Annotated in this window: 40 protein-coding genes and 1 other RNA gene; 17 read left to right on the forward strand and 24 right to left on the reverse strand. The window is 68.0% G+C overall.

Annotated elements, in window-relative coordinates; all coding sequences use genetic code 11:
• The 3 genes from rplS to VLK61_RS25970 form a co-directional block, all read left to right on the forward strand.
• The coding region (gene rplS, locus VLK61_RS25960) for a 50S ribosomal protein L19 (RefSeq protein ID WP_325425457.1) at nucleotides 1–317 on the forward strand (317 nt) is incomplete at its 5' end.
• Between the two features lie 179 nt (nucleotides 318–496).
• Nucleotides 497–1204, forward strand: coding sequence for a CoA pyrophosphatase (locus tag VLK61_RS25965; RefSeq protein ID WP_325425459.1), 708 nt, complete (start codon nucleotides 497–499; stop codon nucleotides 1202–1204).
• Between the two features lie 43 nt (nucleotides 1205–1247).
• The gene (locus tag VLK61_RS25970) at nucleotides 1248–2234 is read left to right on the forward strand and encodes a CobD/CbiB family protein (protein ID WP_325425461.1); all 987 of its coding nucleotides are present in this window, start codon (nucleotides 1248–1250) and stop codon (nucleotides 2232–2234) included.
• 3 nt (nucleotides 2235–2237) lie between these two features.
• On the opposite strand, the gene rsgA is transcribed toward VLK61_RS25970, so the two are convergent.
• The 3 genes from rsgA to VLK61_RS25985 are packed head-to-tail and all read right to left on the reverse strand — an operon-like array spanning nucleotide 2238 to nucleotide 4752.
• Nucleotides 2238–3137, reverse strand: coding sequence for a ribosome small subunit-dependent GTPase A (gene rsgA, locus VLK61_RS25975; protein ID WP_325425463.1), 900 nt, complete (start codon nucleotides 3135–3137; stop codon nucleotides 2238–2240).
• Entirely contained in the window at nucleotides 3134–3472 is a 339-nt protein-coding gene (locus VLK61_RS25980; RefSeq protein WP_325425465.1) for a 4a-hydroxytetrahydrobiopterin dehydratase, read from the reverse strand. The genes rsgA and VLK61_RS25980 overlap by 4 nt, the downstream gene beginning before the upstream one ends.
• Before the next feature lie 8 nt (nucleotides 3473–3480).
• A complete protein-coding gene (locus VLK61_RS25985; protein ID WP_325425467.1) occupies nucleotides 3481–4752 on the reverse strand; it encodes a M48 family metallopeptidase in 1272 nt (423 codons plus the stop codon).
• 33 nt (nucleotides 4753–4785) lie between these two features.
• Here VLK61_RS25985 and orn point away from each other — a divergent pair, with 33 nt between their 5' ends.
• Nucleotides 4786–5364 (forward strand): oligoribonuclease, encoded by a 579-nt coding sequence (gene orn, locus VLK61_RS25990; RefSeq protein ID WP_325425469.1) that lies wholly within the window; start codon nucleotides 4786–4788, stop codon nucleotides 5362–5364.
• Here the strand turns inward: orn and VLK61_RS25995 are convergent.
• Nucleotides 5318–5959: a DUF2087 domain-containing protein gene (locus tag VLK61_RS25995; protein ID WP_325425471.1), complete on the reverse strand. Its 642-nt coding sequence runs from the start codon at nucleotides 5957–5959 to the stop codon at nucleotides 5318–5320. The genes orn and VLK61_RS25995 overlap by 47 nt on opposite strands.
• 269 nt (nucleotides 5960–6228) lie before the next feature.
• Here VLK61_RS25995 and VLK61_RS26000 point away from each other — a divergent pair, with 269 nt between their 5' ends.
• Nucleotides 6229–8232, forward strand: a complete 2004-nt coding sequence (locus VLK61_RS26000) for an acetoacetate--CoA ligase (RefSeq protein WP_325425473.1) — start codon at nucleotides 6229–6231, stop codon at nucleotides 8230–8232.
• Here the strand turns inward: VLK61_RS26000 and VLK61_RS26005 are convergent, their stop codons facing one another.
• Genes VLK61_RS26005 through VLK61_RS26015 form a run of 3 tightly spaced genes read right to left on the reverse strand, consistent with a single transcriptional unit; the run spans nucleotide 8233 to nucleotide 10530 of the window.
• Nucleotides 8233–8589: an FKBP-type peptidyl-prolyl cis-trans isomerase gene (locus tag VLK61_RS26005; RefSeq protein WP_325425475.1), complete on the reverse strand. Its 357-nt coding sequence runs from the start codon at nucleotides 8587–8589 to the stop codon at nucleotides 8233–8235.
• 52 nt (nucleotides 8590–8641) lie between these two features.
• The gene (gluQRS, locus tag VLK61_RS26010) at nucleotides 8642–9541 is read right to left on the reverse strand and encodes a tRNA glutamyl-Q(34) synthetase GluQRS (RefSeq protein WP_325425477.1); all 900 of its coding nucleotides are present in this window, start codon (nucleotides 9539–9541) and stop codon (nucleotides 8642–8644) included.
• Nucleotides 9541–10530, reverse strand: a complete 990-nt coding sequence (locus tag VLK61_RS26015; protein ID WP_325425479.1) for a LysR family transcriptional regulator — start codon at nucleotides 10528–10530, stop codon at nucleotides 9541–9543. Before VLK61_RS26015 ends, gluQRS begins: the two co-directional genes overlap by 1 nt.
• Before the next feature lie 199 nt (nucleotides 10531–10729).
• On the opposite strand from VLK61_RS26015, the gene VLK61_RS26020 reads away from it, so the two are divergent.
• Nucleotides 10730–11431, forward strand: a complete 702-nt coding sequence (locus tag VLK61_RS26020; RefSeq protein ID WP_325425481.1) for a pirin family protein — start codon at nucleotides 10730–10732, stop codon at nucleotides 11429–11431.
• Nucleotides 11432–11490: 59 nt separating this feature from the next.
• A complete protein-coding gene (locus VLK61_RS26025; protein ID WP_325425482.1) occupies nucleotides 11491–12201 on the forward strand; it encodes a DUF599 domain-containing protein in 711 nt (236 codons plus the stop codon).
• Nucleotides 12202–12208: 7 nt separating this feature from the next.
• Here VLK61_RS26025 and VLK61_RS26030 read toward each other — a convergent pair whose 3' ends face one another.
• The 4 genes from VLK61_RS26030 to VLK61_RS26045 form a co-directional block, all read right to left on the reverse strand.
• Entirely contained in the window at nucleotides 12209–13165 is a 957-nt protein-coding gene (locus VLK61_RS26030) for an alpha/beta fold hydrolase (RefSeq protein WP_325425484.1), read from the reverse strand.
• A gap of 2 nt (nucleotides 13166–13167) precedes the next feature.
• Nucleotides 13168–13917, reverse strand: a complete 750-nt coding sequence (locus VLK61_RS26035) for a sulfurtransferase (protein WP_325425535.1) — start codon at nucleotides 13915–13917, stop codon at nucleotides 13168–13170.
• 72 nt (nucleotides 13918–13989) lie between these two features.
• Nucleotides 13990–15873, reverse strand: a complete 1884-nt coding sequence (locus VLK61_RS26040) for a PKD domain-containing protein (protein ID WP_325425486.1) — start codon at nucleotides 15871–15873, stop codon at nucleotides 13990–13992.
• Nucleotides 15874–16071: 198 nt separating this feature from the next.
• On the reverse strand, nucleotides 16072–17022 hold the full coding sequence (locus VLK61_RS26045; protein ID WP_325425488.1) for a peptidylprolyl isomerase: 951 nt from the start codon (nucleotides 17020–17022) through the stop codon (nucleotides 16072–16074).
• An 85-nt stretch (nucleotides 17023–17107) separates the two neighbouring features.
• Between VLK61_RS26045 and dnaE the strand changes: the two genes are divergently transcribed.
• The 3 genes from dnaE to VLK61_RS26060 all read left to right on the forward strand — a co-directional run bounded on the left by dnaE (nucleotide 17108) and on the right by VLK61_RS26060 (nucleotide 22484).
• The gene (dnaE, locus tag VLK61_RS26050) at nucleotides 17108–20641 is read left to right on the forward strand and encodes a DNA polymerase III subunit alpha (protein WP_325425490.1); all 3534 of its coding nucleotides are present in this window, start codon (nucleotides 17108–17110) and stop codon (nucleotides 20639–20641) included.
• Nucleotides 20642–20746: 105 nt separating this feature from the next.
• On the forward strand, nucleotides 20747–21142 hold the full coding sequence (locus VLK61_RS26055; RefSeq protein ID WP_325425492.1) for a hypothetical protein: 396 nt from the start codon (nucleotides 20747–20749) through the stop codon (nucleotides 21140–21142).
• A gap of 103 nt (nucleotides 21143–21245) precedes the next feature.
• Nucleotides 21246–22484 (forward strand): patatin-like phospholipase family protein, encoded by a 1239-nt coding sequence (locus tag VLK61_RS26060; protein ID WP_325425494.1) that lies wholly within the window; start codon nucleotides 21246–21248, stop codon nucleotides 22482–22484.
• Between the two features lie 48 nt (nucleotides 22485–22532).
• Here the strand turns inward: VLK61_RS26060 and VLK61_RS26065 are convergent, their stop codons facing one another.
• Genes VLK61_RS26065 through VLK61_RS26075 form a run of 3 tightly spaced genes read right to left on the reverse strand, consistent with a single transcriptional unit; the run spans nucleotide 22533 to nucleotide 25409 of the window.
• Nucleotides 22533–23342 carry a DUF5672 family protein gene (locus VLK61_RS26065; RefSeq protein ID WP_325425496.1) on the reverse strand — a complete coding sequence of 270 codons (810 nt, stop codon included), beginning with the start codon at nucleotides 23340–23342 and terminating at the stop codon, nucleotides 22533–22535.
• A 13-nt stretch (nucleotides 23343–23355) separates the two neighbouring features.
• A complete protein-coding gene (locus tag VLK61_RS26070; protein WP_325425498.1) occupies nucleotides 23356–24453 on the reverse strand; it encodes a glycosyltransferase family 4 protein in 1098 nt (365 codons plus the stop codon).
• Complete coding sequence (locus tag VLK61_RS26075) at nucleotides 24450–25409, reverse strand: glycosyltransferase family 9 protein (RefSeq protein WP_325425501.1); 960 nt, start codon at nucleotides 25407–25409, stop codon at nucleotides 24450–24452. Before VLK61_RS26075 ends, VLK61_RS26070 begins: the two co-directional genes overlap by 4 nt.
• A gap of 79 nt (nucleotides 25410–25488) precedes the next feature.
• On the opposite strand from VLK61_RS26075, the gene VLK61_RS26080 reads away from it, so the two are divergent.
• Complete coding sequence (locus tag VLK61_RS26080; RefSeq protein WP_325425503.1) at nucleotides 25489–26139, forward strand: DUF4254 domain-containing protein; 651 nt, start codon at nucleotides 25489–25491, stop codon at nucleotides 26137–26139.
• Nucleotides 26140–27090: a lipopolysaccharide heptosyltransferase I gene (gene waaC, locus VLK61_RS26085; protein WP_325425505.1), complete on the forward strand. Its 951-nt coding sequence runs from the start codon at nucleotides 26140–26142 to the stop codon at nucleotides 27088–27090.
• 9 nt (nucleotides 27091–27099) lie between these two features.
• On the opposite strand, the gene lapB is transcribed toward waaC, so the two are convergent.
• The 10 genes from lapB to gyrA all read right to left on the reverse strand — a co-directional run bounded on the left by lapB (nucleotide 27100) and on the right by gyrA (nucleotide 39426).
• A complete protein-coding gene (gene lapB / locus VLK61_RS26090) occupies nucleotides 27100–28251 on the reverse strand; it encodes a lipopolysaccharide assembly protein LapB (protein WP_325425507.1) in 1152 nt (383 codons plus the stop codon).
• On the reverse strand, nucleotides 28248–28568 hold the full coding sequence (locus VLK61_RS26095; protein ID WP_325425509.1) for a LapA family protein: 321 nt from the start codon (nucleotides 28566–28568) through the stop codon (nucleotides 28248–28250). The genes lapB and VLK61_RS26095 overlap by 4 nt, the downstream gene beginning before the upstream one ends.
• Before the next feature lie 181 nt (nucleotides 28569–28749).
• Nucleotides 28750–29064 carry an integration host factor subunit beta gene (locus VLK61_RS26100; RefSeq protein ID WP_325425512.1) on the reverse strand — a complete coding sequence of 105 codons (315 nt, stop codon included), beginning with the start codon at nucleotides 29062–29064 and terminating at the stop codon, nucleotides 28750–28752.
• A gap of 24 nt (nucleotides 29065–29088) precedes the next feature.
• Nucleotides 29089–30801, reverse strand: coding sequence for a 30S ribosomal protein S1 (gene rpsA, locus VLK61_RS26105; RefSeq protein ID WP_325425515.1), 1713 nt, complete (start codon nucleotides 30799–30801; stop codon nucleotides 29089–29091).
• 173 nt (nucleotides 30802–30974) lie between these two features.
• Nucleotides 30975–32987, reverse strand: coding sequence for a bifunctional 3-phosphoshikimate 1-carboxyvinyltransferase/cytidylate kinase (locus VLK61_RS26110; protein WP_325425517.1), 2013 nt, complete (start codon nucleotides 32985–32987; stop codon nucleotides 30975–30977).
• 41 nt (nucleotides 32988–33028) lie between these two features.
• Complete coding sequence (locus tag VLK61_RS26115; protein ID WP_325425519.1) at nucleotides 33029–33913, reverse strand: prephenate dehydrogenase; 885 nt, start codon at nucleotides 33911–33913, stop codon at nucleotides 33029–33031.
• Between the two features lie 18 nt (nucleotides 33914–33931).
• Nucleotides 33932–35032 (reverse strand): prephenate dehydratase, encoded by a 1101-nt coding sequence (gene pheA / locus VLK61_RS26120; RefSeq protein ID WP_325425521.1) that lies wholly within the window; start codon nucleotides 35030–35032, stop codon nucleotides 33932–33934.
• Nucleotides 35033–35036: 4 nt separating this feature from the next.
• Nucleotides 35037–36137, reverse strand: a complete 1101-nt coding sequence (gene serC, locus VLK61_RS26125; RefSeq protein WP_325425523.1) for a 3-phosphoserine/phosphohydroxythreonine transaminase — start codon at nucleotides 36135–36137, stop codon at nucleotides 35037–35039.
• The gene (locus tag VLK61_RS26130; RefSeq protein ID WP_325425525.1) at nucleotides 36134–36784 is read right to left on the reverse strand and encodes a hypothetical protein; all 651 of its coding nucleotides are present in this window, start codon (nucleotides 36782–36784) and stop codon (nucleotides 36134–36136) included. The genes serC and VLK61_RS26130 overlap by 4 nt, the downstream gene beginning before the upstream one ends.
• The gene (gene gyrA / locus VLK61_RS26135) at nucleotides 36781–39426 is read right to left on the reverse strand and encodes a DNA gyrase subunit A (protein ID WP_325425527.1); all 2646 of its coding nucleotides are present in this window, start codon (nucleotides 39424–39426) and stop codon (nucleotides 36781–36783) included. Before gyrA ends, VLK61_RS26130 begins: the two co-directional genes overlap by 4 nt.
• 272 nt (nucleotides 39427–39698) lie before the next feature.
• Between gyrA and ompA the strand changes: the two genes are divergently transcribed.
• The 5 genes from ompA to VLK61_RS26160 all read left to right on the forward strand — a co-directional run bounded on the left by ompA (nucleotide 39699) and on the right by VLK61_RS26160 (nucleotide 43838).
• Nucleotides 39699–40379 carry an outer membrane protein OmpA gene (gene ompA, locus VLK61_RS26140; RefSeq protein WP_325425529.1) on the forward strand — a complete coding sequence of 227 codons (681 nt, stop codon included), beginning with the start codon at nucleotides 39699–39701 and terminating at the stop codon, nucleotides 40377–40379.
• A 159-nt stretch (nucleotides 40380–40538) separates the two neighbouring features.
• A complete protein-coding gene (gene ubiG / locus VLK61_RS26145) occupies nucleotides 40539–41240 on the forward strand; it encodes a bifunctional 2-polyprenyl-6-hydroxyphenol methylase/3-demethylubiquinol 3-O-methyltransferase UbiG (RefSeq protein WP_325425531.1) in 702 nt (233 codons plus the stop codon).
• Between the two features lie 38 nt (nucleotides 41241–41278).
• Nucleotides 41279–41980, forward strand: coding sequence for an HAD family hydrolase (locus VLK61_RS26150; protein WP_325425537.1), 702 nt, complete (start codon nucleotides 41279–41281; stop codon nucleotides 41978–41980).
• A gap of 12 nt (nucleotides 41981–41992) precedes the next feature.
• Nucleotides 41993–42366, forward strand: a transfer-messenger RNA (tmRNA) gene (gene ssrA, locus VLK61_RS26155).
• 173 nt (nucleotides 42367–42539) lie between these two features.
• On the forward strand, nucleotides 42540–43838 hold the full coding sequence (locus VLK61_RS26160; protein WP_325425533.1) for a tyrosine-type recombinase/integrase: 1299 nt from the start codon (nucleotides 42540–42542) through the stop codon (nucleotides 43836–43838).
• The last annotated feature ends 371 nt before the right edge of the window (nucleotides 43839–44209 follow it).

The raw sequence follows: 44209 nt of genomic DNA on the forward strand, positions 1-44209 counted from the left end.
CTCGCCTGAACAAGACCATCCCGGCCTTCGCCCCTGGCGACACCGTGATCGTCAATGTCAACGTCGTGGAAGGCACCCGCAAGCGCGTGCAGGCCTACGAAGGCGTGGTGATCGCCAAGCGCAACCGGGGGCTGAATTCCAGCTTCATCGTGCGCAAGATCTCCAGCGGTGAAGGCGTCGAGCGCACCTTCCAGCTGTACAGCCCGCTGATCGCGTCGATCGACGTGAAGCGCCGCGGCGATGTGCGCCGCGCCAAGCTGTACTACCTGCGTGAGCGCTCCGGCAAGTCGGCGCGCATCAAGGAGAAGCTCGCCTGACCGCAGGTCAGGCCGGCGCCGTGAGGCGCTCGTTGTGCGCAGCGCGACGAAGAGCGAACGCGGCGCATGCCGCAAAAGCTCGCCTGACCACCTGATCTGCGCTTCGGCGCAGTTCACAAGGGCCGCCACCGTGCGGCCTTTTTTGCGTCTGCGATTTTCTGCACACGCTATCCTGAGCCATGTCCACGCCGACCGTCCCGCCCCGCATCACCAACCCGCTGAGCATTCCCGTCATCGGCATCGATGACCATCTGCCAGCGGTGCAGCACAACGCGCTGACACCGGCTGCGCTGCGCCGGCGCTTCGAAGCGCCGCCTTCCTGGACCCCGGAGACGCAGGGCGACGGCAAGGCCTTCTTCGAGCGTGAGTTGTCCCATGCCTCGGTGCTGGTGCCGCTGGTGATGCGCGATACGGGCCTGCAGGTGCTGCTGACGCGCCGAACCGATCACCTGCGTGACCATGCCGGACAGATCAGTTTTCCCGGTGGTCGCGCCGAAGATCACGATGCCGATGCGGTGGCCACGGCCCTGCGTGAAACCGAAGAAGAGGTGGGCCTGGCGCGCGAGCATGTCGATGTCATCGGCGCGCTGCCGCACTACACCACGGTCACGAGTTATGTCGTGACGCCGGTGGTCGCGTTGGTACGCCCCGGCTTCAGCCTGGCGCTGGACAGCTTCGAGGTCGCCGAAGCCTTTGAAGTGCCGCTGCAGTTCCTGATGACGCCGGCACACCACCGTCGCCACCTCTTCGAGTACGACGGCCAGTCGCGCCAGTTTCTGTCGATGCCCTGGACCGGCCTCGGCGCCGACGGCCAGCAGCGCGACTATTTCATCTGGGGTGCCACCGCGGCGATGCTGCGCAACTTCTACCGCTTCCTTGCGGCATGACGCGGCCCGCCCACCGCGGGTGCCCTGGGTATGATGCGCGGCGATGAGTTTCTTCGCCGTCCTGTTTGCCCTGGTGATCGAGCAGCTGAAACCGCTGCCGCGCGACAACTGGGTGCATCACGCGCTGGTGTCCTGGGTCGGCTGGACCGGCCGTAACTTCGACGCCGGCCGCGAACACCATGCCTGGGTGGTGTGGTGCGTGTCGGTGCTGACGCCCGGGCTGGTGATCGCCGGCCTGTACTTCGGGATCTGGCGCTACAGCGCGCTGCTGGCGGTGCTGTTCGATGTGGTGGTGCTGTACCTCACGCTGGGCTTTCGCCAGTTCAGCCACTACTTCACCGACATCCGCGATGCACTGGACCGTGGCGACGAATTCGAAGCGCGCCGCCTGCTGGCCGAGTGGCGGCACCTCGACGCCAGCGAACTGCCGCGCACGGAGCTGATGCGCCATGTCATCGAACACGCGCTGCTGGCCGCACACCGCCATGTCTTCGGCGTGTTTTTCTGGTTTGTGCTGCTGTCGTCGCTGGGCCTCGGGCCGCTCGGGGCCGTGCTGTACCGCATGGCCGAATTCGCCAGCCGCTACTGGACCTTTCCCAGCAAGGCGCTGGGCGCGCCGGCCAACGAGCGCCTGATGCGCGTCTCGCAGCTGATGTTCTCGCTGATCGACCACATCCCGGCGCGGCTGACGGCCTTCGGCTTCGCGGTGGTCGGCAACTTCGAAGAGTCGATCAACAGCTGGCGTCGCGACGCGGCGCTGTGGCGGCATGCCAATGAAGGCGTGATCCTGGCGGCCGCTGCGGGTGCGGTGGGCGTGCAGCTGGGCGGCGATGCGGCGCCGGGTGTCACGCCGGACCGTTCACGCACCTTCGAAGCCGGCCCGACCGACACGCCGGGCGCCGAGGGCTCCACCGCCGGGCTGCCGCCGCAGATGGGTCACCTGCGCAGCGTCGTCGGCCTGGTCTGGCGATCGGTGGTGTTGTGGATGCTGCTGGTTGCCTTGCTGACGCTGGCCAACCTCATCGGCTGAGGTTCACCACCGCGTCGCCGACAACTCGGCATGCAGTTCCTGGTAGATGCGGTAGCGCGAGGCATTGATGTCGCCGCGCTCCAGCGCGTCGCGCACGCCGCAGCCCGGCTCGTGCAGGTGGGTGCAGTTGTAGAAGCGGCAGTGGTCGGCATGCAGGCGCAAGTCGGGCATCCACTGCGGCAGGTCGGCGGCGCTCACCTGTCGCAGGCCGAATTCCTGAAAACCGGGGGAGTCGATCAGCGCACTGCGGCGCTGTTCGTCCAGCCAGTACCAGGTGGTGGTGGTGGTGGTGTGGCGGCCGGCGTTCAGGGCCAATGAAATCTCGCCCACCTGCGCGGCAGCGGCCGGCACCAGCAGGTTGATCATCGTGCTCTTGCCCATGCCGCTGGGCCCTAACACCAATGTGGCACGGCCACCGAGGAGCGGCGTCAACAGCGCGGTGGCTTCGGCACCCCGTGCCTTCAAAGACAGCTCGTGCACGGCCACGCCCATTGCACGATAGGGTGCCAGGCGCTGGCGCGCGGCCTCGGCCTGCGGCAGATCGATCTTGTTGAGCACGATGATTGCCGGGATGCCGGCCTGGTCGGCGGCGATCAGCGCGCGCGCCAACTGCGTCTCGGCATACATCGGTTCGGCGGCGACGAGGATCAGCAGCTGGTCGAGATTGGCCGCGAAAGACTTGCTGCGCCACTCGTCCTGGCGGAACAGCAGGTTGCGCCGCTCGGCAATGCGCTCGATCACCCCTTCGTCGCCGGTGAGTTGCCAATGCACGCGGTCGCCGACCACGCAGTCGCTCTTCTTGCCCCGCGGATGGCAGCGGATGCGCTGGCCATCGTCCGCTTCGACCATGAAGTGCCGGCCGTGCGCGCCGACCACCAGGCCGTTGCCGGCAGCTTCCGTCATGCGCTGCGCTTCGGCAGCAAGGCGTCGACCTTGGCCGCGCAGATGAAATCGTTGATCGAGATGCCGCCCACCGAATGCGTGTTGAAGCGCACGCTGCAGTGGCCATAACTCAGCGCCAGGTCCGGGTGATGGTCCTCGGCATTGGCGATCCAGGCCAGGGCGTTGACAAAGCCGACGGTGTGATGGAAATCCGGGAAGTCGAAGCGCTTCTCGAGCGCCCCGCTCACCAGTTGCCAGCCCGATACCCGCGCCAGGTGGGTCGTGATCTCATCGGCCGTCATGGCCGGGTGGCCCTCCAGCGCTTGGCAATGGCGTTGGGCAAGTTCAGCAGGCATGGCAGGGCTCATCGGGGCTGCAGAGACAGGGCCGCCAGCCGTTCGCTGGCCGGCGGATGGGAGTAGTAGAAGCGCACGTACAAGGGGTCTGGCGTCAGCGTCGAGGCATTGTCTTCGTGCAGCTTGATCAGCGCACTGGCCAGCTGCTTGCCATCGGCCTGCGCGCAGGCATAGGCATCGGCCTGGAACTCATGCTTGCGCGACAGCCGCGCCATCAGCGGCGAGGCGAAGAAGCCGAACACCGGCACCACCATCAGGAACAGCAGCAGCGCCAGCGCGTTGTTGGGCGTGCCGATGTTGGGCTGCACGCCCAGCCCCATGTAGAAGCTGCCCTGACCGGCCAGCCAGCCCAGCAGCGCCAGGGCCGCCAGGCTCATCAGCTGCATCATCACGATGCGCTGGGTCACATGCTTGTGCTTGAAGTGGCCGAGTTCATGCGCCAGCACGGCCTCCACTTCGCCGGGGGCCAGCTTGGCCAGCAGCGTGTCGAAGAACACCACGCGCTTGGCCGCGCCCACGCCGGTGAAGTAGGCATTGCCATGGGCCGAGCGCCGGCTGCCGTCCATCACGAACAAGCCCTTGGCGGTGAAGCCGCAGCGCTTCATCAGGCCCTGTACACGTTCGGCCAGCGAGGCATCGGCCAGCGGTTCGAACTTGTTGAACAGCGGTGCAATCACCGTCGGGTACAGCACCATGACGGCCAGGTTGAAGACCGCCCAGGCGCCCCAGGCCCACAACCACCACCAGGCGCCGGTGGCCTGCATGATCCACAGGATCAAGGCGGCCAGCGGCAGGCCGATCACCGCGCCGACCAGCAAGCCCTTGAGCAAATCGATCAGGTACAGCTTGGCCGTCATGCGGTTGAAGCCGAACTGCTGCTCGATGCGGAAGGTGCTCCACAACTCGAAGGGCAGGTCGAGCAGCGCGCCGATCAGTGAGAACGAAGCGAGCAGGGCGAGCTGGTAGGCCATGTCGCCATAGCGTGCCTGCACGCTCTGCAACAGCAGCAGGTTCAGCTGATCCAGGCCGCCCAGCAGCGTCCAGCCCAGCAGCACGCAACTGCTGAAGGCCATGCTGAGGATGCCGAAGCGGCCCTTGGCCAGCGTGTAGTCGGCCGCGCGCTGGTGCGCGGCGAGCGAGACGCTGCCGGCAAAGGCCGCTGGCACGGCATGGCGGTGCGACGCCACGTGGCGCATCTGCCGCGAGGCCAGCCACAGCTTGACGGCCAGCGAGGCCACCAGCGCGGCGGCGAACAAAAGGGTGAGCAGGTACGACGACATGGGGCGAAAGTGTATGCCTGCGAGAATGCGGCGATGAGCCTCACCGAGCAAACCCCCATCCCCACCTTGGCGGCGAGCGACCAGAACCTGATCTGGATCGACCTCGAAATGACCGGCCTGTACCCCGCCACCGACCGCATCATCGAGATTGCCGTGGTGGTCACCGACCCGCAGTTGATGCTGCGCGTCGAGGGTCCGGTGTTCGCCGTGCACCAGAGCGACGCCACCCTGGACGCGATGGACGCCTGGAACAAGGGCACGCATGGCCGCAGCGGGCTGGTCGATCGCGTGAAGGCCTCGACCGTCGACGAAGCGTCGGCCGAGGCCCAGGTGATCGCCTGGCTGAAGCAGTACGTGCCGGCCGGCAAGAGCCCGATGTGCGGCAACTCCATCTGCCAGGACCGCCGCTTCCTCGCGAACTACATGCCCACGCTGGAAGCGTTCTTCCACTACCGCAACCTGGATGTCAGCACGCTGAAGGAGCTGGCCAAGCGCTGGAAGCCCAGCGCGCTGGAAGGCTTCAAGAAAGCCCAGGCGCACACCGCGCTGGCCGACATCCACGAGTCTATTGACGAGCTCGATCACTACCGGCGCCACTTCCTGGCGCTGTGACACCTGGCGCTGTGACGGCGCGTGCCGCCGGCGTGCGTCGCAAGGCGCGCCAGGCGGTGAGCAGCGCACGCGTCTCGTCGTCCGGCCGCGCCGGCAGCTTGCGGTATTCCGAGCAATCGCTCTTGCGCGCCATCAGGTGGTGGTTGATCAGTTCGCGCCGAAGCGTGACATGGTCACCGAACACGTTGGCCGATTTCAGCACCTCGTTGACCTCGCGCTCGGTGTAGAGGCGCCGGCCATCGAAGCGCGACCACAGCACCCACATCGCCAGCTTCTGCACGCTGAACTTGTTCGGCCAGCGCAGCAGGCGGCCGCGTGAATCGAACTGCATCAGCGCTTTGCGGGCGTTGTCCGACAAGGGCAGCGGCGGTGGCCTGTCCTCGGCGGCCAGCGGGGACTCCGGCAGCGTGGGCGGCCGCGCGACCTGCAGGCTCTGCAGATTGCGGTGGCCCAGGGCCCGCGCGATCAGGTTCAGCAACTCCACGTGCCCGGGCGGCGCGATGCCGGTGGCATGGCGGGACTGCAGGGATTGACCCAGCGCGCGCGCAAACAGCGACGCGTCGGGCACGACAAAAGACAGCGGCAAACGGCTCATGGCCAGTCCTCCACGTGTGCATCGCATCCCGTTGCCGGGCGCTGGTGGTTGCCGGCTTCCAGCCAGACGCACACGAGGGTGACGCGCAGCGGAGGGGGGTGGCTCGCGAAGGCATGGTGACCATGGCTGCGAGGGCAGGTTTAGCTCGCGACGGGTGTCGCGCGGCAACGCCTGGGTGAACTGCCGACCGGGCCGCGATTCTACGGGGCCCCGCGTCCCGCGTGCAAACCCGGGCGCAGCGCGGGGATCGTTCGCGTAACCTCGTTGGCATGTCGGTGCATCCTGCTCCTCCGGTCTCGCAGATCAGCCTCTACCAGGACTGGCTACGCAGCGAGCGAGGCCTGGTGTTCGACGATTACCACGCGCTGTGGCGCTGGTCGGTCACCGAGCTGCCGGCCTTCTGGCAAAGCATCTGGGACCAGCAAGACCTGCAGTCGCCGACGCCGCACAGCGCGGTGCTGGCCGATGCCCGCATGCCCGGTGCACGCTGGTTTCCGGGCGCACAGCTGAACTACGCGCAGCGCGTGCTGCGCCATGTCGCGCAGGCCGATGCGGCCGGCGTGCCGGCGATCATCAGCGAGAACGAGCTGGGCGAGCTGCAGCAGCTGTCCTGGCCGGAGTTGCAGCGCCAGGTGGCCTCGTTCGCGCTGACGCTGCGCGGGCTCGGTGTGCAGCGTGGCGACCGCATCGCGGCCTACCTGCCGAACATCCCGCAGACGGTGGTGGCCTTCCTGGCCTGCTGCAGCATCGGCGCGATCTGGAGCGTGTGTGCACCGGACATGGGCCACCCCGCGGTGGCCGACCGCTTCAAGCAGATAACGCCGCGCGTCTTGATCGCCGCCGATGGCGTGCACTACGCCGGCCGCGCCCAGGACCGCAGCGCAGCGGTGCAGGCCCTGCGCACCGCGCTGCCCAGCGTGCAGCAGCTGGTGCTGCTGCGCACGCCGTTCGCGGCATCGACCATCGAGGCCGAGCTGTCGTTCGACGACGCGGTGGCGCGCGACGACGCCGCCACCCGCGGCTTCACGCCCGAGTGGCTGCCCTTCGACCACCCGCTGTGGATCGTCTACTCCAGCGGCACCACCGGCCTGCCCAAGCCCATCCTGCACAGCCATGGCGGCGTGATGCTGGTGCAGGCAGCCCACGGCCTGCACCATGACATGGGCGCCAGCTACAGCAGCAACAACCTCGGCGAACGATTCCACTGGTACAGCTCCACCGGCTGGGTGATGTGGAACGGGCAGGTGGCCGGCCTGCTCGGCGGCACGACGATCTGCCTGTACGACGGCAGCCCCAGCGGTACGAAAGAGTCACCCGACTGGGGCGTGTTGTGGCGCTTTGCCGTCCGCCATCGCATCACCGTGTTCGGCGCCGGTGCGGCCTTTTACGCCGGCTGCATGAAGGCCGGCCTGCAACTGGCCGGCAGCGGCGATCTGTCCGGGCTGCGTGCGTTGGGGGCCACCGGGTCACCCTTGTCGGAAGAGGTGCAGCGCTGGGGCAGCGCGCAGCTCGCCCAGGCCGGCCGGCCCGAGATCTGGTGGAACAACATCTCCGGCGGCACCGATTTCTGTGCCGCGGTGATCGGCGGCCACCGTGACCTTTCGCAGCAGCCCGGGCGCCTGCAGTGCCGCTGGCTGGGCTGCGCGGTCGAAGCCTGGAACGAGGCCGGCCAGCCGGTGATCGACGAGGTCGGCGAACTGGTGATCACCCAGCCGCTGCCGTCGATGCCGCTGGGCTTCTGGGGGGACGCACAGCATGCGCGTTACCTGTCCAGCTACTTCGATGTCTACCCCGGCGTCTGGCGCCATGGCGACTGGCTGTCGATCGGCCAGGACGGCAGCTGCGTGATCTACGGCCGCAGCGACGCCACGATCAACCGCCATGGCCTGCGCATGGGCACCAGCGAGATCTATGCCGCGGTGGAAGCGCTGCCCGAGGTGCTGGACTCGCTGGTCATCGACCTCGAGTGCCTGGGGCGCGACAGCTGGATGGCGCTGTTCGTCGTGCTGCGCGAAGGCCTGGTGCTGGACGCCGCGCTGAGCGCGCGCATCCAGGGGGCGATCAAGAGCGCGCTGTCACCGCGCTTCGTGCCCGACGCCATCCAGCAGGCGCCGGAGATCCCGCGCACGCTGTCGGGCAAGAAGCAGGAAGTGCCGATCAAGAAGCTCTTTCTCGGCCAGCCGCTGGACAAGGTGGTCAACCGCGACGCGATGGCCAATGCAGCCTGCCTGGGCTGGTACCAGCAGCAGGCGGCGCAGCACCTGGCGCGTTGATCAGGCCTGCAGCAGGTCGACCTCGAAGACCAGCGTGGCGTTCGGCGGAATCACGCCGCCGGCGCCGCGGGCGCCGTAGCCCAGCTCGGCCGGGATCAGCAGCACGCGCGTGCCGCCCACTTTCATGCCTTGCACGCCTTCGTCCCAGCCGCGGATCACCATGCCGGCGCCGAGGTTGAAGCGGAAGGGGTCGCCGCGGTCCTTGCTGGAGTCGAACTTCTTGCCGCGGCCGTCGGCCTGCGTCGGGTCGTGCAGCCAGCCGGTGTAGTGCACGCTGACCGGCACGCCGGCCACGGCCTCGTTGCCGGTGCCCGGCGTGGTGTCGTCGTACTGGAGTCCGGAGTCGGTGGTGATCATGATGAAGCTCGCGCGGGGGCGAAAAGGGTGAGTCAAGGGGCCAGGGTGCGCATCATGCCACCCAGCGCGCGGCCCAGGCCTGCACCGCGGCGTTGAGCCATTCGCCGACGCTGGTGGCCTCGATCACCGGCAGCGCCAGCGTGGTGGCAGCGAACTGCAGCGCGGCCAGCGGCTGGCTGGCGTCGAAGGCCACTGCGCCGTTCTGCTTGCTGAGCTTGTGGCCGTCGGCGCCCAAGACCAAGGGGCAGTGCAAGTAGCTTGGCGTCGGCAGGCCCAGCAGATGCTGCAGGTGGATCTGGCGCGCGGTGTTGTCGGCCAGGTCTTCGCCGCGCACGATGTCGGTGATGCCTTGTGCGGCGTCGTCCACCACCACGGCCAGCTGGTAGGCCCACAGGCCATCGGCGCGGTGCAGTACGAAGTCGCCCACCTCGCGGGCCACGTTCTGGTGCTGCGCGCCGAGCCGGCGGTCCTGCCAGCTCACCACCGCTTCGGTGCCGCCGCACAGTGTCAGCACGCGTGTCGCACGGGCCGATTTGCCGAACAGCCCGGCGCGGCAGGTGCCGGGGTAGACGCGCTCTTCGAAGCGTTCATGCAGGATGCCGGCGGCGATCAGCGCCTCTTCGATCTCGCGCCGCGTGCAGCCGCAGGGGTAGGTCAGGCCCAGGGTCTGCAGCGTGTACAGCGCGGCCTGGTAGGCGCTGCCGCGGCGGGATTGGTAGATCGGCTCCTCGTCGGGCAACAGGCCGCAGATGGCCAGCTGGCCGAGGATCACCTGGTCCGCGCCGGCCAGGCAGCGCGGTGTATCCACGTCCTCGATGCGCACCAGCCAGCGCCCGTCGTGGGCCCGCGCATCCAGCCAGCTGGCCAGTGCCGCCACCAGCGATCCGACGTGCAGCGCGCCGGTGGGCGAAGGCGCAAAGCGGCCGACGTAGGTGCCGCTGCTGCTGCTCATCAGTCGACGGCCGGCAGGCCGATGTGGCGTTCGAGCAGCGCGCGGCGCGTGGCCGGGCTCTTCAGCTGCTCCAGGAACCATTGCAGCGCCAGGCCCTGCGGTGCCCGCCGCGGCTGCGGCGCCGCGGCGCTGCGCCAGGCGTAGCCGAAGCGCACCGGTGACGTGCGGCGGGCCACCGCCTTGGTCACCAGCCGGCCGGCACGCAGGTGCTCGCGCACCAGCGGTTCGGGCACGAAGCCGCAGGCCAGGCAGCGCAGCTGGGCCTCGATCTTGGCCTGCATCGAGGCGACGGTCAGCACGTCCTGGCCCGGCAGCAGGTTCACCGTCATCGGCGACAGGCGCTGCGCGGAATCGGCCACCGCCACGGCGCGGTGCGACAGCATCACCTCGTCGCTGATCGGCTCCTGCCAGGCGGCCAGCGGGTGGTGCGGTGCCACGACAAACAGGAAGTCGATCTCGCCCAGCGGCTGGACCTCGATGCCGACCTGCGGCGGCGCGTTCATCGACACGCCGATCGCCAGGTCGGCCTGGCCGGTGAGCAGCGCTTCCCACAGCCCGGCCATCACCTCGGTGCGCAGCCGCAGCCGCGTGCCCGCGGCCTGCGGGCCGTCCACATGCAGCGCGTAGAAGCTCTCGATCAGCTCGAACATCGTCAGCCGCGAGATCACGCCGTCGACGGCGATCGTCAGCGTCGATTCCCAGCCGGTGGAGACGCGCTTGACGCGGTTGGCCACCGCATCCATCTCGGCCAGCAGGCGGCGGCCTTCTTCCAGCAGCTCCTGGCCGGCGGCGGTGAGCTGGGCCTGGCGCGAGCGGCGGTCGAACAGCAGCACATCCAGCGCGTCCTCGAGCTGGCGCACGCTGTAGGTCAGCGCCGAGGGCACGCGGCCCAGTTCGCGCGCCGCCGCGGCAAAACTGCCGCTGCGGGCGATGGTGTCCATCATCTGCAGGGCTTCGGGGGTCAGGGCGTTGCGGCGGGGTGTGGACATCGGCCCTCAAGGAAATGTGGCTTTGCAACTTTCCTTGCTCCCCTTGGGGGACGGCCGGCCCTGGCCGGCCTTGGGGCACTCAGAAAAGCGCGCGCATGCGCAGGGCTTCATCTTATTTGAACGCGCAGTTCAAGCGCTGTGGGCTGCCCGGCCGCGGTGCTGGTGCCACCATCAGTCCATCACCTGGAGATACCGCACCATGATCTCGCTGCGCCGTTCGCAAGACCGCGGCCATGCCGACCACGGCTGGCTCAACAGCTATCACAGCTTCTCGTTCGCCGACTACCACGACCCCGCGCACATGGGCTTTGGCAACCTGCGCGTGATCAACGAAGACCGCATCGCGCCGGGCACCGGTTTCGGCACCCATGGCCATCGCGACATGGAAATCGTCAGCTATGTGCTCGAAGGCGCGCTGGCCCACCGCGACAACATCGGCAATGGGGCGGCCATCGTGCCTGGCGAAGTGCAGCGCATGAGCGCGGGCACCGGCGTGCGCCACAGCGAGTTCAACCATGCGCAGGACGCCACCACGCATTTCCTGCAGATCTGGCTGCTGCCGCACACCGCCGGCATCCCGCCCGGCTACGAGCAGAAGGCTTTCAGCGAGGCCGACAAGCGCGGCCGGCTGTGCCTGGTGGCCTCGCGCGATGGGCGCGAGGGTTCGGTGACGATCCATGCCGATGCGGCGATCCGCGCCGGCCTGTTCGATGGCGATGAAGCGGCCGAACTGGCGCTGGACCCGCAGCGCCTGGCCTATGTTTTCGTGGCCCGGGGGGCGATCGATGTCAACGGCCAGACGCTCGGCACCGGCGACGCCGCCGCGCTGCGCGGCGAAACGGTGCTGACCTTGCGCCAGGGCCGCGAGGCCGAGGTGCTGGTGTTCGACCTGGCGCCCTGAATCGCCGGGCCCGAAGCTTCCCCAGTGAGCGCCGCACGCGGGCCGCTACAGTGCGGCCCATGGACGTGCTGTTCAAGCTGTTGACCTTTCTGCCCTGGCCCGATTGGCTGGCGATGGCCCTGTTCTTCGGTGGCTGGGTGACCTATGCCCGCCTGGCCAAGCAGCGTGCCGACGTGCAGCCTTCGGTGCTGGCCACCACCAATCGCTGGCGCTGGCACTGGATGCTGCAGGCCACGCGGCGCGAGAACCGCATCGTCGATTCGGCCATCGTGCAGAACCTCTCGGCCAGCCCGCAGTTCTTCGCCTCGACCAGCATCCTGGTCATCGGCGGCCTGCTGGCCGTGCTGGGCACCACCGAGAAAACCGCCGAACTGCTGCGTGACCTGCCGCTGGCCGCGCGCACCAGTGTGCTGGTGTTCGACCTGAAGCTGGTGCTGCTGACGGCCATCTTCGTCTACAGCTTCTTCCGCTTCACCTGGAGCCTGCGGCAGTACACCTTCTGCGCGATCCTGGTCGGCGCGATGCCGGAGGCCGCCCGCATCGAAGAATCGTCGCGCCAGGCCTTTGCCGACCGTGCCGGCCGCGTGATGGGCCTGGCTGCCGAGACCTTCAATGATGGCCTGCGCGGCTACTACCTGGCGTTCGCGGTGGTGGCCTGGTTCTTCTCGGCCTGGGCCTTCATGATCGCCACGCTGGCCGTGCTGTGGGTCTTGTACCAGCGCGAGTTCCGCTCCGAGGTCTTGGTGGCCTTGCGAGACGGCTTGCAGTAGGCGCCCGCTACTGGGCCAGGCCGAGGAAGGTCTTCACCGGCTTCACCGTCTGCTGCGGGTCTTCTTCCTGCGGCACGTGGCCGAGGCTTTCGAAAGTTATCAGCTGGCTGCCGGCGATGTCGGCCTTGAAGCGCTCGGCGGCCGCGAGCGGGATCAAGCGGTCGCGGCCGCCCCAGAGAATCAGCGTCGGCAGCTTCAGCGTGGCGATGCGTGCGGCGTCGGCGCCCGGGCGCATCTGCTGCAGCCGATCGACCAGCGCGCGGCGGTTGCCTTCGCGCAAGCTCAGATCGAAGTAGCGGTCGACCAGGGCCTCGGTCACGCGCGCGGGGTCGCCATACACCTCGCGCACGCTGGCCACCACCAGCGGTCGCGGCAGCAGGTGCTCACCGAGCCGGTTCAGCCCCGGTACCTGCGCGATGCGCCAGGCCACCGGCACCGACAGCGGCTCGACCGCATAGCCCGCCGCATCCACCAGCACCAGCTTGTCGACACGCTGCGGCGCCATCGCGGCGACATGCCAGGCCACTTCACCGCCGAGCGAATTGCCGCCGACCACGAAGCGCTGCACCTTCAGCGTGTCCAGCAGGTCGAGCACGAAGCGGGCGTAGTTGTCGCCCCGGTAGGGCTGGCCGGCGTAGGCGCCGGTGAAGGGTCCGGTCAGGCCGAAGGCCGGCAGGTCGAAGCTGATCACGCGGCGCTGGCCGCGCAGCGCACGCGCCCAACCCTCCCAGGTGTGCAGGCTGGCGCCGGTGCCGTGGATCAGCACGATCGGCGTGCTGTCGCTGCGCGGGCCCTCGTCGCGGTAATGCACCAACTGGCCCTGGAGGTCCAGGAAGTCCGAGGGCGGTGGCGCCCAGCGCTGCACCAGCGTGGACACCGCGCGGTCCGGTGCACGCATCAGCGGCAGCGCCAGTGCCGTCAGCATCAACAGCACGCCGAAGATGCGCAACAGCGTGGTGCCCATGCTCAGCTGCTCAGCTCGGTGTCCAGCGCGATGCGCTCGTCGAACACGAAACAGCGGCCATGCCAGCCGGGCGCCCGGCCCTGGGTGTCTTCGAAGTATTTCAGGATGCCGCCTTCGAGCTGGTAGCTGTGCGGCAGGCCCAACGCCTGCATCACCAGCGCGGCTTTCTCGCAGCGGATGCCGCCGGTGCAGTAGCTGACGACGGTGTGCGAGGCCAGCGCGTCGCGGTGCGCCGCGAGCGCTGCGGGGAAGTCGCTGAACTTGTGCAGGCGCCAGTCGATCGCGTTGTCGAAAGCGCCTTCGTCGACCTCGAAACCATTGCGTGTGTCCAGCATCAGCAGCGGCCGGCCTTGGTCGTCATGGCCCTGGCTCAGCCAGCGGGCCAGCGTGGTGGGCGCCACCGCGGGCGCACGGCCGGCGGCGGGTTGCACCGCCGGCATGTTCATGCGGATGATCTCCGGCTTGATCTTGACCTTCAGGCGCTTGAAGGGCTGTGCCTCGCTCCAGCTTTCCTTGGCGGGAAGGCCCTCGAAGCGGGCATCGGCGCGCAGCAGGGCCAGCCAGCCGCGGATGCCTTCGGCGCTGCCGGCCAGCACGAGGTTGATGCCTTCTTCGGCCAGCAGCACGGTGCCGAGGAGCGCGCGCGCGCGGGCCGCCTCGAACAGGCGCTCGCGCAGCACAGGCAGGTCCTGCAGCGGCACGAAGCGGTAGGTGGAGATGTTGAGGAGAGGGCCGGTGCTCACGGCCGGGATTCTAGGAAATGGCGAGCCCGGCAGCCGGCCCACGCGCCCAAAGGGTGCGGGACCGGCCGCCGTGGCCGCAGCTCAGCGTTGCTCGCGTTCGGCCGGCGCCGGGCGGCTGGCCGCCGCCTTGACCAGCCTGTCGAGCTGGCGGCCCACCAGGTCGGTCAGGCTGCTGCGGCTGCCGGTCAGCGTCGGCTGGGTGGCCTTGATGGCAGCCTTGCCGGCCGTGTCGACGGCTGTTGCGGGGGCCGACTCACCGATCTGCCCGCCGGCCTGCGGCAAGCCGGGCGCCTGGCCGGTCTTCACCAGCGTGCCGCTCACCGTGCCGTCGGGGCTGTACACCATGTCGGCGCCGCAGTCGGCGACTGTCGATGTGGCCGGGCAGTACTCGTAGGTGCCGCCGAGCGTGCCGTTGCTGAGGTTGAACTGGAAGATGTCGGTGCTGTTGTTGCCGAACACGATCACGCACAGGTACGCGTAGTTCAAGGTCGGGGTCGCGGTGCAGGACATGGCCTCCCCCGAGTCGGTGAAGTCCACCAGATAGCCGTCCACGATGTCGCTCGCCGAGAAGCTGGTCGATTCGACATAGGTGATCGTGCTGCCGGTGAAGTGGTAGCTCAGCGTCATGCGGCCATACAGCGCCGACAGGCCCGAGGCACCGGAGGTCGTGGCAGTGATCGTCACTGTCGCCGGAGCGCTGTTGGACTTGCCGTCGCGCACCGTCAGCTGCGCCACGTAGCTGCCCGGCTGATCGGCCACGAAGCTCGGCCGCGCGCTCGTCGCGCTGCGCAGCGAAGCGGCACTGCCTGCCGGCCGCGAGGCCAGCGTCCATGCATAGCTCAAAGCATCCCCGTTGGCGTCGAAACTGGCGCTACCGTCCAAAGTCACCGTCGATCCGGTCCCCACCGTCTGCGCCGCGCCGGCATTCGCCACCGGCGCGGCATTGGCTGTGGCCGCGGTGATCGTCACGCGGCTGGCTGCGCTGTTGACCTTGCCGTCGTTGACGATCAGCGCGACGACGTAGTTGCCGGACACGTCGGCGAAGAAGCTGGGCCGCGACGAGTTCGGATCGATCAGCACGGCCAGGCTGCCGGCCGGTCTGCTGGTGAAGGTCCAGCTGTAGAACAGCGGGTCGAGGTCGGCGTCGCTGCTGGCCGTGCCGTTCAATGTCACCGTGGCGCCGGTGCCGACCTGCTGCGCCGTCCCGGCGTTGGCCACCGGCGCCGAGTTGACCCCTGAGGCGGTGATGGTCACCGTGGCGGCGTAGCTGCTGGTCTGGCCGTCGCTGACGACCAGCGTTGCGACGTACTGCCCCGGCCTGTCGGCCAGAAAGCTCGGCTGCACGGTGCTGGCGCCGGACAGCAGCGCCAGGCTGCCGGCGGGCCGCGCCGACAAGGTCCATGTGTAGGCCAGCAGGTCGCCGTTCGCGTCCGAACTGGCGCTGCCATCGAGCATGACCCTCGTGCCGGCCACCACATGCTGGGCGGGCCCGGCTTGCGCCACGGGTGCCGTGTTGGCGGGCATGAAGTCGGAGACCATGCCGACCCGGGCCGGCACCGCGCCGAAGGGGCCGCCGAGCACATAGACGGCGCCGGCATTGACGCCGATCATCACGCCGGTCGCGAAGTACGAGCGGTAGTACCAGGGCCCTTCCTTCAGCGTGGCCGCGGGGCCTGGAAAGTACTGTGGCAACAGTTGCTCGGCGTAGTTGAAGAAGGCCTCGGCCGTGGCCAGCGCGGGGCTGGCATCTGCGGGGGTGACCGCAACGCCCAGGCGCCGGCGTTTCAGATCGGCCAGGCCCGCGGGCGCGGCCTCGGAGACGGCCGCGGGCTGGCCGTGGCCTGCAGCGTCCGGCTCGTCGCTGGCGCCGGAGCCGCCGCAGCCGGCCAGCGCGCCGAGCAGCGCCGATGAAATCGTGAGCGCCCGAAGGGCGCGATGGCAAGCTGAACGCATCGTCCACTGCATGGTGTTCCCCCTCTTCGTTGATCGCGAGCAGATGCTGTCAGAGCCGCGGCCGGCACGCGTCCTCAGCTTCGAGGACGTGGCGCGACGGCCTCCCGACGGCCTCCCACTTGCGAGGGATGCGCGGGATCAACGGGGTGGCGAGGGATCAACGCGGCGCGACACTGACTGGGCGCGGCGCCGGGCGGCCGAGGGCGGGACTCAGGACGTCGGCTTGGACGCCGGCCGCGTCGGCACCGTGGCATTGCACAGGCCGATGTGGCCGCTGCGGTGTACGAACCACGGCTCGCGCCGGTTGCGGCGTGCTTCCAGCAAGGCGCGCCAGGTGGCGGTGTCGGTGCGCAGCACTTCCAGTGCCGGCCGCTGCTCCGGCGGCAATTCGTCGAGCACCCGCACGCTGCGGATCGCATGGCGCTGTTCGGGCTGGTCGTAGAAGCCCATGTTGTTGCCGCCGCGGGGCAGCGCCGAGAGCTTGTCGATACCGCTGAGTACGCGGCCGACCACGGTGATGTTGCGGTCCAGGCCACGCGGCGAATGGCCGATCACCGCATACAGCTCGGTGCCGTTGCTGCTGTCGGCCGGGTTGTCGCGGCCCGCGCCGACCATGCCATAGCAGTGCGCAAGCCAGGCGCGCTGACGGCGCGGATCGGCGGCCACCGGGAAGCCATCGACCCAGCCGGTGACCGGCGCCCAGCCATCGGCATCAGCCAAGGGCGTCAGCGGCAGGCCGCGCAGCGGCACGTCGAACTCGGCCGGCAGCTTGCGTTCGGCCTTGCCCAGCGGGCGGGCCTTCTCCGCGGCCTCGGCATCCGGGTCGCCCCACTGCGCGACGTAGTTGTCCTGCACCCGCAGCACGGCCAGGCCGTCGAAATAGCGTTCACGGGTCAGCGTGAGGATGTTGGCCACGTGCCGGGGTGCAAAGCGCGGTGCCAGCTCGATCAGCACCGGCCCGCTGGCCAGTTCCATCAGCAGCGTGTGGCTGGCGTCCAGCGCGCGCCAGTCTCCCGCGCTGCTGGCCTGCAGCACTTCGGCGGTGGTGGGCGGCGCGGGAGCCGAAGCGGGCCTGGCCGGGGCCCTGGCCTTGGCGGCGTAGCTGAGCGGTGCTGCGGCCAGGCACAGCGCGGCGAGCAGGGCAAGAGTAATCGGTGGCATGGTGGGCAGTGACCGGGATGCGAGCTTCGCCGCAGCCTATCAGCACGGCGCAAAGCCCACGCCGACCCCTCCCTACAATGCCGGTATGGCCTTCGTTCACCTGCGCACTCACTCTGAATACTCTGTTGTCGACGGCACTTTGCGCATCGACGATGCTGCCGCCGCCGCGCGCGCGGATGGCCAGGTGGCGCTGGCGATCACCGACTTGTCGAACCTGTTCGGCGCGGTGAAGTTCTACAAGGCCTGCCGCGGCAAGGGCGTCAAGCCGATCATCGGCGCCGATGTGTATGTCGAGCCCGATCCGGCGATGGGCGGCGGCGACAAGCAGCCCAGCCGGCTGCTGCTGCTGGTGCAGGACCGCCAGGGTTACCTGAACCTGAGCGAGATGCTGGCGCGCAGCTGGGTGCGCAATGCGCAGCGTGCGCAGGCCTGGGTCAAATGGGAATGGTTGTCCGAGCTGGGCGGCGGGCTGATCGCCTTGTCCGGCGCGGACCAGGGCGCTGTTGGCATGGCGCTGCTGGCCGGCGATGCGGCGCGGGCCACGGCCGCGGCGCAACGGCTTGCGGCGCTGTTCCCGCAGCGCTTCTACATCGAGTTGCAGCGCGCCGGGCTGCCGACGCATGAAGCGCATGTGCGCAGCGCCGTGCCGCTGGCCTCCGAGCTCGGCCTGCCGGTGGTGGCCACGCATCCGGTGCAGTTCGTCGTGTCCGAAGACTTCGACGCGCATGAGGCGCGCGTGTGCATCGCCGAGGGCGAGACGCTGGCCAACCCCAAGCGCATCAAGCGCTTTTCGCGCGAGCAGTACTTCAAGTCGCAGGCCCAGCTGGAGGCGCTGTTTGCCGATGTGCCATCGGCGGTTGCCAACACGGTGCAGATCGCACGGCGCTGCAACCTGACGCTGGCGATGGGCAAGAACTACCTGCCCGACTTCCCGACGCCGCTGCTGGCCGACGGCAGGCCGATGCCGATGGACGACTACTTCCGCCAGGCCAGCATCGAAGGCCTGGAAGAACGCCTGGCCGTGCTGTTCCCCGACCCGGCGAAGCGGGACGCACAACGTGCACGTTATGCCGAGCGCCTGGAGTTCGAGATCGTCACGATCCTGAAGATGGGCTTCCCGGGCTACTTTTTGATCGTGTCGGACTTCATCAACTGGGCCAAGAAGAACGGCTGTCCTGTCGGCCCGGGGCGCGGCTCCGGTGCAGGCTCATTGGTGGCCTATGCGCTGAAGATCACCGACCTGGATCCGCTGCACTACAACCTGCTGTTCGAGCGCTTCCTGAACCCCGAGCGCGTCTCGATGCCCGACTTCGACATCGACTTCTGCCAGGGCAACCGCGACCGGGTGATCGACTACGTCAAGGACAAATACGGCCGCGAGGCGGTGAGCCAGATCGCCACCTTCGGCACGATGGCGGCCAAGGCCGCGCTGCGCGACGTCGGCCGCGTGCTGGGCATGGGCTACGGCCATGTCGATTCGATTGCCAAGCTGATCCCGGCGCCGCCCGGCAAGACGGTGACCCTGGCCAAGGTGCCGGCCGAGCCCGACCCCGGCATCATCTACGCCCGCAAGGAAGCGCCGGAGCTGGAACAGCGCGAAGCCGCCGAAGAAGAGGTGGCCGAACTGCTGAGCCTGGCCACGCGGGTCGAAGGCATCGTGCGCAACATCGGCATGCATGCCGGCGGCGTGCTGATCGCGCCGGGCAAGATCACCGACTTCTGCCCGCTGTACCAGCAGCCCGGCAGCGACTCGGCGGTGAGCCAGTACGACAAGGACGACGTCGAGGCGATCGGCCTGGTGAAGTTCGACTTCCTGGGCCTGGCCACGCTGACGATCCTGGAGCTTGCCAAGGACTTCATCGTCGCGCGCCACCCGGAGCGCAAGGACTTTTCCTTCGAGACGATCCCGCTCGACGACCCGCGCGTCTACAAGCTGTTCTCCGAAGGCCTGACCGAGAGCGTGTTCCAGTTCGAATCGCGCGGCATGCAGGGCATGCTGCGCGATGCCAAGCCCAGCCGGCTGGAAGACCTGATCGCGCTGAACGCGCTGTACCGGCCGGGCCCGATGGACCTGATCCCCAGCTTCGTCGCGCGCAAACACGGCAAGGAGGAGGTGGTCTACCCGCATCCGCTGCTGGCCACCGTGCTCAGCGAGACCTACGGCATCATGGTCTACCAGGAGCAGGTGATGCAGGCCGCGCAGGTGCTGGGCGGCTACTCGCTCGGCGGCGCCGATTTGTTGCGCCGTGCGATGGGCAAGAAGAAGGCCGAGGAGATGGCCCAGCACCGCGAGATCTTTCGCACCGGTGCGGCCGACAAGAACATCTCCGCGCAGACCGCGGACGAAGTCTTCGACCTGATGGAAAAGTTCGCGGGCTACGGCTTCAACAAGAGCCATGCTGCCGCGTACTCCTTGCTGGCGTATCACACGGCCTGGCTGAAGGTGCATTTCACGGCCGAGTTCTATGCCGCGAACATGACCATCGAAATGGACGACACCGACAAGCTGAAGGTGTTGTTGAACGATGCCAAGCTGTTCAATGTCGCGTTCGAACCGCCGGACGTGAATCGCGGCATCTACCGCTTCGAGCCGGTCACCAGCAAGCTGGTGCGTTATGGCCTGGGCGCCATCAAGGGCACGGGGCAGGGCGCGATCGAGGCCATCGTCGAGGCGCGCAACGAGGGTGGGCTGTTCCGCAGCTTCTTCGATTTCTGTGCGCGCGTCGATCGCAAGCGCATCAACAAGCGGGTGATGGAGGCGCTGATCAAGGCCGGCGCTTTCGATGCGCTGCATGCCGATCGTGCCAGCTTGATCGCCAGTGTCGGCCTGGGCTTCGACTTTGCTGATACGCAGGTCGTGAATGCCTCTCAGGGCGGGCTGTTCGACGACCTGGGCGACGCGCATGGCTCGTCGACCCAGGAGCCCGCGCTGATCCCGGCCGATGCCTGGAGCATCCGCGAGCGGCTGCTGCTGGAGAAATCGGCGATCGGCTTCTACCTGTCGGGCCACCTGTTCGAGCAGAGCGAGCCGGAGGTGCGCCGCTTCTGCAAGCGCCGCATCGCCGACCTGGTGGACAGCCGCGAGCCGCAGCTGCTGGCCGGCATGGTCAGCGACCTGCGCTTCGTCAACGGCCAGCGCGGCCGCGTCGGCATCTTCAAGCTCGACGACAAGAGCGAGACCATCGAGGCGGTGGTCAACGACGAGCTGATCGAGGCCAACAAGGAGCTGCTGAAGGAAGACGAGCTGCTGATCGTGCAGGGCAAGGTGCAGCCCGACCGCTTCTCGGGCGGCCTGCGGCTGAACATCACGGCGGTGTGGGATCTGGCCTCGGCCCGTGCGCGCTTCGGCCGCTACATGCAGGTGGCGATCAACGGCGTGCTCGATGGCGAGGTGCGGCCGGTGGCCGAGCTGGTGCAGCTGTGGCCGGCCAAGCGGGTGCAGACCGAGCAGGGGGAGCTGACCCAAGGTCTGGCGGTTCGGCTGCAGATCCGCCGGCCCACTGCGCTGGCCGAGCTTGACCTGGGCGACGCCGGCCGCTTCTGGCCTTGCGACGAGGCGCTGGCGCGCTGGCGCACGCTGGCTTCGGAGGGCCACGCGGCCATCGTCTACGAAGCCTGACGGGCGCTGGGTGGTTTCATGCCTTTACCGATTATCCGGGCCGGCCTCGACAACGTCGACGCGGGCTGCTACGTTGGAAAAGCATCAAAGCAACAGGAGTGGTCCATGAAGCAAGTCCTTGCCGCTTCACTGGCATCGTTGGCACTCATCGGCGCAGCCGGGTCGGCAGGCGCCACCGATGTCGGCGTGTCGATCGGCATCAGCCAGCCCGGCGTCTACGGCCGCATCGACATCGGCCGCTTCCCACAGCCGGTGGTGGTCGTGCCGCAGCCGGTGTGGGTGGCCCAGCCGCGCGTGGTGGTGACCCGGCCCGAGCCGGTCTACCTGTGGGTGCCGCCCGGCCATCGCAAGCACTGGCACAAGCACTGCGCGCGTTATGGCGCCTGTGGCGCGCCGGTGTACTTCGTCGATGACCGCTGGTACCACCAGCATGTGGCGCCGCCGCCGCATGCGAAGGAAAAGCACAAGCACAAGCACAAGCACAAGGACCATCGCGACTAGCGAGGTCCCCGCCGCCCGGCCTGCGCCGGTGGCCTGAGGCTGGCGGCGCCGCTGCGGGAATTCCAGGGGCGCGCCCGGTAGCGGGGCACCACAGAATGCCCGCATGTACGAAACCCCGCTCACGGGACTGGTGCTGACCGGCGGCGGTGCGCGGGCGGCGTACCAGGTGGGCGTGCTCGCCGCCATCGCGCGCTTGCGCCGGGAATCCGGCACCGACCTGCGGCGCAACCCCTTCGGCGTGATCTGCGGCACCTCGGCCGGTGCCATCAATGCCGCGGCCTTGGCCTGCCAGGCCGACCGCTTCGACGCCGCAGTGGAAGTGTTGTCGCGCGTGTGGCGCGAGTTCCGCGCCGAGCAGGTGTACCGCGCCGATTCATTGGGTGTGATCCGCAGCGGCGCGCAGTGGCTGACGATGCTGTCGATCGGCTGGGTGCTGGCGCGCTGGCGACGCGCGCGGCCGCGTTCGATGCTGAACAACGAACCGCTGGCCGAGCTGCTGGGCCGTGCCGTGCAGTTCGACCGCCTGCCTTCGCTGCTGGGCGCACGCCACCTGCAGGCGCTGGCGATCACCGCGTCCAGCTACAGCAGTGGCGAGCATGTCACCTTCTACCAATCGGCCGCCGAGCAGCCGCCCTGGACGCGCACGCAGCGCGTGGCCGTGCCGACGCAGCTGGCCGTGCCGCATCTGCTGGCCTCGTCGGCGATTCCGTTCGTCTTTCCGGCCACCGAACTGGAGCGCGGCGGCCAGCGCGAATGGTTCGGCGATGGTTCCATGCGCCAGACCGCGCCGATCTCGCCGGCCATCCACCTCGGCGCGCAGCGGCTGGTGATCATCGGCGCGGGCCGCATGCACGAGCCGCCGGGCCGGCAGGTGAAGAACACCGGCTACCCCACGCTGGCGCAGATTGCCGGCCATGCGCTGTCGGGCATCTTTCTCGATGCGCTGATGCTGGATGTCGAGCGCATGGAGCGCATCAACCGCACGCTGGCGCTGCTGCCCGAATCCGCGCGCCGGCAGACGCCGCTGCAGCCGATCCAGGCGCTGGTGATCGCGCCGTCGCAGCGGCTGGATGACATCGCCGCGCGCCACCAGGCGCATCTGCCGGCGCCTGTGCGGGCGCTGTTGCGCGGCGTCGGCGTCAGCGGCTCGGGTCAGGACGCACGCGGTGCGGCGCTGGCGAGTTACCTGCTGTTCGAGGCCTCGTACACACAGGAGCTGATGACGCTGGGCGCCGCCGATGTGCAGGCGCGGCGCGACGAAGTGCGCGGCTTCTTCGGCTGGCAGGGCACGCGCGCGCCGCATGAGACTGTTCCACAAGCCCAGGCCGCCGGCCTGTCCTAGCCCCTGTTGGGAGCGGCCTCACGGGCAGTGGCCTGGCCGCCGCCGCGTTCACCCGCGCCAGCGCGCCCAGGCCAGGCGTGCACGCAGCCGCCAGGTGCGGCGGTCGGACATGCCCAACCGGCGGCGAGCCGCGACGATCAAGGCCGCCGCGTCGAGCTGGCCGCGGTGGATCAGGCGTGCGCAGAGGTCGTGCCCGTCCAGGCCCTGCAGCATCGCGTCCGGCAGCGTGGCCAGCAGGCGCTGCAACTCCGGCAAGGGCATCACGCGATCGAAGTTGAACAGACCGTGGAAGCCGAAGGTCGGTCCGCTGGGCTCAGTCCTCTCGAACGCAAAGTGAGCGGCCATGGCGCGCGGCGCGAAGCGCAGGCCATATTGTTGTTCCAGCCTGTCGCGGTGTACCTGGCAGATGCACAGGTCTTCGGGATGCGAGGGCGGCAGCGCCGGATCCTGCAGCGCCTGCAGCAGCCGCAGCGAGCGCAGTGAAAAACCACCGTTGCCGACCGCGCGCTCACCCGCCACGTCGTGCCAGGGGGCACCGATGTAGTCGTAGTGCAGAAAGGCTGGGTCCCAGGCGCCGGGGCTGGTCACATAACCGTCCCATTGCACGACCAGCAGGTGCGAACTGTGCAGGTAGGGCAGCAGGCCGCGCAGCATGAACTCGGAGTAGGCGGCCACCGAGGCTATGCGCAGCGGCACCAGCTCGATGCCTGGCGGCGCTTCGCTCACCAGCGCGGTGTCGGTGAACAGCAGCACGCGGGCGAATCGAATCCCGGCCATGCAGCGCTGCAGCGCGGCCAGCGCCAGCGCCGGCTCACGGGTGTCGACGCAGCACAGCGTCAGCTCGGGCAGGTCCAGCATGGCCGCGGATTCTTCAGCCCGGGGTCAGCAGAGACAGGTACAGCGCGATGTGCTGCTCCGCGCAGCGCTGCCAGCTGAACTGCTGCGCATGGGCCTTGACCGCCTCGGCGCTGCCGGGTGCTTCATGGGCCGCCAGTCCGTTCTCGACCACGCGGCGCATCGCCGGGCCTTCGAAGCTGACGAAGTAGTGCGCGACTTCGCCGCCGACCTCGGGTAGCGAGGTGCGCCGCGACAGGAACACCGGCTTGCCGAAGTGCATGGCCTCGATCGGCGGCAGGCCGAAGCCTTCGGCCAGCGAGGGGAAGACGAAGCCGCGGCACTGCGCATACAGCCAGGCCTTTTCGGCTTCGTCGATGTCCAGCCGCATCTGCACATTGGTGAGGTCACGCTCGGCCAGCATCTGCTTCACGGCGCTGGTGTAGGGGCTGCTGGCGCCGGCCAGCACCAGGTCTTGCTCGGGCCAGGCGGCGGCCAGGTCCAGCAGCGCGACGATGTTCTTGGTCGGTGCCATGCGGCTGACGTGCAGCAGGAAGGCCTGCCCCGCCAGCTCTGCCACCGGTGTTTGCGCGGCGGCGCTGAGGTCGGTGGCGCCGTTGTGGATCACGCGCGGCGCAGCCGGCAGCGGGCTCAGCTCGGTCTCGATGTCGCGCGCCACGTAGTGCGTGATCGCGACAGTGGCATCGGCACGCTGCAGCCGGCGGCGCGTGCGCTCGCGGTAGCGCTCGATCTTGGTCGCGCCCTTGGTGTGCAGGAAGTTCAGGTCGTGCACGGTCTCCACCAGGCGCTGCGTGCCCAGCGGCGCGCGCAGCCGGTTGTGCTGGTGCAGCGTGTGCCACAGCGCGAAGCGCGAAGTGCGCAGGTGCAGCCAGCGCTGCAGCGTGTGGGTGTCCAGGTAGCCGACGTCCGGGCCGAAGATGCCGTGGAACTCGCGCGGCAGGTGAAAGTGCAGCGCCAGGCCGTGGGCCTGGCGCAGCGCGCCGGCTTGTGCGGCCAGCGCCAGGCCGAGCTGGCGCGAGAACTCGCCGAGGCCGTCGTGCCAATGGCGAATGCGACCGAGGCCGATGCCGACGTGGCGAATGGGCTCGCGTTGTCGGGGTGGATGGCCGCTCATCTTGTGAGCTTGGCTTCGACACGAGCCATCACCTCGTCCACCGCCGGCCAGTCCGGCCAGCGCCGCACGACCTCGACGGCCGGACCCCAGGGCGCCCATTGTTCGGGCTTGGTCGGCCCCAGCACGCTGAGCACCGGCGCGCCCACCGCGGCGGCCAGGTGGGCCGGGCCGGTGTCGTTGGAGACCACCAGCGCGGCACGCCGCAGCAGCCCGCCGTAGGCCCCGAGGTTCACGCCGGCCAGCAGCTTCACGCCCGGATGCTGCTCGGTGATGATGGCCTCTTCGCCGGGTCCCGGGCAGGACACGACGTCCCGCCCGCAGCGCAGCAGCGCCTGCGTGAACTCGGAAAACGCCGGCCAGGTCTTCTGCTGGGCTTCGAACAGGCCACCGGCGAACGGGCAGATGACGACAAAATCCTGACGCACACCATGAGCGGCCAGGACCTCGTCGGCGCGCTGCTGGTCGGCGGCGTGCGTGGCCAGTGCGATGCTGGGCGGCGGGGGCAGTGGCTCGATCCGCAGGAAGCGGCAGGCCAACTCCCAGTAGCTGATCAGCGCATGGCCGCCGTAGGTGATGGGCTCGCTGCGCTTGAGCAACAGGCCACGCGCTTCCTGTGCGTAGCCGACCGCTTTCAGGCCGGCCAGCCGCATTTCCAGCGCACTGGAGAACGAGGTCGGCAGCACCATCGCGTTGTCACGCCGGTCGAAGCCGGAGTCCAGGCGGCAGGCTTCGGCGCGCAAGTGGCGCAGCTGGGCTACCCGCTCACGCAGCCGGCTGTTGGCGCCCGGCCGGGCATGCACCGGCCAGCCCTGGCCGTTCAGCAATGAAGCGGCCCAGCGCGCGCCCACCAACTGTGGCGCATAGCCATGGTCCTGCAGCAGCTGCAGCGCCGGCACGCCGAGGATCACGTCGCCCACCCAGTTGCGCAAGCGGACGATCAACGGGCGGGAAGTCATGCGGAGCAGAGGGTCGACGACAGAGGGTGACGACGCGCACAACGTCGATAATTCGGCTTTTGCATTCTGCCATCCGACCATGCCCCACCCCTTGCTGAGCGCCGCCGACGTGATCACGCTGCACGATGGCCTGCTTGCCGCTGCCGACTGGCCGGCGCAGCAGCCCGCGCCGCGTGACGAGGGGGTCTGGCGCTGGGCGCAGACCAATCACCTGTTCAATTGCCGGCTGTGGGCGGAAGAAGACCTGGCGCGGCGCACGCGGGTCAGCGATGCCGAGATCGCCGCGAACAAGCGCGCGATCGACGGCTTCAACCAGGCCCGCAACGACGCCACCGAGCGTATCGACGAGTTGCTGCTGGTGGCGCTGGGCCTGGTCGACGCCGCGTCGGCACGCACCGACACCCCCGTGTCCACCGTGCCGCACGGGGCGCGGCTGAACAGCGAAACCGCCGGCAGCATGATCGACCGGATGTCGATCATGGCGCTGAAGGTCAACGCGATGCGCGCGCAGACCGAGCGCGAGGATGTCGACAGTGAGCACATCGCCGCCAGCCACGTGAAGCTGGCCCGTCTGAAGCAGCAGCGGGCCGACCTCGGGTCTTGTCTCGATGCGCTGCTGGCCGATGCGCAGGCCGGGCGGGCCTACTTCAAGGTCTACCGTCAGTTCAAGATGTACAACGATGCACGCTTCAATCCGGCGCTGGTTGCCGAAGCCAAGTCGAACCACTGAGTGAAGCTGCTCATCGTCAAGACCTCGTCGATGGGCGACGTGGTGCATGCCTTGCCGGCGATCGACGACATCCGGCGGCTGCGCCCCGGCATCACGATCGACTGGCTGGTCGAAGCGCCGTTCGCGGCGATTCCCCGCCTGCACCCCGCCGTGAGCCGCGTGCTGCCGCTGGCCTGGCGCAAATGGCGCAAGACGCTGTGGCGCAGCGAGACGCGTGCGGCGCTGGCCACGCTGCGCGCCGAGTTGCGCCGCGAGACCTACGACCTGGTGCTGGACCTGCAGGGGCTGCTGAAAAGCGCGATGTGGGGCCTGCAGGCGCGCGGACCGCTGGTGGGCTATGACCGCGCCAGCATCCGCGAGCCGATGGCCGCGCTGTGCTACCAGCGCACGGCCGCCGTCTCGCCGACGCTGCACGCGGTGGAGCGCTGCCGGCGCCTGGCCGCGGCGCACCTCGGCTACCCGATGCCCACCGAAGCACCGGTCTTCGGCATCACGCCGCCGCTGGGCAGCTGGCGCGCGCCGGTGCTGAGCGCGGCGCTGATCCCTTGCGCCAGCCGGCCCGAGAAGCTGTGGCCCGAAGAACACTGGATCGCGCTGGGCCAGCGCCTGCAGCAGGCGCGGTTGAAGCCGGTGCTGATCTGGGGCAGCGACGAAGAACGCCAGCGTGCCGAACGCATTGCCGCCGGCTGCGACGGGCTGGTGCCACCGTTCCTGTCCGTCGCCGATACTGCCGCGGTACTGGGTCAGGTGCGGCAGATCGTCGGGCTGGACACCGGCTTCTCGCACCTCGGCGCGGCCTTCGGCGCACCGACCATCGGCATCTACTGCGACCATGAACCCGGACTGGCCGGCATCACCGGCCCGGGCCGGGTGGCCAGCCTGGGCGGCAAGGGGCAGGTGCCGACGCTGGACGAGGTGCTGGCGCAACTTGAGCGGCACCTGGGTCGTTGACCTCGTGGGTCAGAGTTCCTCTATGCGTTGGGGCGGGAAGCTGTCCCAGCTGAGACAGCCCGGGCATTGCCAGAAGTGGCGCTGGGCTTCGAAGCCGCAGGCGGCGCAGCGGTAGCGCTGCAGCGGCCTCGCGGCGCGGGCGACGGCATCCCGCACGCTCTGGCGAGCGAACTCGGGCCAGCTGGCGCGCGGCGTGTCCAGCAACTCCAGGGCCGCCGACAAGCTGGGCTGGCTGCGCAGCAACTCCAGCAGGCGCGGCGAGGCGCCGGGTGTCGTGCCCTCCAGCGTGGCCAACGCGCGCAGCAGGTCGATCGACGGCAGCCGTTCATACAGCGGCGCCAGCACCTGGGCGGCTGCCTCGGCCTGGCCGGCGGCCTGGGCAAACGCGACGAACTCGTGGGCGACGCGGGCAAACGACTCCGGCGCACGCTGGCGCAATTCGGCCCAGGCGGCGAGCGCGGCCGCGGTGGCGCCCTGGCGTGTCAGCCGCTGCGCGCGCTGCAGCAGCGGGCGTGCTGCATGCGGTGCCACGTCGATGGCCTTGGCCAGCGCACTGTCGGCCGCTGCCGCGTCGCCACGATCGTCGGCCTCCAGCGCCAGTTCGCAGTGGTAGTGCGCGATGCGCGTCGCGAATGAGCCGGTGCCGCTCTTTTCCAGGTGGGCGGCCACTTCGGCGGCGGATCGCCAATCGCGCGAGCGTTCGTACAGGCCCAGCCGCGCCAGCCGCGCTTCGGTATCGAAGGGCGTGCCTTCCAGCGCGCGGAAGGCTTCGTCGGCGCGGTCGAACAGCCCCGCCTTCATGAAGTCCTGGGCCAGCGCGTGCTGGGCGCGCTCGCGCTCGGCGCGGGGCAGGTCGGCGCGCTGCAGCAGGTGCTGGTGCACACGCACCGCACGCTCGAACTCGCCGCGCCGGCGGAACAGGTTGCCGAGCGCGAAGTGCAGTTCGCTGGTGTCGGGGTCGGCCTGCACCGCTTCGATGAAGGCATCGATGGCCTTGTCGGGCTGTTCGTTCAGCAGCAGGTTCAGGCCCTTGAAGTAGGCCTTGGGTGCTTCCCGGTCGGTGCGCTTCCATTGCCGCAGGTCGAAGCGCGAGGCGACCCAGCCCAGCGCAAACGCCACCGGCAGGCCGATCAGCAGCCATTGCCAGTCGAATTCAGTCACAAGCCTTCCCGCGGCGGGTGTTCAGGGCCGAACTCGCTGGGCGCGGCAGTGATCGGATCGAGCACCGGCTTGGGCGGTGGCGGCGGCGGCGGCGCGTTGCGCCGGGCCACGCGGCGGTGCTTCCACCAGGCCGGCACCATCGCCAGCACGCCGAGTGCGGCGCCGCCGGCAAAGGCCACGAGCACGATGATGACCATCGGCGCGCGCCATTGCGCGCCGAAGAACCAGTGCACGACGGCCTGTTGTTCGTTGTTCAGCGCAAACGCGAACAGCGTGAAGAAGATGAAGGCCCGCAGAGCCCAGACGAAGAAGCGCATCGCGGCGCCATTCTAAGGAGTGCCCCAAGGCCGGCTTCGCCGGCCGTCCCCCGAGGGGATCTGAGTAGCCCTGCAGAGCCGGGTCTACTCAGCGCGACGGCCATGAAAAAGGGCCCCGGAGGGCCCCATTGACTGCGGGATGGCGCCACGGCGCCACAGTGACGCGTGCGGGTGCCGATGCCTAACGCCCGATCGGCTCGTCATCAAGCACCGGCAGCCGGTCGTCCACCGATTCACGCAGGGCCTTGCCCGGCTTGAAGTGCGGCACCAGCTTCTCGGGGATCGTCACCTTCTCGCCACTGCGGGGATTGCGCCCCACGCGCGGCGGCCGGCGGTTGATCGAGAAGCTGCCGAAACCGCGGATCTCGATGCGGTGGCCACGCGCCAGGGCGTCGCTCATCGCATCGAGGATCGTTTTCACGGCGAATTCCGTGTCGCGCTGCGTCAGCTGGCCGAATCGTTCGGCCAGCTTGGCCACGAGATCTGAACGCGTCATGTCGGTATCGGCAGTCCTGGCTTCTTATTCCCGGTTGTCCAGCTTGGCGCGCAGCAGGGCGCCCAGGCTGGTGGTGCCGGCGGTCTCGCGCTCGTTGCTCTGCGACAGGCGCTGCATGGCTTCCTGCTGGTCGACGGCGTCCTTGGCCTTGATCGACAGCTGGATCGAACGCGCCTTGCGGTCGACGTTGACGATCATCACCGTGACGTCTTCGCCTTCCTTCAGCACGTTGCGTGCGTCTTCGACGCGGTCGCGGCTGATTTCGCTGGCACGCAGGTAGCCGGTGACATCGTCAGCCAGCTGGATCTCGGCGCCACGCGGATCGACCGTCTTGACCTTGCCGTTGACCAGCGCGCCACGGTCGTTGACCGAGGTGTAGTTGGCAAACGGGTCGCCGTCGAGCTGCTTGATACCCAGCGAGATGCGCTCGCGCTCGACATCGATGCCCAGCACCAGGGCTTCGACTTCCTGGCCCTTCTTGTAGTTGCGCACGGCGGCTTCGCCGGTTTCGTGCCACGACAGGTCGGACAGGTGCACCAAGCCATCGATGCCCTGGGCCAGGCCGACGAACACGCCGAAGTCGGTGATCGACTTGATCGGGCCCTTGACCTTGTCGCCGCGGTGCACGTTCGAGCTGAACTCTTCCCACGGATTGGCCTTGCACTGCTTCATGCCCAGGCTGATGCGGCGCTTGTCTTCGTCGATCTCGAGCACCATGACTTCGACCTCGTCGCCCAGCGTGACGATCTTGCTGGGGGCGACGTTCTTGTTGGTCCAGTCCATTTCCGAGACGTGCACCAGGCCTTCGATGCCGGGTTCGATCTCGACGAACGCGCCGTAGTCGGCGATGTTGGTGACCTTGCCGAACAGGCGGGTCGACGACGGGTAGCGGCGCGACACGCCATGCCACGGGTCATCGCCCAGCTGCTTGATGCCGAGGGAGACGCGGTTCTTCTCGGCGTCGAACTTCAGCACCTTGGCCGACAGTTCCTGGCCGACGGTGACCACTTCGCTCGGGTGACGCACACGGCGCCAGGCCATGTCGGTGATGTGCAGCAGGCCGTCGATGCCGCCGAGGTCGACGAACGCACCGTATTCGGTGATGTTCTTGACCACGCCGTGCACGATGGCGCCTTCTTGCAGCGTCTCGAGCAGCTTGGCGCGTTCTTCGCCCATCGAAGCTTCGACGACCGCGCGGCGCGACAACACGACGTTGTTGCGCTTGCGGTCGAGCTTGATGACCTTGAACTCCATGGTCTTGCCTTCGTACGGCGTCAGGTCCTTGACCGGGCGCGTATCGATCAGCGAGCCGGGCAGGAAGGCGCGGATGCCGTTGACGAGGACCGTCAGGCCGCCCTTGACCTTGCCGGAGACGGTGCCGGAGACGAAGTCACCCGATTCCAGCGCGGTTTCCAGCGACAGCCACGAGGCCAGGCGCTTGGCCTTGTCGCGCGACAGGATGGTGTCGCCGTAGCCGTTTTCGATGGCGTCGATGGCCACCGAGACAAAGTCGCCGACCTGGACTTCAACTTCGCCCTGGTCGTTCTTGAATTCTTCGATCGGAACGTAAGCCTCGCTCTTGAGGCCGGCGTTCACCACCACGTGGCTGTGTTCGATGCGCACGACTTCGGCGGAGATGACCTCGCCGGCGCGCATGTCGCTCTTTTGCAGCGACTCTTCGAACAAGGCGGCAAAGCTTTCCATGCCGGACGGGGTGGCAGTTTGGGTTTGGGACATGTGGGATTCCTTGGTGCCGGCGGAAACCAAGTTTGAGAAGCCGGCGAGTGAATGCAACGGGGGTTGCGGGTGAGTTGACGAAATCGCCGTGCTCGGGACGGTCTGACGACCAGGCGGGAAGCGCGGCGGGCTGGACTGGGAACGACCCGCTTTCAGGCGGCTGGTTCCTTGAGTCACTCTAGCAAATTGCGCTGGGCCCACCACTGGAGGACTTGATCCACCGACTCATCGATGCTCAGGCCCGAGTTGTCGAGCAACAACGCGTCTTCGGCTGGCTGCAAGGGCGCAACGAGGCGACTTTTGTCGCGCGCGTCGCGTGCTTCCAGATCGGCACGAAGGTCGGCGATATTAGCCGGAATCCCCTTTGAAATCAATTGCTTATGCCGGCGTTCGGCACGCATCGCGGGGCTCGCGGTGAGGAACACCTTGAGCGCGGCGGCGGGGAAGATCACCGTGCCCATGTCGCGCCCGTCGGCCACCAGGCCGGGCAGGCGGCGGAACGACAGTTGCAGCGCGTTCAGCGCGGCGCGCACGCCCGGCAGCGCGGCGATGCGGGAGGCCATCGCACCGACCGGCTCCATGCGCAGCTCGGCGGCGACATCCTCGTCGCCGAGCAGCACGCGCTCGCCATCGAAGCGCAGCGTCAGGCTGGCGGCCAGCCGCGACAGCGCGGCTTCGTCGTCGCCGGCCACGCCGCGGCGCTGGGCGGCCAGCGCGGTGGCGCGGTACAGCAACCCCGAATCCAGTTGGTGCCAGCCCAGCCGCGCCGCGACGCTGGCGGCCAGCGTGCCCTTGCCAGACGCGGTGGGCCCGTCGATCGTGATCACCGGGATGTCCTGGCTTTCGGCGCGGGTGACGCTGAACAGCGCCTCGAAGTAGTCCGGGAAGGTCTTCGCGACGCACTTCGGGTCGAGGATGCGCACCGGCAGCCGCGCCGGGTTGAACGCCGCCAGCGACAGGCACATCGCGATGCGATGGTCGTCGTAGGTGTGGATGGCCGCGTGCTGCCAGTCGGCCAGCGCGGCCGGCGGTGTGACTTCGATGAAATCGGCACCTTCGATGACGGTGGCGCCGAGCTTGCGCAACTCGGCGGCCATCGCGGCGATGCGGTCGGTTTCCTTCACGCGCCAACTGGCGATGTTGCTCAGCCGCGTCGTGCCCTCGGCATACAGCGCCATCACCGCCAGCGTCATGGCCGCATCGGGGATGTGGTTGCAATCGAGCGTGATGGCACGCAGTGGCCAGGCGCCGCGGCGGATGGTCAGCCGGCCGGGGCTGCCTTCGATCAGCGCGCCCATGGCCTGGGCGGCTTCGGCAAAACGGATGTCGCCCTGGATCGAATCGGGGCCGACACCCTCGATGCGCACCGGTGCTTCGCTGGCCGCGATGGCGCCGAGCGCGATGAAGTACGAGGCCGACGAGGCATCGGCCTCGACATGGATGTTGCCGGGCGAGCGGTAGACGCTGCCCTGGGGGATGGTGAAGCGTTCGAAGCCTTCGCGCTGCACCGGGATGCCGAAGCGCTGCAGCAGGTTCAGCGTGATCTCGACATAGGGCTTGGAGATCAGCTCGCCATCGACCGCGATGACCACCGGCGCCGCAGCGCTGGCCAGCGGCAAGGCCAGCAGCAAGGCGGTGAGGAACTGGCTGGAGACGTCGCCGCGCACACGGATCTCGCGGCCGGTGTGCAACGTGCCACCGGCCGTGCCGTTCAAGCGCAGCGGCGGGTAGCCCTCGGCGCCGAGGTAGTCGATGCCGCAGCCGAGCTGGCGCAGCGCATCGACCAGGTCGCCGATCGGCCGCTCGTGCATGCGCGGCACGCCGGAGAGCTCGAACCGGCCGCCTTGCAGCGCGACGAGCACGGCCAGCGCGGCGGCCAGCGGGCGCATCGCGGTGCCGGCATTGCCGAGGAACAGCGCCGCGTCGTGCACGGCCAGGCGACCGCCGATGCCGGTGACGCGCAGGCTGCCGCCGGGGCCGTCCTGCAGCGTGCAGCCCAGTGCGCGCAACGCCGCCAGCATCACCCGCGTGTCGTCGGAGTCCAGCAGGTCGTGCACGAGGGTCTGGCCCTCGGCCAGCCCGGCCAGCAGCAACACGCGGTTGGAAATGCTCTTCGAGCCGGGCAGGCGCACCGCGCCGGCAGCGATGCGCAGCGGAGGCAGATCAAGAAAGGGGATGTCGTACATGGAGCAGGTTCAAACCAGGGCCGGCGGCGGCTTGCCGCGGACTACTTGCCAGGGGTGCCGCGCGAGCTGCCGATCTGCCAGTTGCTGCGGCCCTCGGCCGCACCGCGGATCAGGTCTTCCAGCGCCTGCGGGTTGCCAGCGCGGATGACGTGTTCGATCGCATCGAGTGAATGGCGGAAGCGCTGGGCCTGCTTCATCACCTCTTCGCGGTTGGCCAGCAGGATGTCTCGCCACACCGCCGGATCGCTGGCCGCGATGCGCGTGAAATCACGGAACCCCGGGCCGGCCAGCGACAGGAAATCGCGCCCGGCGGGCTGGTTCATGATCGCGCTGAAGTAGGCGAAGGCCAGCAGGTGCGGCAGGTGGCTGACGGCGGCGAAGGCGGAGTCGTGGTTCTCCGGCGTCATCTTCAGCACCTGCGAGCCGATGGCCGACCAGACGTCGGTGGCCTTCTGCACCAGCTCGGGCGCGGTCTGCGCCAGCGGCGTCAGGATCACCTGGCGGCCGGCATACAGTGAGGCATCGGCATGCGCCACGCCGGCGCTCTCCTTGCCGGCGATCGGGTGCGCGGGCACGAAGGCGCCGACGCGTTCCTTCAGCACACGCCGCGCGGTGTCCACCACATCGCGCTTGGTCGAGCCGACGTCCATGAACAGCACATGCGGCTCCACCAGGTGGCGGATGGCCTTGAAGGTGGACTCCGTGGCGGCCACCGGCACGGCGATCAGCACGATGTCCGAACTGGCCACCGCCAGCAGCGCCGATTCGGCGGCGACATCGATCACGCCCAGGCGTTTGGCCAACTCGGTGGTGGACGGCGACTTGCTGTAGCCGACCACGCGCTTGACCAATCCGGCGCGCTTGAGCGCCAGCGCGAACGAGCCGCCCATCAGGCCGCAGCCAATGACACCGAGCTGGTTGAACATGGTCGTGAGGGGCTCGGTCTAGTGCACGTCGATGGGATAGGTGCCCAGCACCTTGAAGAAGGCGCAGGCCTCGCGCAGGGCGCGCAGCGCGGTGCCGACACGCTCTTCGTCCGGGTGGCCCTCGATGTCGATGTAGAAGTAGTACTCCCACTGGCCCGAGCGCGCCGGCCGCGATTCGAAGCGCGTCATCGAGACGCCGTGCACTTTCAGCGGCACCAGCATGTCATGCACCGCGCCAGGCTTGTTGTCGACCGAGACGATCAGGCTGGTGCAGTCGTGGCCGGACGGCTTCGGCGCCGGGTGCCGGTCGGGGTGCGTGATGACCGCGAAGCGCGTGCGGTTGTGGGCGTCATCCTGGATCGCCGGGGCCACGACATGCAGGCCGAACTCGGTCGCTGCGCGCGGGCTGGCGATGGCCGCCAGTCCCGGATCCTGCGACGCCAGCCGGGCGCCTTCGGCGTTGCTGGACACGGGCCGGCGCTCGACATCCGGCAGGTGATGGCTCAGCCAGCCATGGCATTGCGCCAGCGCTTGCGGGTGCGCGCAGACGGCCTTGATCGCAGCCAGGCTGTTGTGCTTGCGCAGCAGGTTGTGACGCACGATCAGGCTGGTCTCGCCGATGATGAACAGTGGCGTCGTCAGGAACAGATCCAGTGAGCGCGCGACCACGCCTTCGGTGGAGTTCTCGACCGGCACCACGCCGAAATCGGCCGCGCCGGCGGTGGTGGCGCGGAACACTTCGTCGAAGCTGGCGCAGGGCACGCGCACGATGGAACTGCCGAAGAAGCCCAGCGCCGCCTCTTCGCTGAAGGTGCCGGCCGGGCCGAGGTAGGCCACGCGCGTCGGCGTTTCCAGCGCGCGGCAGGCCGACATGATCTCGCGCCAGATCGGCGCCACGCTCTCGGCCTGCAGCGGGCCCGGGTTCACGCTCTTCAGGCCGTCGATCACCTGGGCTTCGCGCTCGGGGCGGAAGACCACCGAGCCTTCGCGCTTCTTGACCTCGCCGACCTCCAGCGCCAGCGTGGCGCGGCGGTTCAGCAGCGCCAGCAGTTCGCGGTCCAGCGCATCGATGCGTTCACGCAGCAGCAGCAGTTCGGGTTGTGCAGGAGCGGAAGCCATCGGTTCAGCCATGTCGCCGGGCAAAGTCATTCAAATGGTCCACCAGCGCTTGCACGCCGTCGAGAGGCATCGCGTTGTAGATCGACGCGCGCATGCCACCCACACTCTTGTGGCCCTTCAGCTGTAGCAAGCCGCGTTCCTTGGCGCCAGCGAGGAAGGCCTCGTTCAGCGATTCGTCGCGCAGGAAGAAAGGCACGTTCATGCGCGAGCGGCCATCGCGGGCGACACGATTGACATAGAACGCCGAGGCATCGAGGGTGTCGTACAGCAGCCTGGCCTTGGCGATGTTGCGCGCTTCCATCGCCGCGATGCCGCCTTGCGCCTTCAGCCACCTGAACACCAGCCCGGCGATGTAGATCGCATAGGTGGGCGGCGTGTTGAACATCGAGCCGGCCTCGGCCACCGTCTGGTAGTTGAAGGCGGACGGGCAGATGCTCATCGCATGGCCCAGCAGGTCTTCGCGCACGACGACCATCGTCAGGCCGGCGATGCCGACGTTCTTCTGCGCACCGGCGAAAGCCAGACCGACCTTGGACCAGTCGATGGCACGCGACAGGATGTGCGAGGAGCAATCGATCACCAGCGGCGCATCGCAGCCCAGCGCTGCCAGGTCCGGCAGCGCATGGAACTCGACACCATCGATGGTTTCATTGGTGCACAGATGCACATAGCGCGTGTCCTGGCGCAGCTGCCAGCTGGCCGGCGCGGGCACCGTCGTGTGGCGCTCGGCCTGGTTGCTGGCGGCTACGTGCACATCGGCGTAGCGCTGCGCCTCGCGCGAGGACTTCAGCGACCAGGAGCCGGTGACCACGAAGTCGACCTGGCCGCCACGCGACAGGTTCATCGGCACGATGGCGTTTTCACCGAGCCCGCCCCCCTGCATGAACAGGATGCGGAACTGCGGCGGCACCGCCAGCAGTTCACGCAGGTCGGCTTCCGCGGCTGCTGCGATCGAGATGAACTCGCGGCCGCGATGGCTCATCTCCATCACGCCCATGCCGCAGCCCTGCCAGTCGAGCATGTCCTCGGCCGCCTGGCGCAGCACTGGCTCCGGCAGCGTGGCAGGGCCGGGTGCGAAGTTGTAGGGGCGGCGTCTCAGGCTCATTTCTTGGGCGACGAAGCGGCGGCCTTGGGCGCCGACGCGGAGGCCCTGGGACCCGCTGGCTTGGTGCCTGTCGGTGCGCTGGCGGCACCGGCCGGGTTCAGCCGCTTGCCAATTGTTTCCTGCAGCGCCTGCAGCTTGGGCTCGATCGTCGCGCGCGTTTCGGCCACCAGCTTCTCCTGCAGCACGCGCTGCATGTCCGGGCTCAGTGCATGGTACTTGCGGTAGATCGGCGCCTCGAGCATTGCGATGACCTGCTTCAGCTCGTCTTCGCTGAGCTTTTCTTCGAGCAGCGGGCCGATCGTCGTCGGGCCCAGCTTCAGTGCACGCTCGCGCAGCAGCGGGACCGTCTCGTCGCCGTACTTGCGGATGTCGCCCTGGATGTCCTTGGCCAGCGCTTCACGCTGCTCCGGCGGCACGCGAGTCTGCAGCAGCATGCCGATCTGCTGAACCAGCGGTGCGATCGACTGTTCGGCCAGCTGACGCCCGGCGTTCTCGATCGCGGACTGCTGCAGTTGCACCACTTTCAGGGCCAGTTCTTTCTTGGCCGGCGAGACCGCGCTTGCGGATGAGGCCGTGCCCTGGGCGGCGCACAGGCTCGTGGCGGCGACCAGGACGGCAGCCACCGACAACGAACGGATCAAGGTCATGGGGTCTCGTTGAGAGGTGAAGAGGGATCGGTATCGCCTTCGGCTTCGCCGCCGGCATCATTGGCATCGTTCTCGACGATGCGTTGCAGGCCCGAGAGCTTGGAGCCGTCGTCCAGCGCGATCAGCGTCACGCCTTGGGTGGCGCGGCCGAGTTCACGGATCTCCGAGACGCGGGTGCGCACCAGCACGCCCCTGTCGGTGATCAGCATGATCTCGTCGGTCGGCCGCACCAGCGTGGCGGCCACGACCTTGCCGTTGCGCTCGCTCTGCTGGATCGCGATCATGCCCTTGGTGCCGCGGCCGTGCCGCGTGTACTCGACGATCGAGGTGCGCTTGCCATAGCCGTTCTCGGTGGCGGTGAGCACGCTCTGGGTTTCGTCTTCGGCCACCAGCATCGCGATGACGTTCTGGCCATCGTCGAGCATCATGCCGCGCACGCCGCGGGCCTGGCGGCCCATCGGGCGCACGTCGTCCTCATCGAAGCGCACGGCCTTGCCGCCATCGCTGAACAGCATCACGTCGTGCTTGCCGTCGGTGAGTGCGGCGCCGATCAACTGGTCGCCCTGGTCGAGGTCGACGGCGATGATGCCGGCCTTGCGCGGGTTGCTGAATTCATCGAGCGCGGTCTTCTTCACGGTGCCTAGCGCCGTGCCCATGAAGATGAAGTGGTCGGCGGGGAAGGTCCGGAACTCGCCGGTCAGCGGCAGCACCACGGTGACCTTCTCGCCCGGTTGCAACGGGAACATGTTGACGATGGGCTTGCCGCGTGAATTGCGCGAGCCCTGCGGCACTTCCCAGACTTTCAGCCAATAGACGCGGCCACGGTCGCTGAAGCACAGGATCCAGTCGTGCGTATTGGCGATGAAGAGTTGGTCGATCCAATCGTCTTCCTTGGTCTGCGTGGCCTGCTTGCCGCGGCCGCCGCGGCGCTGCGCGCGGTATTCGGCCAGCGGCTGACTCTTGACATAGCCGGTGTGGCTGAGCGTGACCACCATGTCGGTGGGTGTGATCAGATCCTCGGTGCCGAGTTCCTGCACGTTGTGTTCGATCACGCTGCGGCGCACCGCCAGCTTGGTCGTGCCGAACTCGGCTTTCAGCGCAATCAACTCGTCGCCGATGATCGTCGTCACCCGCTCGGGCTGGGCCAGGATGTCCAGCAGATCGGCGATCTGGGCCATCACTTCCTTGTATTCGCCGATGATCTTGTCCTGCTCCAGCCCGGTCAGGCGCTGCAGGCGCATCTGCAGGATTTCACCGGCCTGGTCGTCGGACAGGCGATAGAGGCCATCGGCCTGCAGCCCGTATTGCGCCGGCAGGCCCTCAGGCCGGTAGGCGGCGCGGCCGCCGGTGGTGTCGCCTTCGGCGCGGATCAGCATCTCGCGCACCAGCGAGGAGTCCCAGCTCTTGGCCATCAGCCCGGTCTTGGCCACCGGCGGTGTCGGCGAGTTCTTGATGATCTCGATGAACTCGTCGATGTTGGCCAGCGCCACGGCCAGGCCTTCGAGCACATGGCCGCGCTCACGGGCCTTGCGCAACTCGTACACCGTGCGGCGGGTGACCACCTCGCGCCGGTGTTCGAGGAAGATGTCGAGCAGTGTCTTCAGGTTGCACAGCTTGGGCTGGCCATCGATCAGCGCCACCATGTTGATGCCGAAGGTGTCCTGCAGCTGCGTCTGCTTGTACAGGTTGTTCAGCACCACCTCGGGCACTTCACCGCGCTTCAACTCGATGACGACGCGCATGCCCGACTTGTCGGACTCGTCCTGGATGTGGCTGATGCCTTCGATCTTCTTCTCGTGCACCAACTCGGCAATGCGCTCGAGCAGCGTCTTCTTGTTAACTTGGTAAGGGATTTCGTCGACGATGATCGACTGGCGCGCGCCCTTGTCGATGTCTTCGAAGTGGCACTTGGCCCGCATCACCACCTTGCCGCGGCCGGTGCGGTAGCCTTCGCGCACACCATTGAGGCCGTAGATGATGCCGGCAGTCGGGAAGTCCGGCGCCGGGATGATCTCCATCAACTCTTCGAGCGTGGCCTGCGGTGCCTTCAGCAGGTGCAGGCAGGCGTCCACCACCTCATTCAGGTTATGCGGAGGGATGTTGGTCGCCATGCCCACGGCGATGCCGGCCGCGCCGTTGATCAGCAGGTTCGGCAGCCGGGTCGGCAGCACCGTCGGCTCTTTCTCCGAGCCGTCGTAGTTCGGCGCGAAGTCGACCGTTTCCTTGTCCAGGTCGGCCAGCATCTCGTGCGCAATCTTGGACAGGCGGATTTCGGTATAGCGCATGGCCGCGGCGTTGTCGCCATCGACCGAGCCGAAGTTGCCCTGGCCATCGACCAGCATGTGGCGCAGCGAGAAATCCTGCGCCATGCGCACGATGGTGTCGTAGACGGCGGTGTCCCCGTGCGGGTGGTACTTACCGATCACATCACCGACGATGCGCGCTGACTTCTTGTAGGCGCGGTTCCAGTCGTTGTTCAACTCGTGCATCGCGAACAGCACGCGGCGATGCACCGGTTTCAGGCCGTCGCGCGCATCCGGCAACGCACGGCCGACGATCACGCTCATCGCGTAATCGAGGTATGAACGCCGCATCTCCTCTTCGAGGCTGATGGGCAGGGTTTCCTTGGCAAACTGGGTCATGCGCGGGGCGGCGGTCACGCCGATGCAAAGGGGGCCGCGGGCAGACGGCCCGCGCGGCAACAGCTCATTCTATGCGGCCGCTGTTGTCGCGGCTTCGCAACATCACGGCAGGCTGGCCGCTTCCATCGGCTGAAAATGCAGCCTGCCAAAGATCCTCTGGCACAATGTTTTGTCGGTGGTGAAGGCTCGCCAAAACGAGTTTTTGCCGGCTCTTATTGCTTCCGATTTGGACGTATCGCAGGCCTACTGCGGCTTTCCTTGAGAGGAGAATCATGAAGAAACTGAACAAGGTGGCGGTGCTCTTCGCCTCGGCTGCATTGGCCGTGCCGATGATGGCGCTTGCCCAGGGCAAGTCGATTGACAACTGGCGCAGCACCGATGGCACCGTCTGGCGGAATGGCGATGGCACGTTGTGCTGGCGCAATTCGGTCTGGACGCCCGCCACCGCGGCCGAGGAATGCGACGGCGCGATCAAGCCCGAACCGCCCAAGCCTGCCGCTCCGCCCGCTCCGGCGCCTGTGGCCCCGGCTGCACCGGCCGCTCCGGCACCTGCTCCGGCTCCCGCCGCTCCGCCTGCTCCTCCCGCTCCGGTGAGCGAAAAGGTTACTTTCGCCGCTGATGCATTCTTCGACTTCGACAAGTCGGTGCTGAAGCCCGAAGCCAAGGCCAAGCTTGATGACTTGGTCAGCAAGACCGGTGGCATCAACCTCGAAGTCATCATCGCCGTCGGCCACACCGACTCGATCGGCAGCGACGCCTACAACCAGAAGTTGTCGGTGGCACGCTCGGAATCGGTCAAGGCCTACCTGGTCGGCAAGGGCGTCGAGAAGAACCGCGTCTATACCGAAGGCAAGGGTGAGAAGCAGCCCGTGGCTGACAACAAGACCGATGAGGGCCGGGCCAAGAACCGCCGCGTCGAGATTGAAGTCGTCGGCACGCGCACCCGCAAGTGACCGTTGTGGACCGAGTGATCTGCAAGTAAACCTTGCGGATCGGTTGACCCGCAAGTAGACCTTTCCAGGTTTGCTCGAAAACCCCGCCTCGGCGGGGTTTTTTGCTTTGTGCGCCCGGCACGGCCGCACGCTTGCCGATCAGCCGGGTAGCATCGCCGGATGATCAATGCCGACCCTTTGGAGCTTGCCAAGTTCGGCGAGCTCGCGCACCGCTGGTGGGACCCCGACGGTGAGTTCCGCCCGCTTCACCAGATCAACCCCTTGCGGCTGGACTGGATCGATGGCCTGGCCCGTGTGGCCGGCAAGACCGTGGCCGACATCGGCTGTGGCGGCGGCATCCTGGCCGAATCGATGGCGCGGCGCGGTGCCGATGTGCTAGGCATCGATTTGTCGAGCAAGCCACTGAAGGTGGCGCAACTGCACGCACTGGAAGCCGAAGTGGGCGGCTTGGCCTACCGGGAGCAATCCGCCGAATCGCTGGCCGCTGAACGACCGGGCCAGTTCGATCTGGTGACTTGCATGGAGATGCTGGAGCATGTGCCCGAACCGGCCTCGGTGGTGCGTGCCTGCGCCACGCTGGTCAAGCCGGGCGGCTGGGCGTTCTTCTCGACGATCCACCGCAATGCCAAGGCCTTTGTGATGGCCATCGTCGGTGCCGAGCATGTGCTGAAGCTGCTGCCCAAGGGTACGCACGAATACGCCCGCTTCATCCGGCCGAGCGAACTGGCACGCTGGGCGCGTGAGGCCGGGCTCGAGGTGGCGCAGTTCAAGGGCATGGAATACAACCCGCTGACGCAGCGCTACCGCCTGTCGGCGGACACCTCGGTGAACTACCTCCTGGCCTGCCGCAAACCGACATGAATGCCGCCAGCCCGACGACCTGCGTCGTCTGCTCCCCAATGGGGTCAAGCCAAGTGGCAGAGCCACAGGTGTTTGTGAGAGCGCACTGCGCCGCCGTGCTGTTCGACCTGGACGGCACCTTGATCGACAGCGCACCCGACCTGGCCGGTGCCGCGAACGACCTGCGCGCGGCGCAAGACCTGCCGCCGCTGCCCTATGAGCGCTTGCGGCCGATGGTCGGCTCGGGCGCGCGCGGCATGGTCGGTGCGGCCTTCGGCCTGGTGCCCGGCGACGCGGGTTTCGAAGCCCTGCGTGACGCGTTCCTTGCGCGTTATGCGCAGCGCCTGCTGCAGGAGACCTGTGTCTTCGCGGCGGTGAAGCCCTTGCTGCAGGCCTTGGCGGAAGTGGGCCTGCCCTGGGGCATCGTCACCAACAAGGCGATGCGCTTTGCCGAGCCGGTGGTGCAGGGCCTGGGCCTGCACCAGCAGGCGGCGGTGCTGATTGCCGGGGATACCACGCCGCATGCCAAGCCGCATCCGGCGCCGCTGCTCGAAGCGGCGCGCCGGTTGGGCCTGCCGGCGTCGCGCTGCGTCTACGTCGGCGACGATCAACGCGACATGCAGGCCGGACGCAGCGCCGGCATGGCCACGCTCGCGGCGGCCTGGGGCTACCTGGGCGCGGGCGAGTCGGTGGAGGCCTGGGGCGCCGATCAGGTGCTGCAATCGCCGATGCAGCTCTTGAACTGGCTGGAACTGGCCTAAACTACGCGTTCTGGGGCCGACCTGGCTTCGACGTGGGTACGGAGTCGGTTCAGGGCATGCCGAGCACCAGTCAGCTCGTAAATCCATCTGGAAACAAAGTAACTGCGAACGATACTTCGTACGCCCTCGCCGCTTAAAACCGGTGAGCCTCGCAACGGTTGGCCGATGGGCCGGGCCTGAAGCCGCAAGGCGGAAGGCTGCGAGGTTATTCACATTGGCTGGTGCTGAGCCGGGTCACTCGGCTCAGGACGAGATTCAGTGACTGGTGGTTCAGGTAGCGTGCTGCTGCGCGACCGGAACCATGAGATCCAAATCAGACAGCTACGCATGTAGAACTGGCCGGTGATGGCTTGCGGACGGGGGTTCAATTCCCCCCGGCTCCACCAAGTTAAGGTCCACATAGGACCGCAAAGCAGAAAAGCGCTAAGGAAATCAACGCCTTAGCGCTTTTTTCATGTCCAGATAGATGCGGGTAACGCCGCTACTTGCCGCCAAACCTGCGGGTAGCTTTGCGGGTAACCCGTTCGGATGTGGGTTCATGCGGGGTAAAGTTACCCGCATGGCAAGCACAGACACCCTCACAGACAAAACCATCCGCGCCAAATTGAAGGCGGCCGCAGCAACCAGCAAACCGGTCAAGCTGAGCGATGGCGGAGGCCTGCGCCTGGATGTGCAGCCCGGCGGCGCCGGCTGGTGGCGCCTTCGCTACCGCTTCGCCGGCAAGGAACAAATGCTGTCGCTGGGTGTGTACCCCGACGTGCCGCTGGCGCTGGCCCGACAGCGGCGCGATGAGGCGCGAGGCCTGATCGCAGCCGGCGTTGACCCCAGCGCCGCGCGCAAGGCCGACAAGGCGGCCCAGGCGGCCCAGGCTGAGGCTGACCGGCTTGCAGCCGAGGGGAAGCCCGGGCCGGGCACTTTCGAGGCCGTAGCGCGGGAGTGGCTGACCACAGTTCACGAAGTCAAGGTGAGTGCCGGCCATGCCGAGCGAACCCGCATCAGGTTCGAGCAAGACGCGTTCCCCTGGTTGGGCCGACGGCCCGTCGGCGAGCTTGAGGCGCCGGAACTGCTCACCTGCCTGCGCCGAGTGACGGCGCGGGGTGCCATCGAAACCGCGCACCGTCTGAAAGACGCCTGCGGGCAGGTGTTTCGCTACGGCATCGCCACCGGGACGTGCACGCGCAATCCGGCCGCCGATCTGCGCGACGCGCTGCCGCCCGTGCCGACGCGTCACTTGGCCGCTATCGTGGACCCCAAGCGAGCCGCCGAGCTGTTGCGTGCGATGGGCGACTATGCCGGCCATCCTGTCACGCGCGATGCGCTGGCGCTGTCGGCGCTGCTGTTCCTGCGCCCAGGTGAACTGCGGCAGATGGAGTGGGCATGGGTCGATCTGGAAGGCGCGCAGGTGGCGATTCCCGGCGCACTGATGAAGCGTCGCAAGAACGACAAGGCAAATGGCGGTGCGCATGTTGTCCCGCTTGCGCCGCAAGCCGTGGCGATCCTCAAGGAACTGCGCTCGCTCACTGGGCACGGCCGCTACGTGTTCCCGTCGCTGCTGACCGGCGAGCGGTGCATGAGCGAAAACACGGTTCGCAGTGCGTTGCGCCGGCTGGGCTACAGCAATGACGACATGACGGCCCACGGGTTCCGCGCGATGGCCCGCACGATGGCCGCCGAGCGCCTTGGAATCGACCCTCAGGTGATCGAAGCGCAGTTGGCGCACGCGGTGCCTGATGCCCTGGGCAGGGCCTACAACCGCACCACGTTCGCCGAGCAGCGCCGCGAACTGATGGTGAGGTGGGCCGACTACCTAGACCGCTTGCGCGATGGCGCGCAGGTGCTGCCGTTCAAGGCTGCGTAGGGCGTCTCTCCCAGGGCCGTTCACGAGTAGCGGCCACGCATCTCGACAACACCGCCGGCGCAATTGCCGGGGTCCGTGAAGTCGGGCGGAGCCTCGCGTCTCGTCGTGCCTGTTGCCGGCCAGCGCCATTGCCGTTTCGGGCGATGGAGATGCTGTTGCGCTCTTTCGGGGCGCCCGATGACTCATCAGCCTCCCGGCCGCAGCCTGGCTTCAAGTGGTCGCGCTTTTGCCGTAAGCGTTCCGCCAACCCATCTATCCCCGGGACGATGAAGCAGCGAATCTCGCGTCTCGGCAATCAACGAACGAGGCGAGATGACCACGGATCGACAACATGCGCAGCGGTGCATGGAGCAGGTGGAGGCGTATCGTGC

It is taken from the genome of Aquabacterium sp. (assembly GCF_035476535.1).
Classification (GTDB): domain Bacteria; phylum Pseudomonadota; class Gammaproteobacteria; order Burkholderiales; family Burkholderiaceae_C; genus Pseudaquabacterium.

Coding starts and splice junctions, on each gene's coding strand:
- VLK61_RS26070 (WP_325425498.1), bottom strand. CDS start 24,453: ATGAGCGGCCATCCACCCCGACAACGCGAGCCCATTCGCCACGTCGGC.
- VLK61_RS26005 (WP_325425475.1), bottom strand. CDS start 8,589: ATGATCACCACCGACTCCGGACTCCAGTACGACGACACCACGCCGGGC.
- VLK61_RS26055 (WP_325425492.1), top strand. CDS start 20,747: ATGAAGCAAGTCCTTGCCGCTTCACTGGCATCGTTGGCACTCATCGGC.
- VLK61_RS25970 (WP_325425461.1), top strand. CDS start 1,248: ATGAGTTTCTTCGCCGTCCTGTTTGCCCTGGTGATCGAGCAGCTGAAA.
- VLK61_RS26040 (WP_325425486.1), bottom strand. CDS start 15,873: ATGCAGTGGACGATGCGTTCAGCTTGCCATCGCGCCCTTCGGGCGCTC.
- VLK61_RS26100 (WP_325425512.1), bottom strand. CDS start 29,064: ATGACGCGTTCAGATCTCGTGGCCAAGCTGGCCGAACGATTCGGCCAG.
- VLK61_RS26000 (WP_325425473.1), top strand. CDS start 6,229: ATGTCGGTGCATCCTGCTCCTCCGGTCTCGCAGATCAGCCTCTACCAG.
- VLK61_RS26150 (WP_325425537.1), top strand. CDS start 41,279: ATGGGGTCAAGCCAAGTGGCAGAGCCACAGGTGTTTGTGAGAGCGCAC.
- VLK61_RS26130 (WP_325425525.1), bottom strand. CDS start 36,784: ATGACCTTGATCCGTTCGTTGTCGGTGGCTGCCGTCCTGGTCGCCGCC.
- VLK61_RS26065 (WP_325425496.1), bottom strand. CDS start 23,342: ATGCTGGACCTGCCCGAGCTGACGCTGTGCTGCGTCGACACCCGTGAG.
- VLK61_RS26025 (WP_325425482.1), top strand. CDS start 11,491: ATGGACGTGCTGTTCAAGCTGTTGACCTTTCTGCCCTGGCCCGATTGG.
- VLK61_RS26095 (WP_325425509.1), bottom strand. CDS start 28,568: ATGCGCTTCTTCGTCTGGGCTCTGCGGGCCTTCATCTTCTTCACGCTG.
- orn (WP_325425469.1), top strand. CDS start 4,786: ATGAGCCTCACCGAGCAAACCCCCATCCCCACCTTGGCGGCGAGCGAC.
- VLK61_RS26080 (WP_325425503.1), top strand. CDS start 25,489: ATGCCCCACCCCTTGCTGAGCGCCGCCGACGTGATCACGCTGCACGAT.
- dnaE (WP_325425490.1), top strand. CDS start 17,108: ATGGCCTTCGTTCACCTGCGCACTCACTCTGAATACTCTGTTGTCGAC.
- VLK61_RS26115 (WP_325425519.1), bottom strand. CDS start 33,913: ATGTTCAACCAGCTCGGTGTCATTGGCTGCGGCCTGATGGGCGGCTCG.
- ubiG (WP_325425531.1), top strand. CDS start 40,539: ATGATCAATGCCGACCCTTTGGAGCTTGCCAAGTTCGGCGAGCTCGCG.
- serC (WP_325425523.1), bottom strand. CDS start 36,137: ATGAGCCTGAGACGCCGCCCCTACAACTTCGCACCCGGCCCTGCCACG.
- VLK61_RS26160 (WP_325425533.1), top strand. CDS start 42,540: ATGGCAAGCACAGACACCCTCACAGACAAAACCATCCGCGCCAAATTG.
- VLK61_RS26015 (WP_325425479.1), bottom strand. CDS start 10,530: ATGTCCACACCCCGCCGCAACGCCCTGACCCCCGAAGCCCTGCAGATG.
- VLK61_RS25965 (WP_325425459.1), top strand. CDS start 497: ATGTCCACGCCGACCGTCCCGCCCCGCATCACCAACCCGCTGAGCATT.
- VLK61_RS25980 (WP_325425465.1), bottom strand. CDS start 3,472: ATGCCTGCTGAACTTGCCCAACGCCATTGCCAAGCGCTGGAGGGCCAC.
- VLK61_RS26060 (WP_325425494.1), top strand. CDS start 21,246: ATGTACGAAACCCCGCTCACGGGACTGGTGCTGACCGGCGGCGGTGCG.
- VLK61_RS25985 (WP_325425467.1), bottom strand. CDS start 4,752: ATGTCGTCGTACCTGCTCACCCTTTTGTTCGCCGCCGCGCTGGTGGCC.
- VLK61_RS25995 (WP_325425471.1), bottom strand. CDS start 5,959: ATGAGCCGTTTGCCGCTGTCTTTTGTCGTGCCCGACGCGTCGCTGTTT.
- VLK61_RS26075 (WP_325425501.1), bottom strand. CDS start 25,409: ATGACTTCCCGCCCGTTGATCGTCCGCTTGCGCAACTGGGTGGGCGAC.
- VLK61_RS26045 (WP_325425488.1), bottom strand. CDS start 17,022: ATGCCACCGATTACTCTTGCCCTGCTCGCCGCGCTGTGCCTGGCCGCA.
- VLK61_RS26110 (WP_325425517.1), bottom strand. CDS start 32,987: ATGTACGACATCCCCTTTCTTGATCTGCCTCCGCTGCGCATCGCTGCC.
- rpsA (WP_325425515.1), bottom strand. CDS start 30,801: ATGTCCCAAACCCAAACTGCCACCCCGTCCGGCATGGAAAGCTTTGCC.
- rsgA (WP_325425463.1), bottom strand. CDS start 3,137: ATGACGGAAGCTGCCGGCAACGGCCTGGTGGTCGGCGCGCACGGCCGG.
- ompA (WP_325425529.1), top strand. CDS start 39,699: ATGAAGAAACTGAACAAGGTGGCGGTGCTCTTCGCCTCGGCTGCATTG.
- gyrA (WP_325425527.1), bottom strand. CDS start 39,426: ATGACCCAGTTTGCCAAGGAAACCCTGCCCATCAGCCTCGAAGAGGAG.
- pheA (WP_325425521.1), bottom strand. CDS start 35,032: ATGGCTTCCGCTCCTGCACAACCCGAACTGCTGCTGCTGCGTGAACGC.
- VLK61_RS26020 (WP_325425481.1), top strand. CDS start 10,730: ATGATCTCGCTGCGCCGTTCGCAAGACCGCGGCCATGCCGACCACGGC.
- VLK61_RS26030 (WP_325425484.1), bottom strand. CDS start 13,165: ATGGGCACCACGCTGTTGCGCATCTTCGGCGTGCTGTTGATGCTGACG.
- gluQRS (WP_325425477.1), bottom strand. CDS start 9,541: ATGAGCAGCAGCAGCGGCACCTACGTCGGCCGCTTTGCGCCTTCGCCC.